Origin of the sequence: Pseudomonas sp. MF6755, assembly GCF_016405635.1 — a bacterium.
In the GTDB taxonomy this organism is placed as follows: Bacteria; Pseudomonadota; Gammaproteobacteria; order Pseudomonadales; family Pseudomonadaceae; genus Aquipseudomonas; species Aquipseudomonas haemolytica.
Window position 1 is genome coordinate 1 of sequence record NZ_JAEKDA010000024.1, and the last position, 56707, is coordinate 56707.

General features: G+C 59.8%; 53 protein-coding genes (1 of these 53 cut by a window edge). 21 read left to right on the top strand and 32 right to left on the bottom strand.

The genetic code is table 11. From position 1 onward, the window contains the following. Nucleotides 1–610 precede the first annotated feature (610 nt). Complete coding sequence (locus JFT66_RS26170) at nucleotides 611–1018, bottom strand: flagellar basal body-associated protein FliL (RefSeq protein ID WP_034116339.1); 408 nt, start codon at nucleotides 1016–1018, stop codon at nucleotides 611–613. Nucleotides 1019–1168: 150 nt separating this feature from the next. Here JFT66_RS26170 and JFT66_RS26175 point away from each other — a divergent pair, with 150 nt between their 5' ends. After that, a complete protein-coding gene (locus tag JFT66_RS26175) occupies nucleotides 1169–2146 on the top strand; it encodes an NADPH:quinone oxidoreductase family protein (protein WP_034116340.1) in 978 nt (325 codons plus the stop codon). 225 nt (nucleotides 2147–2371) lie between these two features. After that, nucleotides 2372–3709 carry a glycerol-3-phosphate transporter gene (gene glpT / locus JFT66_RS26180; RefSeq protein WP_034116341.1) on the top strand — a complete coding sequence of 446 codons (1338 nt, stop codon included), beginning with the start codon at nucleotides 2372–2374 and terminating at the stop codon, nucleotides 3707–3709. Here glpT and JFT66_RS26185 read toward each other — a convergent pair. Then, nucleotides 3706–4359: a gamma-glutamylcyclotransferase gene (locus JFT66_RS26185; protein WP_034116342.1), complete on the bottom strand. Its 654-nt coding sequence runs from the start codon at nucleotides 4357–4359 to the stop codon at nucleotides 3706–3708. The genes glpT and JFT66_RS26185 overlap by 4 nt on opposite strands. Nucleotides 4360–4386: 27 nt before the next feature. Then, nucleotides 4387–6774, bottom strand: coding sequence for a TonB-dependent receptor plug domain-containing protein (locus tag JFT66_RS26190; RefSeq protein ID WP_198860431.1), 2388 nt, complete (start codon nucleotides 6772–6774; stop codon nucleotides 4387–4389). 329 nt (nucleotides 6775–7103) lie between these two features. On the opposite strand from JFT66_RS26190, the gene JFT66_RS26195 reads away from it, so the two are divergent. Continuing rightward, nucleotides 7104–7586, top strand: coding sequence for a hypothetical protein (locus JFT66_RS26195; protein ID WP_034116344.1), 483 nt, complete (start codon nucleotides 7104–7106; stop codon nucleotides 7584–7586). A 74-nt stretch (nucleotides 7587–7660) separates the two neighbouring features. On the opposite strand, the gene JFT66_RS26200 is transcribed toward JFT66_RS26195, so the two are convergent. From JFT66_RS26200 to JFT66_RS26225, 6 genes are all read right to left on the bottom strand, one after another. After that, entirely contained in the window at nucleotides 7661–8629 is a 969-nt protein-coding gene (locus JFT66_RS26200; protein WP_198860432.1) for a CDP-6-deoxy-delta-3,4-glucoseen reductase, read from the bottom strand. Continuing rightward, on the bottom strand, nucleotides 8629–10095 hold the full coding sequence (gene ubiD / locus JFT66_RS26205; RefSeq protein ID WP_153837390.1) for a 4-hydroxy-3-polyprenylbenzoate decarboxylase: 1467 nt from the start codon (nucleotides 10093–10095) through the stop codon (nucleotides 8629–8631). The genes JFT66_RS26200 and ubiD overlap by 1 nt, the downstream gene beginning before the upstream one ends. Nucleotides 10096–10154: 59 nt before the next feature. Next, the gene (locus JFT66_RS26210; protein ID WP_198860433.1) at nucleotides 10155–12137 is read right to left on the bottom strand and encodes an acyltransferase family protein; all 1983 of its coding nucleotides are present in this window, start codon (nucleotides 12135–12137) and stop codon (nucleotides 10155–10157) included. Between the two features lie 156 nt (nucleotides 12138–12293). Then, nucleotides 12294–13553: a transcription termination factor Rho gene (rho, locus tag JFT66_RS26215; protein WP_003176825.1), complete on the bottom strand. Its 1260-nt coding sequence runs from the start codon at nucleotides 13551–13553 to the stop codon at nucleotides 12294–12296. Nucleotides 13554–13787: 234 nt separating this feature from the next. Further along, on the bottom strand, nucleotides 13788–14117 hold the full coding sequence (gene trxA / locus JFT66_RS26220) for a thioredoxin TrxA (RefSeq protein ID WP_003213989.1): 330 nt from the start codon (nucleotides 14115–14117) through the stop codon (nucleotides 13788–13790). Between the two features lie 118 nt (nucleotides 14118–14235). Next, the gene (locus tag JFT66_RS26225; protein ID WP_034116348.1) at nucleotides 14236–14922 is read right to left on the bottom strand and encodes a FadR/GntR family transcriptional regulator; all 687 of its coding nucleotides are present in this window, start codon (nucleotides 14920–14922) and stop codon (nucleotides 14236–14238) included. 255 nt (nucleotides 14923–15177) lie between these two features. Between JFT66_RS26225 and JFT66_RS26230 the strand changes: the two genes are divergently transcribed. From JFT66_RS26230 to JFT66_RS26245, 4 genes are read left to right on the top strand one after another with little or no spacing between them, the layout of a single operon-like run. Then, nucleotides 15178–15963: a transporter substrate-binding domain-containing protein gene (locus JFT66_RS26230; protein ID WP_034116349.1), complete on the top strand. Its 786-nt coding sequence runs from the start codon at nucleotides 15178–15180 to the stop codon at nucleotides 15961–15963. Nucleotides 15964–15977: 14 nt separating this feature from the next. Beyond that, nucleotides 15978–16646 carry an amino acid ABC transporter permease gene (locus JFT66_RS26235; protein WP_198860434.1) on the top strand — a complete coding sequence of 223 codons (669 nt, stop codon included), beginning with the start codon at nucleotides 15978–15980 and terminating at the stop codon, nucleotides 16644–16646. Next, nucleotides 16643–17293: an amino acid ABC transporter permease gene (locus tag JFT66_RS26240; RefSeq protein WP_034116351.1), complete on the top strand. Its 651-nt coding sequence runs from the start codon at nucleotides 16643–16645 to the stop codon at nucleotides 17291–17293. Before JFT66_RS26235 ends, JFT66_RS26240 begins: the two co-directional genes overlap by 4 nt. Then, complete coding sequence (locus JFT66_RS26245; RefSeq protein ID WP_034116352.1) at nucleotides 17280–18017, top strand: amino acid ABC transporter ATP-binding protein; 738 nt, start codon at nucleotides 17280–17282, stop codon at nucleotides 18015–18017. Before JFT66_RS26240 ends, JFT66_RS26245 begins: the two co-directional genes overlap by 14 nt. A 572-nt stretch (nucleotides 18018–18589) precedes the next feature. Here the strand turns inward: JFT66_RS26245 and JFT66_RS26250 are convergent. The 3 genes from JFT66_RS26250 to JFT66_RS26260 form a co-directional block, all read right to left on the bottom strand. Next, on the bottom strand, nucleotides 18590–21073 hold the full coding sequence (locus JFT66_RS26250; protein WP_198860464.1) for a fimbria/pilus outer membrane usher protein: 2484 nt from the start codon (nucleotides 21071–21073) through the stop codon (nucleotides 18590–18592). A gap of 46 nt (nucleotides 21074–21119) precedes the next feature. Continuing rightward, nucleotides 21120–21836 carry a fimbria/pilus chaperone family protein gene (locus JFT66_RS26255; RefSeq protein WP_080752856.1) on the bottom strand — a complete coding sequence of 239 codons (717 nt, stop codon included), beginning with the start codon at nucleotides 21834–21836 and terminating at the stop codon, nucleotides 21120–21122. 115 nt (nucleotides 21837–21951) lie between these two features. Continuing rightward, the gene (locus JFT66_RS26260; protein ID WP_034116355.1) at nucleotides 21952–22614 is read right to left on the bottom strand and encodes a DUF1120 domain-containing protein; all 663 of its coding nucleotides are present in this window, start codon (nucleotides 22612–22614) and stop codon (nucleotides 21952–21954) included. 480 nt (nucleotides 22615–23094) lie between these two features. Between JFT66_RS26260 and ppx the strand changes: the two genes are divergently transcribed. Then, nucleotides 23095–24597, top strand: a complete 1503-nt coding sequence (gene ppx / locus JFT66_RS26265; protein ID WP_034116356.1) for an exopolyphosphatase — start codon at nucleotides 23095–23097, stop codon at nucleotides 24595–24597. Nucleotides 24598–24735: 138 nt separating this feature from the next. Here ppx and ppk1 read toward each other — a convergent pair whose 3' ends face one another. Both ppk1 and hemB read right to left on the bottom strand, forming a co-directional pair. Next, entirely contained in the window at nucleotides 24736–26958 is a 2223-nt protein-coding gene (gene ppk1, locus JFT66_RS26270) for a polyphosphate kinase 1 (protein WP_034116357.1), read from the bottom strand. Between the two features lie 18 nt (nucleotides 26959–26976). Then, complete coding sequence (gene hemB / locus JFT66_RS26275; protein WP_034116358.1) at nucleotides 26977–27990, bottom strand: porphobilinogen synthase; 1014 nt, start codon at nucleotides 27988–27990, stop codon at nucleotides 26977–26979. A 208-nt stretch (nucleotides 27991–28198) separates the two neighbouring features. Between hemB and JFT66_RS26280 the strand changes: the two genes are divergently transcribed. Further along, complete coding sequence (locus tag JFT66_RS26280) at nucleotides 28199–28834, top strand: DedA family protein (protein WP_034116359.1); 636 nt, start codon at nucleotides 28199–28201, stop codon at nucleotides 28832–28834. Here the strand turns inward: JFT66_RS26280 and JFT66_RS26285 are convergent. Then, a complete protein-coding gene (locus tag JFT66_RS26285; RefSeq protein ID WP_198860435.1) occupies nucleotides 28815–30050 on the bottom strand; it encodes a sterol desaturase family protein in 1236 nt (411 codons plus the stop codon). The genes JFT66_RS26280 and JFT66_RS26285 overlap by 20 nt on opposite strands. A gap of 115 nt (nucleotides 30051–30165) precedes the next feature. Here JFT66_RS26285 and elbB point away from each other — a divergent pair, with 115 nt between their 5' ends. Next, nucleotides 30166–30831: an isoprenoid biosynthesis glyoxalase ElbB gene (elbB, locus tag JFT66_RS26290; RefSeq protein ID WP_034116361.1), complete on the top strand. Its 666-nt coding sequence runs from the start codon at nucleotides 30166–30168 to the stop codon at nucleotides 30829–30831. Between the two features lie 34 nt (nucleotides 30832–30865). Here elbB and JFT66_RS26295 read toward each other — a convergent pair whose 3' ends face one another. The 5 genes from JFT66_RS26295 to JFT66_RS26315 form a co-directional block, all read right to left on the bottom strand. Next, entirely contained in the window at nucleotides 30866–31321 is a 456-nt protein-coding gene (locus tag JFT66_RS26295) for a YaiI/YqxD family protein (protein WP_034116362.1), read from the bottom strand. A gap of 1 nt (nucleotide 31322) precedes the next feature. Next, entirely contained in the window at nucleotides 31323–33218 is a 1896-nt protein-coding gene (locus JFT66_RS26300; RefSeq protein WP_034116363.1) for an FTR1 family protein, read from the bottom strand. Nucleotides 33219–33418: 200 nt separating this feature from the next. After that, nucleotides 33419–34051 carry a LysE family transporter gene (locus tag JFT66_RS26305; RefSeq protein WP_005792425.1) on the bottom strand — a complete coding sequence of 211 codons (633 nt, stop codon included), beginning with the start codon at nucleotides 34049–34051 and terminating at the stop codon, nucleotides 33419–33421. Nucleotides 34052–34137: 86 nt separating this feature from the next. Then, nucleotides 34138–34710 carry a mechanosensitive ion channel family protein gene (locus tag JFT66_RS26310; RefSeq protein ID WP_153837383.1) on the bottom strand — a complete coding sequence of 191 codons (573 nt, stop codon included), beginning with the start codon at nucleotides 34708–34710 and terminating at the stop codon, nucleotides 34138–34140. After that, nucleotides 34710–36620 carry an ATP-binding cassette domain-containing protein gene (locus tag JFT66_RS26315; RefSeq protein ID WP_198860436.1) on the bottom strand — a complete coding sequence of 637 codons (1911 nt, stop codon included), beginning with the start codon at nucleotides 36618–36620 and terminating at the stop codon, nucleotides 34710–34712. Before JFT66_RS26315 ends, JFT66_RS26310 begins: the two co-directional genes overlap by 1 nt. A 50-nt stretch (nucleotides 36621–36670) precedes the next feature. Here JFT66_RS26315 and JFT66_RS26320 point away from each other — a divergent pair, with 50 nt between their 5' ends. After that, the gene (locus JFT66_RS26320; protein WP_198860437.1) at nucleotides 36671–37135 is read left to right on the top strand and encodes a TIGR02444 family protein; all 465 of its coding nucleotides are present in this window, start codon (nucleotides 36671–36673) and stop codon (nucleotides 37133–37135) included. On the opposite strand, the gene JFT66_RS26325 is transcribed toward JFT66_RS26320, so the two are convergent. After that, complete coding sequence (locus tag JFT66_RS26325; protein ID WP_198860438.1) at nucleotides 37132–38334, bottom strand: AlgP family protein; 1203 nt, start codon at nucleotides 38332–38334, stop codon at nucleotides 37132–37134. The genes JFT66_RS26320 and JFT66_RS26325 overlap by 4 nt on opposite strands. A gap of 192 nt (nucleotides 38335–38526) precedes the next feature. Here JFT66_RS26325 and JFT66_RS26330 point away from each other — a divergent pair, with 192 nt between their 5' ends. Beyond that, the gene (locus JFT66_RS26330; protein WP_198860439.1) at nucleotides 38527–39204 is read left to right on the top strand and encodes an FKBP-type peptidyl-prolyl cis-trans isomerase; all 678 of its coding nucleotides are present in this window, start codon (nucleotides 38527–38529) and stop codon (nucleotides 39202–39204) included. 51 nt (nucleotides 39205–39255) lie between these two features. Here the strand turns inward: JFT66_RS26330 and JFT66_RS26335 are convergent, their stop codons facing one another. The 7 genes from JFT66_RS26335 to JFT66_RS26360 form a co-directional block, all read right to left on the bottom strand. Next, on the bottom strand, nucleotides 39256–39714 hold the full coding sequence (locus tag JFT66_RS26335; protein ID WP_034116368.1) for an Rsd/AlgQ family anti-sigma factor: 459 nt from the start codon (nucleotides 39712–39714) through the stop codon (nucleotides 39256–39258). Nucleotides 39715–39923: 209 nt separating this feature from the next. Continuing rightward, on the bottom strand, nucleotides 39924–40445 hold the full coding sequence (locus JFT66_RS26340) for a disulfide bond formation protein B (protein WP_153837380.1): 522 nt from the start codon (nucleotides 40443–40445) through the stop codon (nucleotides 39924–39926). A 236-nt stretch (nucleotides 40446–40681) separates the two neighbouring features. Then, nucleotides 40682–41923, bottom strand: coding sequence for a heme biosynthesis protein HemY (locus JFT66_RS26345; protein ID WP_198860440.1), 1242 nt, complete (start codon nucleotides 41921–41923; stop codon nucleotides 40682–40684). A 5-nt stretch (nucleotides 41924–41928) separates the two neighbouring features. Beyond that, nucleotides 41929–43044 (bottom strand): uroporphyrinogen-III C-methyltransferase, encoded by a 1116-nt coding sequence (locus JFT66_RS29955; protein ID WP_034116371.1) that lies wholly within the window; start codon nucleotides 43042–43044, stop codon nucleotides 41929–41931. 18 nt (nucleotides 43045–43062) lie between these two features. Next, entirely contained in the window at nucleotides 43063–43821 is a 759-nt protein-coding gene (locus tag JFT66_RS29960; protein WP_332875125.1) for a uroporphyrinogen-III synthase, read from the bottom strand. Next, nucleotides 43818–44759: a hydroxymethylbilane synthase gene (gene hemC, locus JFT66_RS26355; protein WP_034116373.1), complete on the bottom strand. Its 942-nt coding sequence runs from the start codon at nucleotides 44757–44759 to the stop codon at nucleotides 43818–43820. Before hemC ends, JFT66_RS29960 begins: the two co-directional genes overlap by 4 nt. Nucleotides 44760–44897: 138 nt before the next feature. Further along, complete coding sequence (locus JFT66_RS26360) at nucleotides 44898–45644, bottom strand: LytR/AlgR family response regulator transcription factor (protein ID WP_034116374.1); 747 nt, start codon at nucleotides 45642–45644, stop codon at nucleotides 44898–44900. Nucleotides 45645–46145: 501 nt separating this feature from the next. Here JFT66_RS26360 and argH point away from each other — a divergent pair. After that, nucleotides 46146–47540: an argininosuccinate lyase gene (argH, locus tag JFT66_RS26365; RefSeq protein WP_024078056.1), complete on the top strand. Its 1395-nt coding sequence runs from the start codon at nucleotides 46146–46148 to the stop codon at nucleotides 47538–47540. Nucleotides 47541–47650: 110 nt separating this feature from the next. On the opposite strand, the gene JFT66_RS26370 is transcribed toward argH, so the two are convergent. Continuing rightward, entirely contained in the window at nucleotides 47651–48310 is a 660-nt protein-coding gene (locus tag JFT66_RS26370) for a glutathione S-transferase family protein (protein WP_034116376.1), read from the bottom strand. A 126-nt stretch (nucleotides 48311–48436) separates the two neighbouring features. On the opposite strand from JFT66_RS26370, the gene JFT66_RS26375 reads away from it, so the two are divergent. The 3 genes from JFT66_RS26375 (at nucleotide 48437) to JFT66_RS26385 (ending at nucleotide 52080) form a co-directional block, all read left to right on the top strand. Continuing rightward, on the top strand, nucleotides 48437–48721 hold the full coding sequence (locus tag JFT66_RS26375; protein WP_034116377.1) for a hypothetical protein: 285 nt from the start codon (nucleotides 48437–48439) through the stop codon (nucleotides 48719–48721). A gap of 95 nt (nucleotides 48722–48816) precedes the next feature. Next, on the top strand, nucleotides 48817–49071 hold the full coding sequence (locus JFT66_RS26380; protein WP_034116378.1) for a TIGR02647 family protein: 255 nt from the start codon (nucleotides 48817–48819) through the stop codon (nucleotides 49069–49071). A gap of 168 nt (nucleotides 49072–49239) precedes the next feature. Then, nucleotides 49240–52080, top strand: a complete 2841-nt coding sequence (locus JFT66_RS26385; RefSeq protein ID WP_198860441.1) for a class I adenylate cyclase — start codon at nucleotides 49240–49242, stop codon at nucleotides 52078–52080. On the opposite strand, the gene rnk is transcribed toward JFT66_RS26385, so the two are convergent. The 3 genes from rnk to cyaY form a co-directional block, all read right to left on the bottom strand. Then, nucleotides 52077–52487, bottom strand: a complete 411-nt coding sequence (gene rnk, locus JFT66_RS26390) for a nucleoside diphosphate kinase regulator (RefSeq protein WP_034116380.1) — start codon at nucleotides 52485–52487, stop codon at nucleotides 52077–52079. The genes JFT66_RS26385 and rnk overlap by 4 nt on opposite strands. Before the next feature lie 131 nt (nucleotides 52488–52618). Then, nucleotides 52619–52837, bottom strand: coding sequence for a DUF1289 domain-containing protein (locus JFT66_RS26395; RefSeq protein ID WP_034116381.1), 219 nt, complete (start codon nucleotides 52835–52837; stop codon nucleotides 52619–52621). Between the two features lie 2 nt (nucleotides 52838–52839). Continuing rightward, a complete protein-coding gene (cyaY, locus tag JFT66_RS26400; RefSeq protein WP_034116382.1) occupies nucleotides 52840–53172 on the bottom strand; it encodes an iron donor protein CyaY in 333 nt (110 codons plus the stop codon). A 238-nt stretch (nucleotides 53173–53410) separates the two neighbouring features. Between cyaY and lptM the strand changes: the two genes are divergently transcribed. The 5 genes in view from lptM to xerC are tightly spaced (at most 13 nt apart) and all read left to right on the top strand, a layout consistent with a single transcriptional unit that may run on beyond the window. Next, nucleotides 53411–53578, top strand: a complete 168-nt coding sequence (lptM, locus tag JFT66_RS26405; protein WP_003195417.1) for an LPS translocon maturation chaperone LptM — start codon at nucleotides 53411–53413, stop codon at nucleotides 53576–53578. A 9-nt stretch (nucleotides 53579–53587) separates the two neighbouring features. Further along, a complete protein-coding gene (gene lysA / locus JFT66_RS26410; protein WP_034116383.1) occupies nucleotides 53588–54835 on the top strand; it encodes a diaminopimelate decarboxylase in 1248 nt (415 codons plus the stop codon). Between the two features lie 3 nt (nucleotides 54836–54838). Continuing rightward, nucleotides 54839–55669 (top strand): diaminopimelate epimerase, encoded by an 831-nt coding sequence (dapF, locus tag JFT66_RS26415; RefSeq protein WP_153837375.1) that lies wholly within the window; start codon nucleotides 54839–54841, stop codon nucleotides 55667–55669. Between the two features lie 13 nt (nucleotides 55670–55682). Further along, nucleotides 55683–56399, top strand: a complete 717-nt coding sequence (locus JFT66_RS26420; RefSeq protein WP_153837374.1) for a DUF484 family protein — start codon at nucleotides 55683–55685, stop codon at nucleotides 56397–56399. Nucleotides 56400–56401: 2 nt separating this feature from the next. Beyond that, a protein-coding gene (gene xerC, locus JFT66_RS26425; protein ID WP_034116386.1) for a tyrosine recombinase XerC crosses the window boundary here: on the top strand, nucleotides 56402–56707 show its 5' portion. It continues 594 nt past the right edge of the window; 306 of the gene's 900 nt are visible here — the first part of the coding sequence; its start codon is at nucleotides 56402–56404; its stop codon lies off the right edge, out of view.

Below are 56707 nucleotides of genomic sequence, written 5' to 3' on the forward strand. Positions count from 1 at the left end.
GCGGGTTTGCTTGCGCTTGCCAGCGTACTCGGCGTCGGCGAAGGTCATCTGCTTCATCGGGAAACTCGGTGGGTGGGGTCGCGGTATTTTGCCAAATCAGAAAGTCTTTTTCAGAGTTTCCCTAACGGAGATTAATCATGGCGGACACACCAGAATCCGAAGAAATCTACATCGAACTCCCTGCCGAAACTGTAAGCGCTCCAACCACCAAGGCGACGACCAAGATAATAGATGGCGCGTACGCACCATGGGGATTCCATGGCTATATAGAGTTCGAGTATTCTCTTACTGGTTCGGGCTCGTCGATAATTTTAGTTAGAACCCTAAGCTACTACCTCAAAACGTCTTATAAACCGCAAGATTCGAAATTTAGTATCACAGCACCTAACTTATCTCCCCTATCTGTAAACCCAACAATTATCAACCAATGGGTGAATTGGGACTCAAGTCTTCAAACAACTTCGCGATCTTATTTTTTTGATTTCATATTCCAGGCTATGCCGGGTGGCCCGAGTGCAACTGTCCGAAAAACTGTAAATCTACCCATTATTTAAATAATACCGACCTGCCTGCGGCCGACAAACCAGCCGCAGGCGTGGTAACTCTGCACTTATTGAATAATCAAGTTATTGAACAACAAATCCTCAACCACCGGCTTGCCAGTCTCATCGTTCATTACTTGCTGGGTTTGCTTCAGGGCTTCCTGGCGCAGTTTTTCCTTGCCTTCAACACTGCTCATGGCCTCATTGGTCTGCTGGGTAAACAGCGCCACCAGTTGGTTGCGAATCAACGGGTCGTTGGCTTTGACCGCAGCCGCCGCTTCAGGGCCGGTCACGCGCAGGGCGATGTCGGCCTTGTATACCTTGAGCTTCGCCGTGCCATCCAGGCCGTAGTTGCCCACAAACGGTGGCGTCAGGCTGATATAGCTGACCTTCGGCGCCTCGCCCTCCTTGGCCTCTTCGGCCTGGGCTGCCATCGGCAACGTCAGGGCCAGCATCAACAGGATCCACGCTTTCACAGTTCATTCCTCGAATTCGGTTGCCCGGTAGCATAACGCTAGCAAGGCTGAGCACAAGCTTATGGCGGCTTATCAGGCCCGGGCATGCTCGTTGACCCGCGGGCGTACCCTCCTACACTTATCGGCCACGACGCCAAAAGGAATAGTCCGATGAAAGCTGTGCTGTGCAAAGCCTTCGGCCCCGCCGAAACCCTGGTGCTGGAAGAGATCACCAGCCCTGCGATCAAGAAGAACGAGATCCTGCTGGACGTGCACGCCGCCGGGGTGAATTTCCCGGATACCCTGATCATCGAGGGCAAGTACCAGTTCAAGCCGCCTTTTCCGTTCTCACCCGGTGGCGAAGCGGCGGGCGTGGTCAGTGAAGTGGGTGAGAACGTCAGCCACTTGAAAGTCGGTGACCGGGTGATGGCGTTGACCGGCTGGGGCAGCTTTGCCGAGCAGGTCGCGGTGCCCGGCTATAACGTGCTGCCGATCCCGCCAAGCATGGACTTCAACACCGCCGCCGCCTTCAGCATGACTTACGGCACCTCGATGCACGCGCTTAAACAGCGGGCCAACCTGCAACCCGGCGAAACCCTGCTGGTGCTCGGCGCTTCCGGTGGCGTGGGCCTGGCCGCCGTGGAAATCGGCAAGGCCATGGGCGCCCGGGTGATCGCCGCCGCCAGCAGCGCCGACAAACTCGCGGTGGCCAAGGCGGCCGGCGCCGATGAGTTGATCAACTACAGCGAAGCCAGCCTCAAGGACGAGATCAAGCGCCTGACCGACGGCAACGGCGCCGATGTGATCTACGACCCGGTGGGCGGCGATTTGTTTGACCAGGCCGTCCGCGCCATCGCCTGGAACGGCCGGCTGCTGGTGGTGGGGTTTGCCAGCGGGCGCATTCCTGAACTGCCAGTGAACCTGGCATTGCTCAAGGGCGCGGCGGTGGTCGGGGTGTTCTGGGGCTCGTTTGCCCAGCGCCAGCCGCAGGATAATGCGGCGAATTTCCAGCAACTGTTCAGTTGGTACGGTGAAGGCAAGCTCAAGCCGCTGGTGTCGCAGGTGTATCCGCTGGAACAAGCCGCCCAGGCGATCAACGATCTTGGGCAGCGCAAGGCGGTGGGCAAGGTCGTCGTCCAAACCCGCTAGTTGATCTGAAATGCGGTTAGTGTGGGAGCAAGCCCGCTCCCACATTTGGTTCACCGGCAAATCAAAATTGATCACGACCCACACTTATCTATAAGCGACATGTTCGTAAAAGAACATGCAATTGCTCCCATTTCCTGTGTTTGCAGATAAGAGGCGATGCTATTTTCGGTAACGAAACTGTAACATTCGCATCCGCAGTCAAAACAAGAAATTTGGAGCTCTTGAATGTTTGCTTTCTTTCGCCCTGCCGCACACCAGGCGCCCCTGCCTGAAGAAAAAATAGACAGTACCTACCGACGGCTGCGCTGGCAGATCTTCGCCGGTATTTTCTTCGGTTACGCCGGCTACTACCTGCTGCGCAAAAACTTCTCCCTGGCCATGCCCTACCTGATCGACGAGGGTTACACCCGCGGTGAACTGGGCCTAGCGATGTCGGCGATTGCGATTGCCTACGGCTTGTCCAAGTTCCTCATGGGCCTGGTGTCCGACCGCTCCAACCCACGCTACTTCCTGCCCTTCGGCTTGCTGGTTTCCGCCGGGGTGATGTTCATTTTCGGTTTCGCACCTTGGGCAACGTCCAGCGTGACCATGATGTTCATTTTGCTGTTCATCAACGGCTGGGCCCAGGGCATGGGTTGGCCGCCGAGTGGGCGGACCATGGTGCACTGGTGGTCGCAGAAAGAGCGCGGCGGTGTGGTGTCGGTGTGGAACGTAGCGCACAACGTCGGCGGCGGCCTGATCGGCCCGCTGTTCCTGCTGGGCATGGCCTGGTTCAACGACTGGCACGCCGCGTTCTATGTGCCGGCCACGGTGGCCCTGGCGGTGGCGGCGTTTGCCTTCATCACCATGCGCGACACCCCGCAGTCGGTGGGCCTGCCGCCGATCGAGCAGTACAAGAACGACTACCCGCAAGGCTACGACGCCAGCCACGAAGACGAATTCAGCGCCAAGGAAATCTTCGTCAAGTACGTGCTGCGTAACAAAATGCTGTGGTACATCGCCTTTGCCAACGTGTTCGTCTACCTGTTGCGCTATGGCGTTCTGGACTGGGCGCCGACCTACTTGAAGGAAGCCAAGCACTTCACGGTCGACAAGTCGTCCTGGGCGTATTTCTTCTACGAGTGGGCAGGTATCCCGGGCACGCTGCTGTGTGGCTGGATGTCGGACAAGATCTTCCGTGGCAACCGTGGCCTGACCGGTATCGTGTTCATGGCCCTGGTCACCGTGGCGACCCTGGTTTACTGGCTCAACCCGCCGGGCAACCCGATGATCGACATGATCGCGCTGGTCTCCATCGGCTTTCTGATCTACGGCCCGGTGATGCTGATCGGCCTGCAGGCGCTGGAACTGGCACCAAAGAAAGCCGCCGGCACCGCTGCTGGCTTCACCGGTTTGTTCGGCTACCTGGGTGGTTCGGTGGCAGCCAGTGCGGCCATGGGCTACACGGTTGACCATTTCGGCTGGGACGGTGGTTTCGTGTTGCTGATTGGTGCCTGTGTACTGGCGATCGCGTTCCTGATCCCCACGCTGTGGCACACCAACAGCGTCAGCTCGGCGCGTTAACCGCCTGGGCAATCCTTGGCACAACGCTTGAGCCGCGCCTCCAGGTTTTTATCTGGCATGGCGTGGCTACGCAGGGCGTTCACGGTCTGCTCGACATAATCGCGAGTGGTGCCGTAACGCCCGCAAGCGCTTTGCAGCACATGATTAAGCACGATATCTGGCAAGTTGCCAGCATAGCTGGGCAAGTGCCGCTCCAATACAAACCCCAACGCCTGCACGCTACTGCCATCTTCCAATCGGCAGCTGAGCCAGTGTGGCCGGTAAGAGGGGTAAGGCATCTCGCGCTGCCACAGGGCGTACAGCGAGGCCTCCAACTGGTCTTCCGGCAAGCGGTAGGCAAACCCGCTGCAGGAACCACCGCGATCCAGCCCGAACACCAGCCCCGGTAATTCCGGCGTGCCCCGATGCTCATGCGACCACAAATACAGGCCGCGGTGATAACCGTGAACCCGTGCGCGCACCCGTTCGGTCGACGAACATTCAGGGCGCCAGATCAGCGAACCATAGGCAAACAGCCACACCGGCCCACCCTTATGCCGGGCCATGGTGGCCTGCATCGAGCTCATCAATTGTTCGTGAGTGAGTTGCGGCCCAAGATCGAGCCGCGGAGGGTAAGCCAACTGCAAAAGATCGGTTTCAATGGCGGTCATGGCGAAAAGCGGTGCGCCTCCTGTGTGTTACCAGTTGTAAGCGACTTTACCGTAATAAAACGCGCCGCTGTAACCGTACGGCGAAAAAGTGCTATAGGCCAAATTGCCACCACTGCTGGCGTAGGCATTGACCTTCTCCGGGTATTTATCGGTGACGTTGTCGCCGCCCAGGGTGAAGGTCCAGTTCTTCAACTTATAGTCAGCCGACAGGTCCAGCACCCAGGCGGCCTTGAAGGTCTGATCATTGTCCTTGTCCGCCTGGTAGCTGGTGAACTCGCCATAGCGCACCAGGTTACTGTGCAGCGCCCAGCGGCCGAAGGTGAAGTCGTTGCCCAGGCTCAGCTTGTGCTGGGGCGTGGTGTCGCCGAGCAGGCCGATACGCTCGCGACGGTCGACCCGCACCAGGTTGGCCCCGAGGCTGTCGAGGATCGCCGGGTTGGCTTTCACGTCTGTGACCTTGGTGTGGTTGTAGTTGTAACCCACGGTGCTGTTCCAGCGAATGCCGTTATCGAACTGGTACCGATAGTTAGCCACCAGATCGACGCCATCCGTGCTGGTGTCCGTGGCATTGGTGAAGTAACGGGCGGTGGTGTAGTTGATATTGCCGACACCATTGGCTTGCAGGTAAGCAACTGTCGCCGGGTTGAGATTGAGGTTGGAAGACAGGCTGATGCGGTCACGGATATCGATGCGGTACACGTCGAGTGTGACGGTCAGGTCATCGGCCGGCTCCAGTACCAGGCCGAGGCTGTAGTTGCGCGACTTCTCGGCCTTGAGGTCTTCGGCACCGAGCAGGCGCGCCACCTGGCTGTTGGCCGGGAAAGTACCGGCTTCCTGGATGGTGCTGCCGATCAACTGCGAGGAGGTGTAGGCAAAGTTCTGCTGGGCCAGGGATGGCGCGCGGAAACCGTTGGAGATACTGCCGCGCAAGGCCACTTGGGGTGTGAAGTCGTAGCGGGCCGACAGCGAGCCGCTGACGTTGGAGCCGAAGTCACTGTAATCCTCATGGCGCACGGCGGCCGAAGCGCTGAGTTTTTCAGTGAAGTTGGTTTCCAGGTCGAGGTACTGCGCCCAGTTGTGCCGGGTACTGGTGCCGGCATCGGCGTCGCGGAAACCACCCAGGCCCGAGCTGCCGGTCTGATAATAGGACGCCGGCTCGCCCGCTTCGATTTCATAGCCCTGGTGCAGGTATTCACCACCGAACGCCACGGAGACCGGGTACGGCAGGAAGCCCACGTCGAACTCACGGGACAGGTCCAGGCTGACTTGTTTCTGATCGTTGCTCAGGGTGCCGTTGTTGAACTTGCGTGGCGTGGCCAAGCCCAGGGAAGTGTTGATGGTTTCGGTGCCCAGCTCGTACTGATTCTTGCCGTAGTTGGCCGACAGATCGTAATGCCAGTCGTAGGCCAGCAAGCCGCGCAGGCCCACCACCAGCGAGGTGTCTTCCAGGTTGCCTTTGATCAGCGGCAGGTAGCCGTTGGGGTTGAGCGCCGGGATGTTGTTGGACGCGTTGCTCGCCCGGTAGAACGCCGCTGTTTCACCGCGGCGCTTGCTGTAGCCACCGAAGGTGTAGAGCTCGGCTGCATCATTGAAGGAATATTCGGAGTTGAACTGGAACTTGCCTTCATTGGTCGCCGGCTCGCCTTGGCGGAACACACGCTGGCCGTAGGTGGTGGAGCCGATGCTACCTGGGCGGTAATCATTGCCGGCGCGGTTTGTGTAATCGTTATCAGCACCTTCGGCCGACAGGTTGATAAAGCCGTTGTCGCCCAATGCCAAGCCAGTATTGCCGCTGATATTACGCTGGATGCCGTCACCCTTCTTGTACTCGCCGAACTTGGTGGAGATCGAGCCACCATGGTCGGCGCGCTTGAGAATCACGTTGATCACCCCGGCAATCGCGTCAGAGCCATAACGTGCAGAAGCACCATCGCGCAGCACTTCGATATGGTCCACCGCCGACAGTGGGATCGCATTCAAATCCGCAGGCGCCGAACCGCGCCCCACAGCGCCCCCCAGATTGACGAAGGCACTGGTATGGCGGCGCTTGCCGTTGACCAGCACCAGCACCTGGTCCGGTGACAAACCACGCAACTGCGCCGGGCGTACCAGTTCGGCACCATCCACCAGGCTTGGCCGCGGGAAGTTGATCGATGGGATCAGCCGCGCCAACACGGCGCCCAGCTCATCGGAGCCGGTACTGCGCAGGCTTTCGCCGGAAATTACGTCGATTGGCGACAGCGACGCACTGGCGGTGCGCTCTTGGGCGCGGGTGCCGGTCACGATCACCGCATCGAGTCTGGGTGCATCGACGACGGATGTTTCGTCTGCCAGAACTGGATTGAATCCCACAGCGGTCAGCAAATTGGCCGACAAAATCGCCGTGTATAGCGCGTGCTTGTTGTAGCTCCCCATACCGCTCCCCTTGGCATCAAAAATCAGAACTTCAGCGCTCTGAGTTCGTACGATCGATCCGGCTGGCGGGCGGTGGCGGTCAGTGATTGGTTACTGTCGATGAAGTCGGTAGTCCGTTGCTATATAGCTTAAAGATATCTATTGAATAGAATAAATACCTTAAAAGAATAAGCAAAAGCATAAGGGCGACCACCCTTTCGTCAGGATCCGAGCAGGCAATCCCGGTACTTTCAGCCGCGGTTCAGCCTGTGCGCGCACCAAACCGTCAAAATAGCGTGCACATCACGACCCACTTAGCCGTTAATCACATCGCCTATCGAGGTCGCTTCATGAAAAAATTCCGCTTGCCTGGTCTGTTTTTCCTGGCCCAGGCCACCACCGCACTGGCTGCCGAAACCCCACCTGCCAATGATGACAAAGGCTTCTGGTACGCCCAGACCAGCGTCTACACCCGGCACTTCGCACCCGACCCGGAGCACAACAACAAGCAAGATTTGATCGGCCTGGAACGCAATGAGGCGTCGGGCCTGGTGTATGGCGGTGTGACCTTTCGCAACTCGTTCCGCCAGCGCTCGTACTACGCCTATGTGGGCAAGCGCTATGACATGGCGGACTACCCGGTGTACGCGAAGTTGACCGGCGGGCTGCTTCAGGGCTATCGCGGCGAGTACCGCGACAAGATCCCGTTGAACCGATTCGGCGTGGCGCCGGTAATCATTCCGTCCGTGGGTGCCCATTACGGGCCGGTGGCGGCAGAGCTGGTGCTGCTGGGGTTCAATGCAGCGATGGTGACGACCGGGTTACGATTCTGAGCGTGCACAATCCAATGTGGGAGCAAGCCCGCTCCCACAGTTTGATCGGCATTTAATAGTGTTTTTTGCTCTGCTCAGGGCCGTGGGGCGTAGGCAAACACATCGGCGCGCATTCGGTGTGCATCCATGCCGGCGTTGACCAGCGCGTCCAGGGTGCCGTAGACCATCGCCGGTGAGCCGCTGGCGTAGACATGCACGGTATTGAGATCGGCAATGTCTTCGCACACCGCCTCATGCAGCAAACCGCAACGCCCTTCCCAACCACACAAGTCGCTGACCACTTTGTGCAGGTACAGGTTGGGTAATTGCAGCCATTGATCCCAGTGATCGATCGCGTAGAAGTCTTCTGGCAGGCGCACGCCCCAGTACAGGTGTACCGGGTGCTTGAAGCCCGAAGCGCGGCAATGCTCGATCAAGCTGTGCATTTGCGCCATGCCGGTGCCGGCGGCCATCAGCACCAGCGGCCCATCGGGCAATTCAGCCAAGTGCGTGTCGCCAAACGGCAATTCGACGCGGGCCATCTGGTTGCGCTGTAATTGCTCGATCAGGCTGCGTGCGCTGTCTTCCCGCGCCAGTACATGCAACTCCAATTCACGCCCGGCGTGGGGTGCCGAGGCCAGGGAAAACGCCGATTTTTCGCCCTTCTCCCGCTCGATCATGAGGTATTGCCCGGCGTGGTAACGCAGCGCCTTGCCGGCCGGGGCGCGCAGGCGCACACGCCACACATCGCCACCGACTTCCACACATTCGATCAATTGACACGACAGTTTGCGCAACGGTAATTCTCCCGGCGCCAGTACCCCATCCCACAACACAATGCAGTCCTCCAACGGCTCGGCGATGCAGGTGTAGAACTCACCATGATCACGCACCTCACCGGTTTGCCTTACCCGGCCCTCCACCAGCAACGCCGCACAGACATGGCATACGCCATTGCGACAGGCTTGGGGGCACTCATAGCCCAGGCGGCGAGCGCCGTCGAGGATTCGCTCGCCAGGGAGCAGCTCCAGCACAGCACCGGAAGGTTGCAGGGTTACACGCATCAATCTATTCCCAATTCTTTCCAGATCGCATCGACACGCGCCGTTACGGCTTCATCCTTGACGATCACCCTGCCCCACTCGCGGGTAGTCTCACCCGGCCACTTGTGGGTGGCATCCAGGCCCATTTTCGAGCCCAGGCCCGACACCGGCGACGCGAAGTCGAGGTAGTCGATTGGCGTGTTATCGATCATCACCGTATCGCGCTTGGGGTCCATGCGCGTGGTGATGGCCCAGATCACGTCGTTCCAATCCCGGGCGTTGATGTCGTCGTCGGTGACGATAACGAACTTGGTGTACATGAACTGTCGCAAAAACGACCACACACCCAGCATGACCCGCTTGGCATGCCCTGGGTACGACTTCTTCATGGTCACGATGGCCATGCGGTACGAGCAACCTTCGGGCGGCAGGTAGAAGTCGGTGATTTCCGGGAACTGCTTTTGCAGGATCGGCACGAACACTTCGTTGAGCGCCACGCCCAGGATGGCCGGCTCATCCGGTGGACGGCCGGTGTAGGTACTGTGGTAGATCGGCTTGACCCGATGGGTGATGCGCTCGACGGTGAACACCGGGAAGCTGTCGACTTCGTTGTAGTAGCCGGTGTGGTCGCCGTAAGGGCCTTCGTCGGCCATCTCGCCTGGATGAATCACGCCTTCGAGAATGATTTCAGCGGTGGCCGGTACTTGCAGGTCGTTGCCGCGGCATTTGACCAGTTCGGTGCGGTTACCGCGCAGCAGGCCGGCGAAGGCGTATTCGGACAGGCTGTCGGGCACGGGGGTGACGGCGCCGAGAATAGTCGCCGGGTCTGCACCCAGGGCCACGGAAACCGGGAACGGCTTGCCGGGATGCTTCTCGCACCACTCCCGGAAGTCCAGGGCACCGCCACGGTGGCTCAGCCAGCGCATGATGACCTTGTTGCGGCCGATCACTTGCTGGCGGTAGATACCGAGGTTCTGGCGGTCTTTGTTCGGGCCCTTGGTGACGGTCAGGCCCCAAGTGATCAGCGGGCCAACGTCGCCGGGCCAGCAGGTCTGTACCGGGAGCATGGCCAGGTCGACATCATCGCCTTCGATGACCACTTCCTGGCACACCGCGTCCTTGACCACCTTGGGGGCCATGGCAATGATCTTGCGGAAGATCGGCAGCTTCGACCAGGCGTCCTTCAAGCCCTTGGGCGGCTCGGGCTCCTTGAGAAAAGCCAGCAGCTTGCCGATTTCGCGCAGCTCGCTGACGGACTCGGCGCCCATGCCAAAGGCTACGCGTTCGGGAGTGCCGAACAGGTTGCCCAGCACCGGGATATCAAAGCCGGTCGGGTTTTCGAACAGCAGCGCCGGACCCTTGCTGCGCAAGGTGCGGTCACAAATCTCAGTCATCTCCAGTACCGGAGAAATCGGCATCTGGATACGTTTCAACTCTCCGCGCTGCTCAAGTTGCTGCACGAAATCCCGAAGATCCTTGAATTTCATTAACCATGCCACCCGTAAAATAGGCGTACATCCTACCTGCTCTGAGGCTGACTGACAGCTTAATTGGCCGTCAACCCTCGCGATTGCAGCGAACTGAACAACGGCTCCAGGAACGCCTCGATGTGTCGCGCCCCCACGTCTGACAAGTGGTTATCATCGGTATAAAGAGCGCGACCATTCAGTTCGACGCGGCACAAGCCATCAGCGCCACACAGTTGAGGCGCAGGATCCAGCACCATCACGCCACTGTCAGCAACCGTCAGTTCGTCAAACAATTGCGTGATAAACGCCTGGCGCTTCACATGCTCGGACACGGGGAGCCCTTCACCGTCCACCGGCCGGTTCATCATTGCCAGGCGGCTAAGACGATAAGGCACGATGATTTCCTGCAATGGCACTTCCTTGACCAACCAGACCCGATGCCCCGCAGCACGCAAGCTTTGGATGCGTTCGCGCAGGCCTTGGGCAAAGCGTTGTTCGGCGATGGCACGCACGTACTTGCCGGTGCCGGGATCCTTGAGCGCATGCTCCTTGTCACCCGACATTTGCCCATACACATACAGGCTCCAACGGGCCGCCAAGACCACGTCGCTGAACGTCTGCTCGGCCATGGCTTTCTCGACGCGATGGTTGAAATGCGCACACCGGGCAATATTTTCCAAGCCATCCAGCGGAATACAGCCGGCAAAACTGGCTTCGACCAAGCTGATATTGTGGCGGTCGGCGCCATCTTTGAGCGCCGGAATCAGCGCAGTGGCATGACTGTCGCCCCATACCAGCGCTGAGACGGACTGGCTTTTCGGGCCGAAATGGCAGAACAGTCGCTCATCCGGCGTGTCTTTGTCGGCCATGCACGCCATCAATTCCGGGCTCCACTTCTTGGCCTGGGCGAAACGCAACGCCTGTTCGGACAAGCGCGAAGGCACGCCATCGGATTCGCGTATCGCCAGGCCAGTAAAGCCAAGCCCCAATATACCGACCACGGCTGCAGCCAGAATCGCCTTGCGCCCGGCCAGCAAGCGTTTTTCCCGGAACGGCGTTTCCACAAAGCGCCAGGACAGGTAGCCCAGAACCAGCGAAAGCAGCATCAGCCCGGCCAGTTCCAGTGCGCTCAAGCCATCCACCGCAGCATAGTTGGCGTACACGAACACCGGCCAATGCCACAGGTACCAGGAATAGGAAATCAGTCCGATACCCACCATTACCCGCGTACTCAACAGGCGCCCAACCCAGGTGTGTTGTTGCCCGTTGGCCCAGATCAACCCGACGACACCGAGTACTGGCAGTAGCGCAGTCGCACCGGGAAAGGGGGTCGTCGCGTCGTAACCCACTACTGCGATCAGGATCAACGCCATGGAGGCCAGGCTGACCCCTTGTGCCAGGGCGGGCGAAGCGCGCCACTCACGCTTGGGCAACACGGCCAGCATCGCACCGGCCAACAATTCCCAGGCCCGCAGGTGCAACAGGAAGAAGGCTTTTTGCGGCTCGTGCTGCACCGCCCAGACACTCATGCCGAAAGAGCCGAGCAACACCGCGAACAGCGCCAGGCGCCAGTGCTTCAAGCGGCTTGAAAGCAACGTCAGCAGCAGGGGGAAGAATATGTAGAACTGCTCTTCCACCGCCAGTGACCACGTATGCAGCAAGGGCTTGATGTCAGAAGACACATCGAAGTAGCCGTGCTGGCGTGAGAACAACAGGTTGGAGGTAAAAGTCACCTGATAGTGCGCCGAGCGCCCCAGTTCCTCATAGTCCTTGGGCGCCAACAGAAACCAGCCCACCGCCAGCGTCGCCGCGATCATCACGAACAGTGCGGGCAAGATACGCCGAGCCCGGCGAGCCCAGAAGTCGATGAAACTGAAGCGTCCAGCCTGACGCTCACGCCAGATAATTGACGTAATCAAGAAGCCGGAGATGACGAAAAACACATCAACGCCAACAAAACCGCCAGTAATGCCAGGAACGCCAAAATGAAATAATACGACTGCGAGGACAGCAATGGCACGCAGGCCATCAATGTCTCTGCGGTAAGCAAGAGTGGTCATAAGAATGTGGTCAGTCTGTGACGAAAAGGATGAGCGTAGTCACGCGTCAATTTTTGTTACTAATCGGATACTTATGCCACAAATACGTACGAATCTCGATGCAAAAAAAATGGCGCCCCTCGCGGGGCGCCATTTTTTTGGACCTGAAACGCCGTATTACTTGCGTTTCATCGACAGGAAGAACTCGTCGTTGGTCTTGGTAGTTTTCAGCTTGTCGATCAGGAACTCGATGGCAGCCACTTCGTCCATCGGGTGCAGCAGCTTGCGCAGAATCCACATGCGCTGCAGTTCGTCGTCTGCGGTCAGCAACTCTTCGCGGCGAGTGCCGGAACGGTTGATGTTGATCGCAGGGAACACGCGTTTTTCAGCGATGCGACGGTCCAGGGGCAGTTCCATATTGCCGGTACCCTTGAACTCTTCGTAGATCACTTCGTCCATCTTCGAACCGGTTTCAACCAGCGCAGTGGCGATAATGGTCAGCGAGCCGCCTTCTTCGATGTTCCGAGCCGCACCGAAGAAACGCTTCGGTTTCTCCAGGGCGTGAGCATCGACACCACCGGTCAGCACCTTGCCGGAGCTTGGGATCACGGTGTTATAGGCACGCGCCAGACGCGTGATGGAGTCGAGCAGGATCACCACGTCCTTCTTGTGTTCGACCAGGCGCTTGGCCTTCTCGATCACCATTTCGGCAACCTGCACGTGGCGGGTTGGCGGCTCATCGAACGTCGAGGCAACCACTTCGCCGCGCACGGTGCGCTGCATTTCGGTTACTTCTTCCGGACGCTCATCGATCAACAGCACGATCAGATGAACTTCAGGGTTGTTACGCGCGATGTTCGCTGCAATGTTCTGCAGCATGATCGTTTTACCGGCTTTCGGCGGTGCGACGATCAGGCCACGCTGGCCCTTGCCGATCGGGGCGCACAGATCGATCACACGACCGGTCAGGTCTTCGGTGGAACCGTTACCGGCTTCCATCTTCATGCGCACAGTCGGGAACAGCGGCGTCAGGTTCTCGAAGAGAATCTTGTTTTTCGCGTTCTCGGGACGATCGAAGTTGATCGTGTCGACCTTGAGCAGGGCGAAATAACGCTCGCCTTCCTTCGGGGGACGGATCTTGCCAACGATGGTATCGCCGGTGCGCAAGTTGAAGCGACGGATCTGGCTCGGCGAGACGTAGATATCGTCCGGGCCGGCAAGATAGGAAGCGTCTGCAGAGCGGAGGAAGCCGAAGCCGTCCTGGAGAATCTCCAGCACGCCATCACCGGAGATTTCCTCGCCGCTTTTCGCGTGCTTCTTGAGCAGGGAGAAAATCACGTCCTGCTTGCGCGAACGGGCCATATTTTCTATGCCCATTTCTTCGGCCAATTGGAGCAGGTCGGTAATCGGCTTTTGCTTGAGTTCAGTCAGATTCATATAGGAATGACGTAATCATTTATGGAGGGGGGAAATTAAGCTTTTGGCTTAATGAGGCCGCGCCGCAGAGAAGGCGACAGGATCGCGTACTAATCGAAAAGGAATGCGTCGGCGACGGCTTGCAGGGGGCAGTGGAGAAACCAGTGCGGGGCCGAATGTACCACCTGAATTTCTGAGCGTCTAGCCCTGCTTAACGAAAAAGCCCCGCTATTTGCGGGGCTTTTTCGATGACGCTTAGATGTTCGCGTCGAGGAAAGCTTGCAGCTGGGACTTCGACAGCGCGCCTACCTTAGTGGCTTCGACGTTGCCGTTCTTGAACAGCATCAGCGTAGGAATACCGCGCACGCCATGCTTGGCCGGAGTTTCCTGGTTGTCGTCGATGTTCAGCTTGGCAATGGTCAACTTGCCTTCGTAGGTGGTTGCAATGTCGTCCAGGACCGGAGCGATCATTTTGCAAGGGCCGCACCATTCAGCCCAGTAGTCAACCAGCACCGGGCCTTGAGCCTTGAGTACTTCGGCCTCAAAGGTCGCGTCGGTGACGTGCTTGATAAGATCGTTGCTCATGGATGTCTCCGGAATGTAAGCAAAAAAAACGTGGCCCATCATAGCCGCCCTTACCCCGTTCAGGAAGCCGCGTCTGATTGAGTCTTGCTATGGCGTCGCATGAGTTTGGGTATACAACTCAGGGCGTCACGAACGCTATGCCCGTGCGTAACGCCGCATTGCGTACGTGTTCCTGCATGCTTTTCTGTGCCGCCGTGCGGGTACGCCGGGCCAGGGCACGCAGGATTTTGCGATGCTCCTGCCAGGTTTCCATCGCCCGCTCCGGCCGGATGAACGGTAGTTTCTGGCTTTCCAGAAATACTTCGGCGCGGGCACTGAGGATGCTCACCATTGCCTGGTTGCCGCTGGCCAGCAGAATGCGTTGGTGAAATTCGAAGTCCAGCCGGGCGGCCGCTCCGAAGTCCCCCGCCTTGAGCACTGTGCGCATGGCTTCGACATTGTCTTCCAGACAGTCCAGCTCATCGATGGTCAATGTCACCGCTGCCAACCCCGCCGCGAAGCCCTCCAACGCGTACCGCAGTTGGAAGATCTCCAGCGCAGAGACCTGCGCCGCGAAGGGCCAGGCGAACCCCGGCGCCTCTTGCACTTGCTGCACGAACACACCCTTACCCGGCTGCACGCTGACCACGCCCAAGGCACTCAGGGACGACAACGCCTCGCGAAGCGACGCCCGACTGACTCCCAATTGCACCGCCAGGTCGCGCTGGGACGGCAATGCATCACCCGCCGCGAAGCCTTGCTCCTTGATCAGTTTGCGGATGGCCTGGAGAGCCGTTTCCGGTACGGCTTGGGCGATGGAATTCATAAAAAGCTCAGGGTTCCCGGTCGATGTGCGGCTAGTTGTAAAGCTATTCACAACTGGCTGCAAGCCACGCCCCAAAGGGGCTCGTGCAGTTTTATCGGCGCTCGAAAAGAGTGCAGAAAACGTGACCACTGTTCAGACCAGTAAGACCACCACGGCGCCGCAAACTCCGGCCTCACAGGCGATTCGATCGGTAATGGCATGGGCTGTGCACTGAGCAAATCCAGAAAATCCCCTCAGCCTTTTCGGAGAGTCGCCATGACCAAGCGCTACAGCGCCCTGCTCACTGCCCTGTTTGCCAGCCTGATGCTGGGCCACGCGCCCGCCCAGGCTAACGGTCTGGACGATATTGTCGCGCGCGGCACCCTCAAGGTCGCCGTGCCCCAGGACTTCCCGCCGTTCGGCTCGGTCGGCCCCGACATGCAGCCCCGCGGCCTGGACATCGATACCGCGAAGCTGCTGGCCGAGCAACTCAAGGTCAAGCTGGAGCTGACCCCGGTCAACAGCACCAACCGCATTCCATTCCTCACCACCGGCAAGGTCGACCTGGTGATTTCCAGCCTGGGCAAGAACGCCGAGCGCGAAAAGGTCATCGACTTCTCCAAAGCCTACGCGCCGTTTTACCTGGCCGTGTTCGGTCCGCCTGATGCCGCCATCGCCAGCACCGACGACCTGAAGGGCAAGACCATCAGTGTGACCCGTGGCGCCATCGAGGATATCGAGCTGACTGCGGTGGCGCCCAAGGAAGCCACGATCAAGCGCTTTGAAGACAACAACTCAACCATCGCCGCCTACCTGGCCGGCCAGGTCGACCTGATCGCCAGCGGCAACGTAGTCATGGTCGCAATCAGCGAACGCAACCCCAAACGCGTACCGGCGCTGAAGGTAAAGCTCAAGGATTCGCCCGTGTACGTGGGCGTGAACAAGAACGAGCCGGCGTTGCTGGAGAAGGTCAACCAGATCCTCGTCACCGCCAAGGCTGACGGTAGCCTGGAAAAGAACGCAATGCAGTGGCTCAAAGAACCGCTGCCTGCTGATCTCTGAAGCGGAGCTGATTGATGGCCTATCAATTCGACTTTGTGCCAGTGCTGGCCAATACCGACCTGCTGTTGCGCGGCGCGCTGTTCACCCTTGAGCTGACGGCCATCGGCGCCATCCTCGGGGTTGCGCTGGGCACCCTCGGCGCCGTGGTACGAGCGTGGAAGATCCAGCCGTTTGCGTGGATCTTTGGTGTGTATGTCGAGTTGATCCGCAACACGCCGTTCCTGGTGCAGTTGTTCTTCATCTTCTTTGGCCTGCCGTCCCTGGGGCTGAAGATCACCGAGTGGCAAGCCGCCGTGCTGGCGATGGTGATAAATCTGGGGGCTTATTCAACCGAGATCCTCCGCGCCGGTGTACAGGCTATCCCGCGCGGGCAACTAGAGGCGGCTGCAGCGCTGGCGATGACGCGCTTCGAAGCGTTCCGCCATGTGGTTCTGCTACCGGCGCTGGGCAAGGTGTGGCCGGCCCTGAGCAGCCAGATCATCATCGTGATGCTCGGTTCGGCGGTGTGTTCGCAGATTGCCACCGAAGAGCTGAGCTTTGCCGCTAACTTTATCCAGTCGCGTAATTTCCGTGCGTTTGAAACCTATGCGCTGACCACCCTGGTGTACCTGTGCATGGCGCTGATGATTCGCCAGTTGCTCAACTGGATCGGCCGACGGTTTGTGATGAGGAACAGCCGATGAGTGATTTTTCATTCTGGGATATCGTGCGCAACCTGTTCACCGGCCTGCAATGGACGCTGCTGCTGTCCTTGGTGGCGTTTGTGGGCGGCGGCCTGATCGGCTTGTTGGTGATGACGATGCGCATCAGCCGCAAAGCTTTCCCGCGTGCTGTTGCCCGCACCTATATCGAACTGTTCCAGGGCACACCGTTGCTGATGCAGCTGTTTCTGGTGTTTTTCGGCGTTGCCCTGCTCGGCGTGGATATATCCCCCTGGCTGGCAGCGGCGATTGCCTTGACCCTGTTTACCAGCGCTTACCTGGCTGAAATCTGGCGCGGCTGCGTAGATTCCATTGCCCATGGCCAATGGGAAGCCTCGGCCAGCCTGGCCCTTAACCCGCTTGAGCAACTGCGTTATGTGATCCTGCCCCAGGCGCTGCGCATTGCGGTCGCGCCAACGGTGGGTTTCTCGGTGCAGGTGGTCAAAGGCACCGCCGTGACCTCGATCATCGGCTTCACCGAACTGACCAAGACCGGCGGCATGCTCGCCAATGCCACCTTCGAGCCATTCATGGTCTACGGCCTGGTAGCCCTTGGTTACTTCCTGCTCTGCTACCCCTTGTCCCTCAGTGCGCGCTACCTGGAAAGGAGACTGCATGCCTCTGCTTAGAATTTCTGCCCTGCATAAGTATTACGGCGATCACCACGTTCTCAAAGGCATCGACCTGACGGTGGATGAAGGCCAGGTGGTGGCGATCATCGGCCGCAGCGGCTCGGGCAAGTCCACCCTGCTGCGCACCCTCAATGGCCTGGAGTCGATCAACGATGGCGTGATTGAAGTCGATGGCGAATACCTCGACGCCGCCCGCGCCGACCTGCGCAGCCTGCGGCAAAAAGTCGGCATGGTGTTCCAGCAGTTCAACCTGTTCCCACACCTGACCGTCGGTGAAAACGTGATGTTGGCGCCCCAAGTGGTGCAGAAAGTGCCCAAGGCCAAGGCGGCACAACTGGCAAGGCAGATGCTCGAACGGGTCGGGCTGGGTGAGAAGTTCGACGCCTTCCCCGATCGCTTGTCCGGTGGCCAGCAGCAACGGGTGGCGATTGCTCGGGCGTTGGCCATGTCACCCAAGGTGCTGTTGTGCGATGAGATTACGTCGGCCCTGGACCCGGAGTTGGTCAATGAAGTGCTCAGTGTGGTGCGCCAACTGGCCCAGGACGGCATGACCCTGATCATGGTGACCCACGAAATGCGCTTTGCCAGGGAAGTCGGCGACAAACTGGTGTTCATGCATCAGGGTAAAGTGCATGAAACCGGCGACCCCAAGGTATTGTTTGCCAACCCGAGAACACCTGAGCTCGCCAATTTCATTGGTTCGGTGGAGCCGCCCGCCTGATCATTCAGGCGCAGGGAACCCTCTCAACACTTCCCCGCCCCTCCAGCGAGGTTTCGTTGCTTACGGCCAGCCCGCTCGCCGGCAGATAAGTGTCGATACTGACCAAGGCAGTCAAGCGACGCCCCGATACTGGAGCGCCGCCGGCTTGCGTGCAAAGCACCACGCCTGGCAACAGGCGACCCTTTGCGGACTCATCAGGCCGGTACAGTGAACGTAACTCCACGTCCCGTCCGTCCACTTGGGCCTGCTGAAGATTCAGGATGAAGTGCCCGTCGCGCCCAAACCGAAACCCCCTGGTTCCCGCAGGTACCCCCGTGAAGCGTATCGCCATCGGTGTCTCATCGGCGCAGTCCACGGTCAGCCTGAGCGTGCGATGACCCAAGGAAAACTGTGGGTGCCCGGACTGCTCACCCAATAATTCAGCACGACGAATAACCCCGTAGTCGACTGTGGGTTGGCTCAACGACACTCGACACTGGCTGGCATAAGCAGCACTGGGCATAAGCCCGACAAGCAGCAGGTAAAGCAAAAGCCCGAGGCCCAAGCGCCCGGATACAAAAGGACTGCCCGACTCACTGTGCACGGCAGACCGCCGAGGCTGTTTCATAAAGTTTGTCTTCATCGGTTTCTGGCTCAGGGTTCAATTGAAACGAGCAGGCGGGTCCATCCCCACTGGAAATGCTCAAGACCTGCGGCTCGTCCAGGTTGTTCAGAAACACCATGCCTTCGCCCACTACGCTGGTCAGGAAGACATTGTTCTTGGCGAAAACCGCAGCACCTTGTGGTAAGGGCTGCCCTTGCTCGTCACGCACTTCAAGCAGCAGACGGCGCACCTTTATCACTTCAAATTCAACCGTATTGAAAGAGCCGCGCCCGACTGCAAGGGTCTTGGTACCGTTTTTCAAATCAATTCGGCTTGGCAGCGACTGGGTCTGCACTTCCACGCTGCTGCTCTGGTAGGGCGGCAGGCTGGCGATCACCGCTTGCCCGCCGGAATCCGTCCAAACCGGCCCCTGTGGGGTCGAAACCTTTGCAGACCGGACATCACCCACCGAAACAATGCCGAAGGTATCCTGGACGGCATAGGGCGAGAACGTCAGACCCTGCTCATGCGCCACCACCCCGCCCCGCAATTGGCTCGCATACCCTGTGCCCAACGAGTCGCGCCGCATACCCAACGAGAACTGTGTATAACGCGGCGTTACATTCACCCGCCCGTGAACAGACTGTTCCCGACTGGCTTGCTCACGTGCCATACCCACCTCATAGTTCACGGCATCGTTGACCCGCTCACTGAATGTGGTACCCAGCTCAACCCTGTCGTCCCGGCGACTGGCATAGGACCTGACACTGCGGCTCTCTCCGAACGCAACAGTGACCTCCAGCCGAACGGAAAGATCTTTACCGGGCTCTCGCCTGCGTTGCTCGCGCTCGTCTCGTCGAGCGCTACGTGCCCTGGAACCACCCACTCGGGAATCGGCAATCAACGCCACACGCGTGCCGCTGAAATCACGGTTCCACGCGGCAAACAAATGTTCGGCTGACTGCCCGTCAAACTGCGAGCCGTGAGAGTAATTAAGGGAAAAACCTCCCAGTTGCGGGTTCGCCCAACTCACCCCAAAGGTATATTGGTTTTTGAATCGGAAGTTCAGATCATCACGCCCCATCGACCGCCCGGCCTCAAGCAAGTCGCGATAACCCCTCGTACGGGTGGTAGCACTCGCACTCAGTTCGATATTGGCAGTCAGTGGGCTTCCCAAGGAAATCGCGCGCTGCGCCCCGCTGACATTCCCTATATTGTCGCGAGACAGGTTCTGGTTAACCGCGATCGATAGCCGCTGGAAAAAAATGCTACTCAGTGTTCCGCCCGCGGCGTGATAAGCATCAGTGCTCATCAAGCCGAACCCCAGCGACGAATCACGCCCTAAGCCCCAGGTTCCGCTTCCCATCGCGACTACCGGTGGCTCACCATCCTCCAGCTTGGCGCCCCGTACCTTGCCAAGTGAAAAGTGATAGCCGGGCTCTACCTGAAACGCGCCACGAAAAGACGCGGCTGGAACTGTGAACTTATGACTGCCGCCGCGCGTACCGACAACACTCACTTCAAGATCGCTGGTGCCATTTAGCAAAGCCAGGTCGGTGAACCTGAAAGGCCCCGCGGGCACCAGCGTCGTATGAATCAATACCCCGGCCTGGCGTACTTCGACCCGCGACGAGTCTTGTGCCAGACCTTCTACCACCACCGAGCTGCCAGCCCCTGCGGCGCGTGATCGACCGTCGGGAGAAAGTTGGAAACCAGAGAGCTGCAGGCCGCCGAATATCGGGTTATTAGTGGAGATCTGGCCGACCTGAAAGGTACTTTTCAGCGCTTCAAAGTCGCGCTGGGCATAGGCATTCACGTGCTCGCTGCGACTCTTGCCATTGTCGGACACATAGAACTGCCGACTGCGGATTACCCAGTTTCCCAGGTTGAACCCGGCCTCGGTATAGGCGGACACAGAGCGGGCAGAGTCATTGCGCGTACGCTCCCCGAACCCCTGCACGTCGTAATTGAACACGGCCGCCGTGCCACCCTGGGAAAAATTCCCGCCATCCCAATCTTGCTCGCGTACCGACTGAGTGGGTACAACCAGCGAGACCTCATCACTGCCGGGGCGCAGCTTGAGGATAGTCGCGGGATACTCACCCAAAAAATCATGGCACGCCTGACTGGGCGTGATGCCCTGGCGAACAATGCCACCAGGGATCCGCAAACCAGCCTTTTCCAGCAGTTGCGGGGTGAAACATAGCTGCCCATCGTAATCGAATCGCGCTTCCACAAGACCCAACGGGTTACCGTTGACCCGCAGCCCCACCACATGGACGCCCTCACGAAAACGCGCGGTACTTCTAAAAAAATCGGCAACCTTGGGGTCAATCCCGTGCGCGGACAATACCGCAAGGTCAAAGCCTTCTCCGAGGGGCTGGGAGTAGGCAGGTACACTGCAAAGTGTCGCAAGCCCGATGACAACCTTTGATCCGTACACTCGGGAAATCGATACCCACCTGGGTATCATGGGAGGGTGCCAGCTCCCCATATTGGTAGCCTTGCTCATAGGCTGGTCAACTCTCGTCGACAACGACCGGTGCCTTGTAGACCGGTGCCGAGTAGCCATAGACCGTCGCTGGCTGAATCTCGATGGCGTTGACCCCTCCCAGTACCCCATCGACCGTGGTGGAGAGGGCTTCACCTGGCAGGATGTATGTGCGCGGCAGCACACCTAATTGCCTCAACGGGAGTAGTTGCACCTCCAGCCCCATGCGTATCACATAGGCGCTGTTGTTATGCACCGTAAGGCGATTGCCCTGCAGCCTCCACTCAAGCAATGTCCAGGGCTCTTGATGCTTGGGTAAACCACGCGGATGCAGGATCAATGGCAGGTCCTGGCGAATGGTTATACCAATGCTCGAACGACCATCAGCGCGCGCTTGAGGGATTCCTTCAAACGTAATGCGTTTCAAACGCTGAGTCTTGAGCGGCTCCTTCAAGGTACTGATCAGGCGCACCAACTGCACTTCACCCGGCTCGACCCGCGCAATAGGGGGAGTCACGATTAGCAGCGGCGCTGGGTCCTCTGGAAGGTTGTGAATGACCGAGTGAAGTAAAGCTGCGCCGGCGTCGGTATTCCTGACGTTTATCGTCGCCTCGCCGTCTGCCTCATAAAGAATGACAACCGATGTTTCCGGCTCCATACCAGCAGCCATCACATTGCCCAGTAGTAAATAAGAAAGACTTACCCCACCGAGCACGGCAACAATCGCACTTAAAAGACAACGCATCGAGTTGCACCTACCCATAAATAAACATAAATAAACGTATAAAGCTCAGGCAGGCCCGAACAGCCCGCACGCCTTTACCTCACCAAGAGGCTGCGATGCGGGCTTTTTTACTGTTTTAGATTCGAGTGACGATTAACGTGGCCAACCCGTTCAAAGGGACATCGTTGCTCAGGTTCAACTCACTGCCACGATTGATGACAGCCTTGACTGCAAGCGTGGCTGTAATTGAGCTCACGAACGCGGGTGTCGCGGCCGTAGTACGGCTCCAGGAATGCTGATAAGGATGCTTGTCGATCCGACCGTTGCCGTTATATAGCCAAGCGCCAGACCCACTTGCCCTTCTAATCGGATACAAGGCGGTGCCTTGGCTGCTCAGGGTTGAGAACCTGACGGAATAGCCACCCGTACGTTTGCCTGCAACCAGGCCCAGGCCAAAGTTCTGGCTTTCGACAAACCCTGTGCCGAGAATGCCGGTCACCGTGCTGCTCGGCTGCAAATCAGTGACAGACAGCGCCATCTGCGCAGCCGTTGAGCCGCAGTTTACCGTGAGCGGCAGCGTTTTCTCCGGCAATGGGTAATAAGCGTTCGGCGGTATGCTCGACGCGCTGATTGGGCCGTAGTTGACCTCACCACCGGTTGCACCAAGGTGCACTGTGCACGCTGCTGGCTTAATGGTGCCGATGACCCTCAGGTTGGCCGAGTTTCCCGTATCGGCATTTACGCCAAGGGATGCCGCCGAGCAAACAAGCCCCATTGTCAAACCCGCTATCTTCTTCATATTTGACTCGCCAATAAAAGTTATTGGGCGCTCTTTACTCTCGCCATGGCAATTCCATCGCCCACCGGCTCATCGTCCTGAACATACCTGACCATAAATAAATAACACCACGGCAGAATTGCCGAGTGACAGTCTGTACCTTTCAGACTTAACAAAAATATAAGACAACACCTGCGTTACTGTCGGAACGATAAATAATAACCGCCCCCTTAGTTTCCATTACGGGTAGTCCTAAACTAAATAACCAATAAAACATCGATCTTCACGGCGTAGGTTTTATCTTAATTCATGCTCGAAACAATCAACGTTAAAACCACCTACAGTTCTCTACATGCGCTCGACGAAAATATAAGAAGCCGCCCTATAGCTCCCCTACAAATTCCTATAGACAGCTTCAGAGAAAATCCTGAAGCACAACGCGTTGGCTCCAGCGGTCGATCGTGGCACGATGGTGAGGTTATCGACCGAGACTCCCAAACCATGCCGCAATCCCAAGCCAAGAATCTGTCCTTGATCGCCGCCATCGACCTGGGCTCCAACAGCTTTCACATGGTCGTGGCCAAGGCCCAGAACGGCGAGATCCGCATCCTTGAGCGGCTCGGCGAGAAAGTGCAACTGGCTGCCGGGATCGACGACGAGCGCAAGCTCAATGAAGAATCCATGCAGCGCGGGCTCGATTGCCTCAAGCGCTTTGCGCAACTGATCAACGGCATGCCCCCTGGTGCTGTACGTATCGTCGGCACCAACGCACTACGTGAAGCCCGAAACCGCAACGAGTTCATCCATCGCGCCGAGGAAATCCTCGGGCATCCGGTTGAAGTCATCTCGGGCCGTGAAGAGGCCCGCCTGATCTACCTCGGTGTGTCCCACACCCTGGCCGATACGCCTGGCAAGCGCCTGGTGGCGGACATCGGCGGCGGCAGTACCGAGTTCATCATCGGCCAGCGCTTTGAACCACTGCTGCGTGAAAGTCTGCAGATGGGGTGCGTGAGTTTCACCCAACGTTATTTCAAGGACGGCAAGATCACGCCAGCGCGCTATGCCCAGGCCTACACGGCAGCGCGGCTGGAGATCATGAGCATCGAACACGCCCTGCACCGCCTGACCTGGGATGAGGCCATCGGCTCATCCGGCACCATCCGCGCCATCGGCCTGGCCTTGAAGGCTGGCGGCCATGGCACTGGCGAGGTGAACGCTGAAGGCCTGGCGTGGCTCAAGCGCAAGCTGTTCAAGCTGGGGGATGCGGAAAAAATCGACTTCGAAGGCATCAAGCCCGATCGTCGCGCCATCTTCCCTGCAGGCCTGGCGATACTCGAAGCCATCTTCGACGCACTCGAACTGCAACGCATGGACCACTGTGACGGCGCCCTGCGTGAAGGTGTGCTCTACGACCTGCTGGGCCGTCACCACCACGAAGACGTGCGTGAGCGAACCCTCAGCTCGCTGATGGAGCGTTACCACGTCGACCTGGAACAAGCAGCCCGTGTGGAGCGCAAAGCCTTGCACGCCTTCGACCAGGTGGCCGCGGACTGGGACCTGGAAGACGGCGTCTGGCGTGAGTTGCTGGGTTGGGCAGCCAAGGTGCATGAAGTGGGCCTGGACATCGCCCACTACCATTACCACAAGCATGGCGCGTACCTGATCGAGCACTCGGACCTGGCCGGTTTCTCCCGGGAAGACCAGCAGATGCTCGCGTTGCTGGTACGCGGCCATCGTCGCAATATCCCCAAGGACAAGTTTGCCGAGTTCGGCAAAGACGGCATCAAGCTGATTCGCCTCTGTGCGTTGTTGCGCTTTGCGATCCTGTTCCACCACATCCGTGGTACCCAGGAAATGCCTCAGGTAAAACTGCACGCCGATGGCGACAGCCTGGACGTGGTATTCCCGAAAGGCTGGCTGGATGAAAACCAGTTGACCCAGGCGGACTTCGCCCAGGAAGCGGAATGGCTGACGCGGGTGGGGTTTAGCCTGAATCTGCGCTGAGGCGATCTAACCAACACCAAAATACAAATGTGGGAGCGGGCTTGCTCGCGAATGCGGTGGATCAGTCAATGCATCTGGTGACTGATACTCCGCATTCGCGAGCAAGCCCGCTCCCACAGGGTTGCGCGCGAGCCTGGTTTAATTCACCGTCAGAATCGGGCTACCCAACTTCTCCAGCAACGTTGCCTGTGCACTGCGCGGGTTCTGGTTACCGGTCGGCGTGTTACGCACGTAGCGGCCGTCCGATTGCAGGCTCCAGCTGTGGGTGTTGTCGGTGAGGTAGCTTTCCAGCTCCTTCTTGACCCGCATGATCAGCTTCTTGCCTTCCACCGGGAAGCAGGTCTCCACACGCTTGTCGAGGTTGCGCTCCATCCAGTCGGCGCTGGAGAGGAACATCTGCTCTTCGCCACCGTTGAGGAAGTAGAACACTCGGGTGTGCTCAAGGAAGCGGCCGATGATCGAGCGCACGTGGATGTTGTGCGACACCCCGACAATGCCCGGGCGCAGGCAGCACATGCCACGCACCACCAGGTCGATGCGCACGCCGGACTGGCTGGCCTTGTACAGCGCGCGGATGATCTTCGGATCGGTCAACGAGTTGAACTTGGCGATGATGTGCGCCGGCTTGCCGTCTAGAGCGAACTGAGTCTCGCGGGCAATCATGTCGAGCATGCCCTTCTTGAGGGTGAACGGCGCATGCAGCAGCTTCTTCATACGCAACGTCTTGCCCATGCCGATCAACTGGCTGAACAACTTGCCGACGTCTTCGCACAATGCGTCGTCGGACGTCAGCAGGCTGTAGTCGGTGTAGAGCTTGGCGTTGCCGGCGTGGTAGTTGCCCGTACCCAAGTGGGCGTAGCGCACGATCTCCCCGGCCTCGCGGCGCAGGATCAGCATCATCTTGGCGTGGGTCTTGAACCCGACCACGCCGTAGATCACCACCGCACCGGCCGCTTGCAGGCGGCTGGCCAGTTGCAGGTTGGACTCTTCGTCAAAACGCGCGCGCAGCTCGATCACTGCGGTCACTTCCTTGCCGTTACGCGCAGCATCCACCAGCGCATCGACGATTTCCGAGTTGGCGCCACTGCGGTACAGAGTCTGGCGCACGGCCAGTACGTGCGGGTCCTTGGCGGCCTGGCGCAGCAGGTCGACCACCGGGGTGAACGACTCGAACGGGTGCAGCAGCAGAATGTCCTGCTTGCTCACCACGCTGAAGATGTTCTCGCTGTTTTGCAGCAGTTTCGGAATCTGCGGGGTGAACGGCTTGTATTGCAGCTCCGGGTGGCTGTCCAGGCCGGTGATGCTGAAGAGGCGCGTCAGGTTCACCGGGCCATTGACCTGGTACAGCTCGGACTCGGCCAGGTTGAACTGCTTGAGCAGGTAGTCCGACAGATGTTTCGGGCAGGTATCCGCCACTTCCAGGCGTACAGCGTCGCCATACCGCCGCGAGAACAGCTCGCCACGCAGGGCGCGGGCCAAGTCTTCGACGTCTTCGGAGTCCAGCGCCAGATCGGCGTTACGGGTCAGACGGAACTGGTAGCAGCCCTTGACCTTCATGCCCTGGAACAGGTCATCCGCGTGGGCGTGGATCATCGACGACAGGAATACATAATTGTCGCCAGCGCCCCCAACCTCTTCCGGTACCTTGATGATCCGTGGCAGCAGGCGCGGTGCCGGGATGATCGCCAGGCCCGAGTCGCGACCAAAGGCGTCGATACCTTCGAGCTCAACGATAAAGTTGAGGCTCTTGTTCACCAGCAAGGGGAACGGGTGCGTCGGGTCGAGGCCGATGGGAGTGATGATCGGGGAAATCTCGTCACGGAAGTAACGGCGCACCCAAGTCTTGATCTTGGTGGTCCAGTGTCGACGACGAATGAAGCGAACCTGATGTTTTTCCAGTTCCGGCAGCAGAATGTCGTTGAGGATCGCGTACTGGCGGTCCACATGGCCGTGCACCAGTTCACTGATGCGCGCCAGGGCCTGGTGCGGTTGCAGGCCGTCGGCACCGGCTTGTTCACGGGCGAAGGTGATCTGCTTCTTGAGGCCGGCGACACGGATCTCGAAGAACTCATCCAGGTTGCTGGAGAAGATCAGCAGGAACTTCAGGCGCTCCAGCAACGGGTAGGACTCATCCAGCGCCTGCTCCAGCACGCGGATGTTGAATTGCAGTTGTGACAACTCGCGGTGGATGTACAGGCTGCTGTCATCCAGGTTGGTGACCACGACCACCGGCGCCGGCGCAGGTGCTTCGGCAACCACCGCAGGCGGGGCAGGCTCCAGTTCCGGCGGGGTCTCGGCGACTTGTTCAACCACCGGGTGAGCGTCTTTTACGGCAACTTCTGAGAGTCCTTCGGTATTCATCGAGTGTTCCTGTGAGGGCTATTGTTGCTCTCTAAGCAATTGGGCAGCGCGGGCGGCGAAGTAGGTCAGGATGCCATCAGCGCCGGCACGTTTAAAGGCAGTCAGGGATTCGAGGATCACCCCTTCACTCAACCAACCATTCTGGATCGCCGCCATGTGCATGGCGTATTCACCGCTGACCTGATAGACAAAGGTCGGCACTTTGAATTCCTCTTTGACCCGGTAAAGGATGTCCAAATAGGGCATCCCAGGCTTGACCATCACCATGTCGGCGCCTTCGGCCAGGTCGGCCGCCACTTCGTGCAGGGCTTCGTGGCTGTTGGCAGGGTCCATCTGGTACGAGGCTTTGTTGGCCTTGCCCAGGTTCAATGCCGAGCCCACCGCATCGCGGAATGGGCCGTAATAGGCGCTGGCGTACTTGGCCGAGTAGGCCATGATCCGCACATTGACATGACCGGCCAGCTCAAGGGCTTCGCGAATCGCCTGGATGCGACCGTCCATCATGTCCGACGGGGCAACCACCTGGGCGCCCGCCGCAGCGTGGGACAACGCCTGCTTGACCAGGGCATCGACGGTGATGTCGTTCTGAACATAGCCGTCTTCGTCAAGAATGCCATCCTGGCCGTGGGTGGTGAACGGATCCAGTGCCACGTCGGTGATCACTCCCAGCTCCGGGAAACGCTCGCGCAGGGCACGGGTGGCGCGCTGGGCGATCCCTTGGGGGTTCCAGGCTTCGGCGGCATCGAGGGACTTGAGTTCCGACGGAGTCACCGGGAACAACGCCAGTGCCGGGATCCCCAGCTCTACCCAATTCGCCGCCTCGATCAGCAACTGATCAATGGTCAAGCGCTCCACACCCGGCATCGACGCCACCGCTTCGCGACGGTTTTCACCGTCGAGCACGAATACCGGCAGGATCAGATCATTCGTCGTCAGTACATTTTCACGTACCAGACGACGAGAAAAATCATCACGGCGATTGCGACGCAGGCGGGTGGCGGGGAACAGGCGATTGGCAGGGGTAAAGCTCACGACAGACTCCTGAGCCCGGGTTTACGGGCGAGCGTTGCAGTTATAAGCGGCCATTATGACGAAGGAATGACAGTTGTGCTTATCGACGCGACCTGTAGTCGCATTCGTCATTTACGTAGGAATTGTTCACTTCGTGACACATCTCGATACTTTCATGAATCTTCGTGAAGGCGTAGGCTGCGCGTTCATTTCGCCAGCACCCTAGACCATGCTTCAACAATTTCTGCATGACTTCGGCTACTTTGCCCTCTTCCTCGGCACGTTCTTCGAAGGCGAGACCATCCTCGTGCTCGCAGGCTTCCTGGCGTTTCGTGGCTATATGGATATCAACCTGGTGGTGGTCGTTGCCTTTTTTGGCAGCTACGCCGGCGACCAGCTCTGGTACTACATGGGGCGCAAGCACGGCCGCAAGCTGCTGGCGCGCAAGCCGCGCTGGCAATTGATGGGCGACAAGGCACTGGAGCATATCCGCAAGCATCCGGATATCTGGGTACTGAGCTTCCGGTTCGTCTACGGCTTGCGCACGGTGATGCCCGTGGCGATCGGCCTGTCCGGCTACCCGCCGATGCGTTACCTGATCCTCAACGGTATCGGTGCGGCGATCTGGGCCGCTGCGTTGGGGGCTGCGGCCTACCACTTCGGCGCGGTACTGGAAGGCATGCTCGGCAGCGTCAAGAAATACGAATTGTGGGTGCTGGGCGCGTTGCTGGTGCTGGGCTTGGGCCTGTGGTTGCGACGCCGCTTCAAGAATGCCCGTATCGCCCGCGAGGCGTGTGCCGAGGCCAAGGCTCGACTTGCCGCCGAACCAGCCCCGGTCGAACCACCTAAGACACCAATCGAGTAAGCCGGCTTCTGCAACAGTAGAGGCCGATCACGCTGAGCAGGCTGTAGCTCGCCAGGGCCAGCCAGCCCAGGTTGCTGGCGGGCCACAGCCCGACCAACGGCGCCAGCCATACCAACGGCACGTTCAGCGCCAGGCGCGCCAGCTCCGCCTTCAACCCCCACGGGCGATTCTCCAGCGCCACCCCCAAGGTAAACAGGCCCAGCGCCATCGCTCCCCAGCCGACGACCAGCGCCGCCATGGGCAGCCTCTCGCCGAAATTCATCAAGTAGCTACCCAACCCTACGTAAGCCGCAAATTGCAAAGCGATGTACAGCTGTTGCCGCGTATCCAACGGTACCTCGAATTTGCGGAACTGGCTCAGGTCCGGCTTGGCCATCGGGTACTTGGCTTTGACGTCCGCCGGGCGCCAGCCGGTGCGCATGAACCAGATGCGCAACTTGTCCCATCTGCTTTCAGTGCGCCTGGCGTCACTCCATAACTGCGCATAAAACTGCAGGTTGGCCCACAGCGGGTTCCAACTGGCCAGGGGCGTGGTCACACCGAAGATCACCGGCTCGTTGTCGTCTTCCTCTTGGAAAGTACCGAACAGCCGGTCCCAAATAATGAACACCCCGCCGTAGTTGCGATCCATGTAGAGAGCGTTCTGTGCATGGTGGGCCCGATGATTGGAAGGCGTGACGAAGAACCACTCGAACCAGCCAAGCTTGGGCACGTGGCGGGTATGTACCCAGAATTGATACAGCAGGTTGAGCGACGCCACGCTGATAAACACCACCAGCGGCACGCCGACCACGGCCAGGGGCAGGTAGAAGATCCAGCTCAGCAGGAAACCGGTGCTGGTCTGGCGCAAGGCGGTGGTGAGGTTGTACTCCTCACTCTGGTGGTGCACAGAGTGTGCGGCCCAGAGAATATTGCGCTCATGCCCCATACGATGCAGCCAGTAGTAGCAGAAGTCATAGAACACGAAGGCGAACATCCAGGTCCAGGCACTCTGGGCCGACAACTGGATCAGTGCCAAGTGCTTGAGGGCGAATGCGTAGGTCAGCAAGCCCACACCCTTGGTCAGCAACCCGGTAGTGGTGGACAGCACGCCGGTGCTGAGACTGTTGATGGCATCTGCCACCCGATAGTTGCGTGCGCCGCGCCAACGGTCGGCCAGCAGTTCAACCACGATCAGGGCGATGAAAAACGGTACCGCGTAAGGCACGAAGTCCATGGGCTAGTCCGGTCTATTTTTGTTACATCAAGATTAGGTGCAGCGACGTGAGATCCCATTGGCAACAGGTTACAAATTAGTAGACATTTAACGCCATGAATCAGGAGAAATGCCCATGAGCAAAAAAATTGCAGTGATCCTTTCCGGCTGTGGCGTGTACGACGGCGCAGAAATCCATGAAAGCGTGATCACCCTGTTGCGCCTGGACCAGCGCGGCGCTCAAGTCGAATGCTTTGCACCGAATATCCCGCAGTTGCATGTGATCAACCACCTCACGGGCGAGGAAATGCCTGAATCGCGCAACGTACTGGTGGAGTCGGCGCGTATCGCCCGCGGTGCAGTGAAGGACATCAGCGAGGCCAACGCAGCCGACTTCGATGCGCTGATCGTGCCCGGCGGGTTTGGGGCGGCGAAGAACCTGTCGAACTTCGCTGTGGAAGGCGCCGGTTGCAGCGTCAACCCGCAAGTCCTTGAACTGGCCGAAGCATTTGCCGAAGCCGGCAAGCCGATAGGGCTGATCTGCATCTCACCGGCCCTGGCCGCGAAGATCTACGGCCCTGGCGTGACCTGCACCATCGGCAATGATGCCGACACAGCGGCAGCCTTGGACAAGATGGGCGCCACCCACCACGAATGCGCGGTGGACGATATCGTCGAGGACAAGGCGCGCAAACTGGTAAGTACGCCGGCGTATATGCTCGGCAAAAACATCAGTGAGGTCGCTTCAGGCATCAACAAGCTGGTGGATCGGGTGCTTGAACTGACTCACGAAAATGACTGACACCCTCTTTCTGTAGGAGCGAGCTAGCTCGCTCCTACAGAGGCTTCATCAAGCGGGTCAGCAGGCGATCCAACGAGTTGGCAAACGCCTGCTTGTCCTTTTCCCCATGGGGCGGTGGCCCGCCGCCCATCTGGCCTTGCTCACGCAGATCGGTGAACAGGTTACGCACCGCCAAGCGCTCGCTCATGTTCGCCGGGCTGAACTCCTTACCCCTTGGGTCAAGGGCCGTGACGCCCTTCTTCACCAGCCGGTCGGCCAGCGGCACGTCGCTGCAAATCACCAGTTCGCCGGGCACGGCGTGCTCAACCAGGTAATCATCGGCCGCATCCGGGCCGCTGGGCACCACGATCAGTTTCACACAGGAAAAGCTCGGCTTGATCTGGCTCTGCCCGGCCACCAGCACCACCTCGAACTGACGCTTGAGGGCGAACTTCACCACTTGGTCCTTGGCCGCCCGAGGGCAGGCATCAGCGTCGATCCACACCCGCATGTTATGCCGCCACCCGACGTTTTTCAGCCAGCCGGCTACGACCGTACAGCACCACAATTGCCAGGATCGCCACAGCTTGCGCACCCAACGAGTACGCATCGGCGTGGATACCCAGCCAGTCGAAGTCAAAGAATGCCACTGGCCGTGTACCGAAGATGCCCGCTTCCTGCAATGCCTTGACACCGTGCCCGGCAAACACCACCGACAGCGCACACAGCAACGCGGCGTTGATGCCGAAGAACAGCGCCAGCGGCAGCTTCGCCGAACCGCGCAGGATCACCCAGGCCAAACCCACCAGCAACACCAGCGCCGTGGCGCCACCCGCCAATACCGCGTTATGCCCGGCTGGGCCGGCTTGCAGCCATAGGGTTTCGTAGAACAGGATCACTTCGAACAGTTCGCGGTACACCGAGAAGAACGCCAGCACCGCAAAACCGAAACGTCCACCGCCGCCCACCAGGCTGCTCTTGATGTAGTCCTGCCAGGCGGCCGCGTGGCGCCGGTCGTGCATCCAGACACCGAGCCACAACACCATCACGCTGGCGAACAACGCTGTGCAGCCTTCAAGCAATTCTCGCTGGGCGCCGCTGACGTCAATCACATACGCCGCCAGGGCCCAGGTGGCCAAGCCGGCCAACAGCGCCAAGCCCCAGCCGACATTGACGCTACGCACCGCCGATTGCTGGCCGGTGTTACGCAGGAAGGCGAGGATCGCCGCCAGCACCAGAATCGCTTCCAGACCTTCGCGCAGCAGGATCAGCAAACCGGAGATATAGCTCAACGACCAGCTCAGGCCATCGCCGCCCAGCAAGCCGGCAGATTCGGTGAGTTTGCCCTTGGCTACGTCCAGGCGCTGCTGCACCTGCTCGATAGGCAGGCCGTCCTGCAACGATTGCCGGTAAGCCATCAGGGCTTTCTCGGTGTCTTTACGCACATTGGCGTCGACGTTATCCAGGGAGCTTTCCACCAACTCGAAACCTTCCAGGTAAGCGGCGACCGACAGGTCGTAGGCCTGCTCGTGGTCGCCGTTGCGGAAGGCGGCAAGGCTCTTGTCCAGGGTGGCGGCGGTGTAGTCGAGCAACTGCGCCGGGCCACGCTGGACCTGCGGTGGCTGCGCACGTTGGGCGCGGAAAGTTGCGGCAGCAGCCGGGCCGTCGGCGGCGAGCACTTCATTGGGGGTTTGGCGTGCCAGGTCGGCGAGATTGAACGCCCGTTCGCTTTTGGCGGCAGCCGGGTCGGCGGTGAAACCGGCGATGTAGGTTGCCAAGTCCCAGCGCTGGCGGTCGTCCAGTTGATCGGCGAATGACGGCATATCCGTGCCTTCGACACCCAGCCCAAGGGTGTTGTAGATCGCATACAGGCTTAAGCGGTCCAGGCGGGCAGCATCGCGCAGGTTAGCGGGTGGCGGTGTGAGGCCCACTCCCGCAGGGCCATCACCGGCGCCGGCATTACCGTGACAGACCGAACAGTGCTGGGCGTAGAGCGGCGCGCCGCGTGTAGGGTCTGGCGTGATGGCAGGCGCCTGGCTGACTTCATACGCCACGGCCAGTTTGGCGCCCAACTGACGGGCCTGGCGGGCTACGCTCGCGCCGTCCTGGTGGGCACTGACCGCTGCCAGCAATTCATCAACACCCGTTACCAGCTCGGCGCGCTCGGGCTTATCCGGCAAATCAGCCACCAAGCCTTGCAACACCCCGAGAAACTCCACTTGCTCACGGTATTCCGAGTCGTCCACCACCTTGCCCGCCTCTACCGTCGGTGGGTAGTCGGCGCCAATATAATCCAGCAAATGCAGGGCTTGTGGCGCGCCCTCGGCGGTCGCGGCCAACAGATTGAAGCTGCACGACATCAACGCCGGCAACACCAGCCAGGCGAGAAAGCGGAAAGGGGCAGTCATGAATGAATCTCAAGTGGAAATACGAAGTAACACTATTGTTGAGCTTTAACGGGTTCGACTCAAGGTGTTATTTCATATCACCACAAAACCAATGTGGGAGGGGGCTTGCTCCCGATAGAGTGTGTCAGCCAAAAATTTCTAAGCTGATACACCGCCATCGGGAGCAAGCCCCCTCCCACATTTTGATTTGGTTTCTTCAGTTATGCCGTAGCGCGGTGCAGGCTGGCGAGGAAGCCCGCCGCACCTACGAACAACCCTGCAAAGGTTCGGTTTACGCGTTTCTGCTGTTTAGGCGTACGCAACAGGCGCAAGACTTTCGACGCCAACCCTGTGTACCCCGCCATCACGATCATATCGACGCTGATCATGGTCGCACCGAGGATCAGGTACTGAATCAACAGCGGGGCCTGCGGGTTCACGAACTGCGGCAGCACCGCCAGCATGAACACCAAGGCCTTGGGGTTGCTGGCGTTGACCAGGAAGCCCCGGAACATCATCGCCATCGGCTTGCCGATCGGACGCACGGCGGCGTCATCGGTCATGTCCATGGGCAAGGCACGCCATTGCTTGATGGCCAGGTACACCAGGTAGGCCACGCCAAACCATTTGATCGCATAGAACGCGGTAGACGATGCCGCCAGAATAGCGCCCAAGCCCCCCGCCACTACGGCAATCTGCATCGCCAGGCCCAATTGCAGGCCGATGGCGTTCCAGTAGCCACGCACAAAACCATATTGCAGGCCGCTGGACATCGAGGCGATGGCACCGGCGCCAGGGGAAAGGGAAATGATCCAACTGGCCAGGAAAAAGGCCAGCCATGTATCGAGAGCCATTGCGCACCTCAGAAGGGAGTCAGCGGTTGTGCCTTAAGCTAACGCCACCGACCAAAGGCTGGCTATAGATTTTTACAAGATAAACGCTAGCGGTCGCCCGGAAACACGTGGGTCCCTGGCCAACGCCGCACCGAACGCTGGAAGAACATACTGTTAGGCACCTGCACCATCGCGCTACTGGTGCCGGCTTCCTCGACTTCGATCAACGTGGTGTAGAGCAGGTTGATCGCCACGACCCGGCCCTTCACGCCGGGTTTGTCGACGGTGTCCACCAGTTCGACGATATCGCCAAGGCGAAACGGCCCGACAGTGAAGATCAGGATCGCGCACAACAGGTTGGACAGCACCGACCACATGGCAAAGAACGCCACTGCCGCCACCGCGACAAACCCTGACAGTGCCGTCCACAACACCGTGGCGGACACCCCCAGGCGACCCAGCACAAAGATCAGCGCACTGCCCATGATCAGCCAGCGCAAGCCGCCGCGCAGGGGCATCAGCAATTGCGGCGGGAACGGGTAGCGCTCACCCAGGCGAGTCAGGCCCTTGGCGACGAAGCGCTGGGCCAGGTAGCCGGCCAGCAGGATCAGCAGGATTTGCACGCCGATCCATACGGGCTCGACCCATTGCGCCGGTACGGGCAGTTGCAACGCTTCCATCAGGACAGCGCCTCCAGCTCCGCTTGCAGGGTTTCGAGCAGCTCGAGGGCCTCCATCCAGGTTTCCTCCAATTGCCCTTCGCACACCTTGAGCTTAGCCTGTTCGGCCAGCAGGTCACGCAGCTCATCCTTGCGCGCCGCCTCGTACACCGCGCTGTCACCCAGGCTGGTTTCGATCTTGGCCAGGCGCTCGTGCACCTTGCCCAGCTCGGCTTCCAGCTTGTCGGCTTCTCGCTTGTGTGGCGCCAACTGTTGGCGCAACGCGGCGGCTGCCTGGCGCTGGGCTTTCTTGTCGGTCTTGTCCGGGTTGACCGGGGTGTTGCTGGCCGGCGCATTGCGCAGACGGTAATCCGTCAGCCAGCGCGCGTAGTCATCCAGGTCGCCATCGAACTCTTCGACTTTGCCGTCGGCTACCAGCAGGAAGTTATCAGTGGTGCTCTTGAGCAAGTGGCGATCGTGAGACACCACCAATACCGCACCGCTGAATTCCTGCAGGGCCATGGTCAGCGCCAGGCGCATTTCCAGGTCCAGGTGGTTGGTCGGTTCGTCGAGCAACAGCAGGTTCGGCCGGTCCCAGGCGATCAGGGCCAGGGCCAGTCGGGCTTTTTCACCGCCGGAAAAATTCAGCACTGGCTCGTCGATGCGCGCACCACGGAAGTCGAAACCGCCGAGGAAGTCGCGCAAGGTCTGCTCACGTTCGGTCGGCGCCAGGCGTTGCAGGTGCAACAACGGGCTGGCCTTGGAATCGAGCGAGTCCAATTGGTGTTGGGCGAAGTAACCCACCACCGTGTTCTCGCCACGGGTCAGGCGACCCGACAGAGGTTCAAGTTCGCCCGAGAGGTTCTTGATCAGGGTCGACTTGCCTGCGCCGTTCGGGCCGAGCAAACCGATGCGCGCCCCCGGCGTCAGCTGCAGCTTGACCTTCTCCAGGATGGTTTTGTCGCCGTAGCCCAGGCGGGCATCCGAGAGGTCCAGCAACGGGCTGGAGATTTTCACCGACTCGCGGAATACAAAATCGAACGGCGAATCGACGTGGGCCGCCGACAGCTCTTCCATGCGCTCCAGGGCCTTGATCCGGCTCTGGGCCTGGCGGGCCTTGGTGGCTTGGGCCTTGAACCGGGCGATGTAGCTTTCCATGTGCGCACGTTGCGCCTGTTGCTTCTCGTAGGCCTGTTGCTGCTGGGCCAGGCGCTCGGCGCGGGCGCGTTCGAACGCGGTATAGCCACCACGGTAGAGGGTGATTTTCTTCTGTTCGACGTGGGCGATGTTATCGACCACGGCGTCGAGGAAATCCCGATCGTGGGAAATCAACAGCAAGGTACCCTGGTAATTCTTGAGGAAGTCTTCCAGCCACAGGATCGCGTCGAGGTCCAAGTGGTTGGTCGGTTCGTCGAGCAGCAGCAAATCCGAGGGGCACATCAATGCCTGCGCCAGGTTCAGGCGCATGCGCCAGCCACCGGAGAAGTCGGCGACCGGGCGGTCCATTTGTTCGTTGGTAAAACCAAGGCCGGCAAGCATCTTGCGGGCGCGGGCGTCGGCGGTGTAGCCGTCGGCACTGTCCAGCTCGGCGTGCAGGCGGGCCTGGGCGGCACCGTCCTGGGTTTTTTCGGCTTCGGCGAGATCGTGTTGCACCTGGCGCAGGCGCAGGTCGCCATCGAGCACGTAGTCGATCGCGATGCGGTCCAGGGTGTCGATCTCTTGGCGCATATGGGCGATGCGCCAGTCGGCCGGCAGCAGGCAGTCCCCGGAATCCGGGGTCAGCTCACCCAGCAACAAGGCGAACAACGTGGATTTGCCGGCGCCGTTGGCACCGATCAGGCCGGCTTTGTGACCGGCGTGCAGGGTCAGCTCGGCGTCTTCAAGAAGACGTTGCGGGCCACGCTGTAATGTTAGGCTTTGAAGTCGGATCATAATGGCGGCGGAGTCTACCAGCTTCGTTGGCCGCTGGCTTGGGTGTGAATATGTGCGCTGACCTGTGGAGCTTTGCCCTCTCGACTTACGCCCGCCCGGGTGTAGAGGCCGCTTGCCTGCGCTTGCAGGAACAAGGGGAGGATGTGTGCCTGCTGCTGTGTGGTGCGTGGCTGGAGCGACGAGGTGTGGCGCATACGCCCGAACGTATGCAGGCATTGCAACAGATTGCCCACCCGTGGCAGGTACAGGTTGTCGAACCGTTGCGACTGGTGCGCGTGCAATGGCGAGGCATGGCACAGCAGGATGCGCAATTGGCATCGCTACGGGAAAGGGTCAAAACCCTGGAGCTGGAGGCCGAGCGGACACTGCTGACGCGCTTGGAAGCACAGGCGCAGGCATGGCCGATCAATGAGGTCGTGGGTCAAAACGAATGGCTTGAAGGCCTGGCGACCGAAGCCGCCAACCTGGACCGCGACGCGCTGCAGCAGCTGCGCGTCGTGGTCACCAACACTTAGGAAGCGCTGGTTGGGGTGGTGCTTGGCGCTACCGGTGCAGGGGTGCTGTTGGCCGGTGCGGATGGAGCGGTGGATGCTGCCGGGGTGGTAGCAGGTGCTGCTGGAGTGGCGGGTTTGGCGGCTGGTTTCGCAGCAGCAGGTTTGGCAGCTGGCTTCACGGCTGGTTTCGCAGCAGCAGGCTTGGCAGCTGGCTTCACGGCTGGCTTCGCAGCAGCAGTTTTAGCGGCTGGCTTGGCGGCTGGTTTCGCAGCAGCAGGTTTGGCAGCTGGCTTCACGGCTGGCTTCGCGGCAGCAGTTTTAGCGGCTGGCTTGGCGGCTGGTTTCGCAGCAGCAGGCTTGGCAGCTGGCTTCACGGCTGGCTTCGCAGCAGCAGTTTTAGCGGCTGGCTTGGCGGCCGGTTTTGCAGCAGCGGTTTTAGCAGCTGGCTTGGCGGCTGGTTTCGCAGCAGCGGTTTTAGCGGCTGGCTTGGCGGCTGGTTTCGCAGCAGCAGTTTTAGCAACTGGCTTGGCGGCTGGTTTCGCGGCAGCGGTTTTAGCGGCTGGCTTGGCGGCTGGTTTCGCAGCAGCAGTTTTAGCAACTGGCTTGGCGGCTGGTTTCGCGGCAGCAGTTCTAGCAGCTGGCTTGGCGGCTGGTTTCGCGGCAGCAGTTCTAGCAGTTGGCTTGGCGGCTGGTTTCGCGGCAGCAGTTCTAGCAGCTGGCTTGGCGGCTGGTTTCGCAACAGCGGTTTTAGCCGTTGGCTTGGCGGCTGGTTTCGCAGCAGCGGTTTTAGCCGTTGGCTTGGCTGCAACTTTTGCAGGAGTGCGAGCACCCAGCGCTTTAGCTACGGCTTCCTTCACACGACCAACACCCTGCGCCAGCTTCAGGCTTTCTTGCGCGTCTTTTTTGAGTTGGGAAATGTAGCTGCGGGTTTCAGCTTGACGATCCTTGAGGGCATCCAGCAGGTCCTCAAGTTCTTTGACAGCGCCCTTGGCTTTGGCTTGCGCCTTGGACTTGCCGGCAGTAGCGGCGTCTTGCAGTTTGGTGCGGGATTTATGCAGTTTCTCTTGCGCTTTACCGCGTTGTTTTTCCAGTTTGGCGAGCAGTTTTTCTGCATCGGCCAAGGCTTGGGAACACGCGCTTTCCAGATGTTCGAGCAGGCTGCCCGAAAGTTGTTGGAGTAAGTGCAACGGGGTATTTACAGGCTTCTGTTTGGCCGACATGGTTTACCTCCTGGCTGACGTGGGTGCGGCTCATACTAGCCCTCTGCTCTTACCGCCGCTAGGGCATGTTGACAGTATCGTTCGCCTTGCGTTGCACCGTACGGAAATTCTTATCGATATAACGAAAAACCGCGGCACTTTTCATCCACTCACACTGGCATAATCCGTCGCACTTTCGCCGGGAGAATGCCTATGTCGCGTTACCTTTTTCTAGTGCTTGGCTTGGCGATCTGCGTGGCCGATGCGAGCGAGCAAGCGTCGTCAAAAACCACCGTCGCGGACTCGCACGATCTCGCTTATAGCCTGGGCGCAAGCCTTGGCGAACGGTTGCGCCAGGAAGTCCCCGACCTACAGATCCAGGCTCTAGTCGATGGCCTCAAGCAAGCCTACCAAGGCAAGCCGCTGGCACTGGATGACGCACGCATCGAACAAATCCTCGCCCAGCATGAAGCGCAGAACGCCGCTGACGCCCAAGTGCCTCAAAGCGAAAAAGCCCTCGCCGCCGAACAGCAATTTCTGACCCAGGAAAAAGCCGCCAGGGGTGTTCGCGAGTTGTCAGATGGAATCCTGCTCACCGAGTTGGCACCGGGCACTGGCACCAAGCCGTTGGCCAGCGATGAGGTACAGGTGAAATACGTGGGGCGACTGCCCGATGGGACCGTCTTCGACAAAAGTACGCAGCCACAGTGGTTCCGCCTGGACAGCGTGATCAGCGGCTGGAGCAGTGCATTGCAACAGATGTCGGTGGGTGCGAAATGGCGCCTGGTGATTCCTTCGGCCCAGGCCTATGGCGCGGACGGCGCGGGTGAGTTGATCCCGCCTTATACGCCGCTGGTGTTCGAGATCGAACTGCTCGGCACTCGCCACTGACCCATAAAAAACGGTGCGACATGCGCACCGTTTTTGTCTGGCTACCAAGGTTCAGGCCTGAGTAACTCCCTCTTCCTTATGGGCGTTGTGCAGCACTTCAATCAAGCAGTCTTCCAGTTCGAACCGCTCGTGCAACAGCGCTCCCAACTCTTTGAATTTTTCTGCAACACAGTTTCCTGCATCACACAGGTCAGTGAACGCCAGCAGCTTTTCAGTAATCACATCAATGCGCGGGTAAAGTGTCTCGGCCAGCTCCAGACCTCGCTGATCATCGAAAGCTTCCGCCTCCTTGGTCAGTTGCTCGTAGACACCGAAATGGCCGGCAGACACATAGTCCACCAACACCTCACAGAACTCCTGCAACGGCTCGCGATTCTCAGCCAATGCTTCGGGCTTGGCACCGAGAGCATCAAAGGCCCGAACCAGTTCGTGACGTGCCTTCAACCAGCTATCGATCAGCTTGTGCACCCCACCCCAGCGTTCCTGAGCATTCTGACAACTTTCCAGCATGATGATCTCTCTTCCCTATAGGGGCGCTGCCGCTCTGTACCTGCGCAACACTTCGAGGATAAAGCAGCAGCCGGACAAGGCCGCGTCTGACAAATGGTTTGGATAACGCGTGCGGGCCAGATTATGCCCGCATGACTGTGGCTTCAAGGTACGCAGGAGAGAATGTTCATACAAGTGTTTAATCCACTCCTACAGCCTGAGTCCTGTTTTCACGGCCTTGCGAGGCGCAAAGGCCTACTGAGCAACAACCGTGAAAATTGCATGGCGCCCAGGATCAACATAGCCACGAAGAACAACAAGCTCCACTCCGGAAGGCTCAGTTCAAATAGCGTCCACTTGATTTCGACGCAATCGACAGTGCCGTTGAACACAGATTGCGCTGCCTGCCAGAACGACAGGTTTTCAATCATGTATTGCAGGCTGGGCCAGCATTCTGAGACCTGGCCTGACGGCATATTCTGCAACAACACTTGGCGCCCAGCGGTAATGGCGCCGAGCAGCGCACAAGTCATGCTCGCCAGACCATACAAGCAAAGGCCGGAACGCCCGGGATTATGAAAGGCGGCAATCAGGTTGATCAGCGCAAAGGCGGCGAGGAACAGGCGTTGCACCTGGCATAGAAAGCAAGGCTGTAGCAGCGCGCCGTATTCCAGATAAAAGGACGCGCCCAACGTCAGCGCACCAGCCATGAACGCCAGGAAAAACAAGGAGCGTAAAGGGGCCAAAGACATTGTTTATCCGCACTGCAAGAGATAGGTCGCTACGGTAGAGGAAAGGCCCGACCTCTTTCAATACGCCTTGGAGCAGACAATTCCTCGAAAACATACGGACATCCCGCCAGGCTCCGGAGGAAATCCAATTACATCAAGTAGGAATTAGTAACAAGGCCACTTAAGCCAAGCATTTGCAGGGGCTGAAGGATAGGGTGTCAGAACGGTCCGAGCCAATCCATTCACCCTTTCCTACTTCAGACTCGCGCGGGCACTGGCAACGGCGAGGACAGCAGACGATTGTCGAGCAACCCCAGGCCTTCCTGAAACAGCTGGTTGCTGCGTTCAGTGTCGCCCAACTGGGCCAGCAGACGAGCCAATTCGGCACAGGCTTCAGGATTGCGCTGTACTTGCAGGCTGCTTTCCAGATAGTCCCGCGCCTTGCCCCACAGACTGTTTTGCAGGCACAGGCGGCCCAGCGTCAACAGCAGACTGGCATCACCTGGATGGTCCTTGGTCCAGCCTTCGGCAAATTTCAATTGGCGCGCCGGATCACTGCCCCGCAGCAGGCCGTAAAGCCGAATAAGGTGGCTGTCGTAACCGCGCTTGAGCGCACCACGCAATACTTCCTCGGCCTTGACTTCAGCGCCCAGGCGCCGCAATTGGTCGGCATAAGCCAGCACCAATTGCGGCTGCTGGCGCTGGGCAGAAGTCAATTGCTCCCAGGCCCGTTCCAGAGACTGCAAACCGGCTTCACCCTGCTCTTCGCGCTGGGCGGCCAGGCTCAGGTTTTCACCCCAGGCGCGACGCTCCAGCTCGGCCAGCTCGCTGGCGGGCAAGACTTTGTCCTTGCGCAACTCAGGCAGCAGGCGAATCACGGACGACCAATCGCCCCGCTGCTGATGCAGGCGCTGCAGTTGTCGCAGCACCTGCGCATTATGAGGGTGACGCTCGTGCATCGTTTGAAGAGTGACCAAGGCGCCCTCAGTATCGCCGCGATCCATCTGCAATTGCGCATGGCTCAGAGCAACAGCCAATTCGGCCTGCGGCTGGCGCTCCAGGGCGCGCTCCAGCAAGCCGTCGGACTCTTCGTAACGGCCCTGCTCATTAGCCGCACGAGCAGCACCGATGTAATACAGCAGTGGCTGGCGCTCCGCTTCTGCGGCGCGATGCAAGTGTCGCTCAGCGCTCGCCCAGCGGCCCTCGGCGAGGTCCATCTGGCCTTGCTCGATGGCAATTTGCACGCGGCGGCTGCGGTTGCGTCGCGACCACGGATTGACCACGCCACCGGAAGTGGTCACCAGCATCAATAACGCGCGAATCAGGTAGATTCCCAGGCCGATGGCAAACACCGCTACCAACGTGGCCCACAGGCTTGATTCGTAATGAAGTAAATGAGGGTAGGTAATCAGCACGTAGCCGGTATGTTTCGAAATGCCCACGCCCAATGCCAGGGCGACCGCTATCGCCAGTACCAGGATCACATAGAAACGCTTCATCAGCTCTACTCCTGGGTCGCCGGTTTGCCAGCCGAGGCCTTGGCTTCGTCGGCAGACAGATGACGACGTTCAAGGTATGCCTGCACAGCGGCCAGGCTCGCAGCCAGATCAGGCGTCACCACCGACACGGCCTTGGGCTCGAGCTCAGCGATACGCGCCAGCATTGCCTTGCTCTGCGGGTTGTCCTGGTTGAAGTTGCTCTGCAACACGCTGCGCGCTTCCCCCAGCGAGCGGCTGTACACCGCCGACTCGCCGTTAAGCGCGGCCCACTGCGCCTGCTCCAGCGCCAGGCTCAGGGCCAGCCGTACTTGGTTCAAGCCCTGGCCCGCCAACAATGGGCGGATGTTGTCATCCGGGTTGAAGTCGATGCGGAAATAACGGGAGATCTGTTCCCACCACTGGCTCAACCGGTTCTCCGTGTCGCCGGTAGGCCGCCCTTGGGAAGCAGGCTCGGTGAGTTGATACTCGGGCGCAATCGCCGCCAGTTGCACGACCTGGTCACGCAAGGCCGCCAGTTGCAGGTACAGGCCAGTACGATCCGGTTGTTCGGTGCTGCGTAGCGCGGCCAGGCTCTTGGCCAGTTGCTCGCGCGCCGCGAATGCACCAGGGTCGCTCTGCTCGCGAAGAATCTCGTCGGCACCCTGCACCAGCGACTGGGCGCTGTTGATATCTTGCAAGGCGGACAAACGCAAGCTGGCCAGACGGATCAGATGCTCGGCCTCGGCCAGGCGCCAGTCCTTGCGGCTGGCACCCAGCACCGTTTCCAGACGTTGGTTCAAACGCTGCTGGTCACCCTGAAGCTGGGCGACTAGGCGGCGGCGCTCCTCCAACTCGTCCGCTCCCGGCAACTGTGCCAGGCGGGCCGCCAACTGTTGCTGGCTTTGCTTGAGGCTCTGGGACTGGTCATCCAGGGTCTGCACCTGGCCCAACTGCTGCTGGCTGCTGGCTTGCAGGGCGCGGACCTGCCAGATCCCCCAGCCGCCAGCGGCAACGCCCGCAGCACCCAGCAGCAAGGCGACGATTGCCAGGCCATTGCCACGGCGTGGTGCACTGACCGGTGTCTCGACCGGCGCAACAAGCGCGGGCTGAGCTTCATCTTTAGGCAAGGCTGTTTCGCTCACGTATCCGTCCTTTGCGTATCAGAGAGTGGGAACGGGATGGCTCCCTAACGCCACTAACAAAGCCGCGGCACTCGCGCCACGACAATCCACAACTTTTTCTGCGCCAGCAGCCCGCGCCATCTCGTACACGCGAGGGCTGGGCACGAACAACGGCAGCTGTGCCACCTGTGGCCAATCGGGGCCGGCCAAGGCTTGCAGGTGTAAAAAACCCTGCCCACTGCTGACCACCAGGCCGTTCAAGCGTTCCAACTGGATGCGCTGCACCAGTGCGCCCTTCTCGTAGGCAGGAAGAAAACGCCGATACAATTCCAGGTAGTCGACACTAGCACCTTGCTCGCGCAAACGCTCTGCCAACAACTCCCGCCCGCCCTCGCCGCGCAGGATCAGCACCCGGGCGCCCGGCTGTGCAATAGCCTCTCGCAATGCGGGCAATTGAAGCAAGGCTTCGCTGTCATCGCCAGTGGCAGGGTAGTGAACATCGAGGCCATGACCGGCCAGAATCTGTGCCGTCGCCGCGCCAACGCTGAACCAGGGCATTGGCGCCACGGCATCCCCCAACCGTTGCAAGGCCAGGCGCGCGGCCGGCTTGCTCACCACGATGACCGCGCAATAACGCTGCAACGCGCCGAACAACGCTTGTTGGTCGGGCGTGATCGGCAACGCTTCGGTCTGCAGCAAAGGCAAGCTGCTGCTGTAAATACCGGCCTCGGACAACAAGGCTCCCAGGGCCATCGACTCCTCGGCAGGCCGCGTCAGCAGCACGCGCCAGTTGGTCACTGCGGGCCGGCCTCGCCATAGACTTTTTGCAGAATGGCACCGGCACCTTTTTCCAGCAGCTCCTCGGCGACCTGAATACCCAAGGCCGCGGCATCACGCTGCGGCCCACGCACTTCGGCAGTCAGCAGGGTACCGCCGTCCGGGTCACCCACCAGGCCACGCAGCCACAGGTTTTCACCTTCGAGTACGGCATAGCAGGCGATTGGTACTTGGCAGCCACCGTTGAGGTGTTTGTTCAACGCACGTTCGGCGGTGACACGCACTTCGGTATCCGCGTGATCAAGGGGCTTGAGCAGTGCATGGATTGCGCTGTCGGCAGTGCGACATTCGATACCGACTGCGCCCTGCCCGCCGGCGGGCAAGCTGTCTTCGACGCTGATGGCCGACGTGATGCGGTCTTCGAAGCCCAGACGGATCAGGCCGGCGGCGGCGAGGATGATCGCGTCATATTCGCCGGCGTCCAACTTGGCCAGGCGGGTGTTGACGTTGCCGCGCAGGAAGCGGATCTGCAAATCGGGGCGCCGGGTCAACAACTGGGCCTGTCGACGCAGGCTGGAAGTGCCGACGATACTGCCCAGCGGCAATTCATCCAGGGACGCGTAGGTGTTGGAAACAAAGGCATCGCGCGGGTCTTCGCGTTCACAGATGCAAAAAAGGCCCAGGCCTTCTGGGAAGTCCATGGGCACATCTTTCATCGAATGCACGGCGATATCGGCTTCGTTTTCCAGCAGCGCGGTTTCCAGTTCTTTGACGAACAGGCCCTTGCCGCCGATTTTCGACAGCGGTGAGTCAAGCAGTTTGTCACCGCGACTGACCATGGGCACAAGGGAGACCTTGAGGCCCGGATGGGCTTGCTCAAGACGTGCTTTGACGTATTCGGCCTGCCACAAGGCCAGGGCGCTTTTACGGGTGGCGATGCGGATTTCGCGAGAGGACATGGATCAATCCGTACTGAATAGATACGGGCGATAATAACAGCTCAGGCAAATACGCTTTGATTTGAATCAGCAAGTGCGGGGCCTCCCTGGCCACAACGCACCGGGATAAGGAATGCAGACCTCGCCGCAGCCCTTGGGCTAAAGCTGCTGCATCATTTTTCGCACGCCGGCGACGTGGCGTCGGCTGACAATCAAGGCATCGCCGTTGAGCCCTTTCAGGAATAGCTGAAAGTGGCCCAGGGGCGTGCGCTGCAAGCGCTCGATACGTTCTCGGGCGACCAGCGCGTTGCGATGGATGCGCACAAAGCGATCACCAAACTCGTCCTCGAGGGCCTTGAGCGGCTCATCGAGCAGCACCTCACCCGACTCATGACGCAGGGTCACGTACTTGTGATCGGCAATAAAATAGACGACCTGGTCAAGTGGGATCAGCTCGATGCCCTTTCGGGTGCGCGCACTGATATGACTGCGTGGCCCGTTACCACTTTGGGCCGCCGGCTGGGTCAGAGCAGCGAGTTGGACACGGTTGGGGCGCTCGGCTTTTTTCAAGGCCTTGAGCAAGGCTTCGACAGTGGCTGGTTTGACGAGAAAACTGGCACCGCTGTCTTCCAGCGTCTGTGCAGAAAACTCATCCTGGGCCGCACATAACACCACAGCCGGGGGCGACTCGCGCTCGCTCAGGCGGGCGGCAACTTGCAAGCCATCGAGGCCCGGCATACGGATATCGAGCAGCACCACGTCCGGCTTGAGGCTATCGATCAGCGTCAACGCCTCCTCCCCGCTGGTGGCACTCGGTTCAAGGACTGTATAACCCTCGAGTTCACTGACTAGACGGCTCAGTCGCTCGCGGGCTTGGGGTTCGTCATCAACGATCAGGACATTCATATTGCGCTGGATTCCTGCGTGAGTCTCGCACAAGGATAGCGTAGACAGGTGCGGTGACTTGCGTCACAGCGATCCACGCTAAGACTAGCGCGAGCGGCAAAAAGTGCCCTGAGAGTGGCACCCAAATTTACCCGGACCTGTTCAATAGCGCCCAACACCTGCTGCCTTCGGGCATCGTCGTAGGGTTCACTGATACACAATCCGAATACCCCCCTGTTTAATGGATAGTCTGGTTATGACCGCATCACCCGACTTTGGTGCATTCACACACTATCAGTCCAACTGTAGACGCTCACCGAGACGACATTGCTCAATCGTCAAATATCGTTTCAATAAGTACCTGCCTCCAGTCTCGTCCCGGATGCGGTCGGCGGCAAGGCACTTAGCCACCCTCTGCACAAATAAAATTGCCGACCACCCGCAGCACCGCCTCCACAGGCAACCCTGTTATTATCGCCGGCACACCTCCATGCCTCTTTCAAGCAGATCACGAGCGAATCCATGAGCACCGACAAGACCAACCAGTCCTGGGGCGGCCGCTTCAGTGAACCCGTCGACGCTTTCGTCGCGCGCTTCACCGCCTCCGTAACTTTCGACCAGCGCCTCTACCGCCACGACATCATGGGCTCTATCGCCCACGCCACGATGCTGGCCAAGGTCGGCGTGCTGACCGACGCCGAGCGTGACAGCATCATCGACGGCCTGACCACCATCCGCGGTGAGATCGAGGCCGGTACATTCGACTGGCGCGTCGACCTGGAAGACGTGCACATGAATATCGAGGCACGCCTCACCGATCGCATCGGCGTTACCGGTAAGAAACTGCACACTGGCCGTAGCCGGAACGACCAGGTAGCCACCGATATCCGCCTGTGGCTGCGCGATGAGATAGACCTGATTCTGGCCGAAATCACCCGCCTGCAAAAAGGTTTGCTGGAGCAGGCCGAACGTGAATCGGACACCATCATGCCCGGCTTCACCCATCTGCAGACCGCACAGCCGGTGACTTTCGGCCACCACCTGTTGGCCTGGTTCGAGATGCTCAGCCGTGACTACGAGCGGCTGGTGGATTGCCGCAAGCGCGCTAACCGCATGCCGTTGGGCAGCGCCGCGCTGGCCGGTACCACCTACCCGATCGACCGCGAGTACACCGCGCAACTGCTGGGTTTTGACGCCGTGGGTGGCAACTCCCTGGACGGTGTGTCGGACCGTGACTTCGCCATCGAATTCTGCGCCGCCGCCAGCATTGCGATGATGCACCTGTCGCGCTTCTCGGAAGAGCTGGTGCTATGGACCAGCGCGCAATTCCAGTTCATCGACCTGCCAGACCGCTTCTGCACCGGCAGCTCGATCATGCCGCAAAAGAAAAACCCCGACGTGCCCGAGTTGGTGCGTGGCAAGAGCGGCCGCGTATTTGGCGCGCTGATGGGCCTGTTGACCCTGATGAAAGGCCAACCATTGGCCTACAACAAGGACAACCAGGAAGACAAGGAACCGCTGTTCGACGCCGCCGACACCCTGCGCGACTCGCTGCGTGCCTTTGCCGACATGATCCCGGCGATCAAGCCCAAGCACGCGATCATGCGTGAAGCGGCCCTGCGCGGGTTTTCCACCGCGACTGACCTGGCAGACTACCTGGTGCGCCGTGGCCTGCCGTTCCGTGATTGCCACGAAATTGTCGGCCACGCAGTGAAATACGGCGTAGACACCGGCAAGGACCTGGCGGAAATGAGCCTGGAAGAGCTGCGCCAGTTCAGCGACCAGATCGAGCAGGATGTGTTTGCCGTTCTGACCCTGGAAGGCTCGGTGAATGCCCGCAACCATGTGGGCGGCACTGCGCCGGCGCAGGTGAAGGCAGCCGTGGTGCGCGGCCAGGCATTGCTCGCCAGCCGCTAAGAGCTTCGCGAGCAAGCCCGCTCCCACATTCGACTGCATTCCAAAGCTGGAACTCGGTCAAATGTGGGAGCGGGCTTGCTCGCGAAGGCGTCACCACAGTCGCCAACCCTCTATTTCCTCGCCGCAATCATCGCCATGAATGCCGGCATCGCCGCCTCCCGATCCGCCGCGACCTTCTGGGCATTGGGCAACCCATGCAATCGCTCCAGCAACGCCTTCGCCGCCGGAAACTCAGCCAACAGGTCCAGGCCGAACAGCTTCTCGCCCACGGCACAGGCGAGGTTCACGCTGTACATGAAATACAGATCCGCAAGGGTGAAGCTCTCCCCCGCCACAAAAGGCGCGAACTTGCCGTGCCGACCTAAACTTCCCACCCCAAGCAGCAACTCGGCCTTGGTTTTCTCCTTGATCGCCTCCGGTACCGGCATGCCAAAAAAGGCCTCGGCGAAACACGCACGGGCGGGCAATTCGATGTACAGCTCGATTTCGCGACACAGCGCCAGCACCTGAGCACGCTGAAACGGCTCAGCCGGGAGCAGCGCTGGGCCTTCCTGGGTTTGCTCGATGTACTCCAGAATCACGCTGGTTTCATTGATAAAACCTTGCTTGACGCCCAGCACCGGTACTTTGCCCCTGGGGCTGACGGCCAGGGCTTCGGGGGTTTGCCCGGCATAAAAAGGCACCTCTTCGAAAGGCAGTCCTTTTTCCATCAGCGCCAGCTTGACCATGTTGTAGTAGTTGCTGACCGAAAATCCGTAGAGCTTGAGCATTGCAAATGCCTCCAGGCCGGGTGTGGGGTTGGCTGCAAGAGTTATAGATCCTCAAGGCCGGCCTGACCAGAAGCATCGCTCGCCTGAATGGGGGTAGACTGGCGCCCTTTCCTTGAGGAGCCTGCCATGAGCGAGCCGACCGATATTGATAACGACGAAGAAGAATTTGCCGAGACCACATTGATCGAGGCCATCGAGAACCAGATCGAAAGCGATAACCCGCCTGCCGCCAAGGCCACCTTTAACAAATTGACCTTGGTAGGTTACGAGCGTGAAGAGATCCTGCAATTGATGGCCCATGTTCTGGCCGTCGAGATCGATGCCTTGCTGGAAGAAGACCGCGCCTTCAATACCGAATGGTATGAAACTGCACTGCGGGCACTCCCTGAACTGCCGCCGGAAAAGCAATAACCCTGGCACGCAGCAACACGCTGGACAGTTCGGCAAAGTGCGTTCACCTTATGGCCTGCTAGCCTCTAATAAATTTTAGAAAGTCTGGAGTCCTTATGTCGTATACCCCTGAGTTGGTTGCCGAACTGGAAATCCTTGCACTCTTCAACCTGGGCAGCTCCCAGGAAGGTCTGAAAGTCCACCAGACCGCAGCTCCCACTGCCATCGCCGCTGCCCGGCGCCTGTATGACAAAGACCTGATCGACCAGCCAGATGGCGGTTATCTGACCAGCCTTGGCCGGGATGCTGCCGAGCACGCACAAAGCCTGCTGACTATTCTGACTACCGCCACGACCAAAGAAGCCGCCTGACACCTGATACCGCCCATGGAATCCGCCCCCTGCGGATTCCGCGGGCGTTGTTGTGTGGTGCACAAAATTCTGACGCCAAAAACCATTTCCCTCTAAAACTCCTGCGCTACTGTCTGTAAACTCCTACACGGCCGCCCACGTCGGGCCCTGCGAGCCACCGAGTTCGACATGACCCGCACCCATGAAATCCGCCCCGACCTGGACGAAGGCATCGACCGTAAGGTGCTGACCCAGTTGCGTGCGCGCTTCATGGCCCTCAATCAAGGTCGCATGGCCCGAGCCGTCGAGGGGCTGACCCCGCGCCAGCAAAGCGTGCTGACCTTGTTGCCGCTGTTTTTCCACGTCAATCACCCGCTGCTGCCAGGCTATGTCTCCAGCAGCACGCCGGCCGGGCTGTCGAATTTCGAACCTGACGCCCAGGCCCTGGCGGAAGCCCAGCGCCTGACCCGCTCGTTCTCTTATAAGCCGCGCCATGGCAACCCGCCTTGTCCGATCCACGGCCTGTTCCTGATGGGCAGCCTCGGTACACTGGCCCAGGCCGATCAAAGCGATATGGACGTGTGGGTGTGCCACGCACCCGACCTGAATGACAACGAACTGGCCGAGCTGCGCAAGAAGTGCCAACTGCTGGAAGCCTGGGCCCTGGGCATGGGCGCCGAGGCGCATTTCTTCCTGATCGAGCCGACGCGCTTTGTGCTGGGTGACCGTGATACACAACTGAGCTCCGACGATTGCGGCACCACTCAGCACTACCTGTTGCTGGACGAGTTCTACCGCACCGCGATTTGGTTGGCCGGGCGCACGCCCATTTGGTGGCTGGTGCCGGTCTATGAAGAACACCGCTACGCCGAATTTACCCACACCCTGATTTCCAAGCGCTTTATCCGCGCCGATGAAACCCTCGATCTCGGTCACCTGGCCCATATCCCCCCAGGCGAATTTATTGGCGCCGGGCTGTGGCAACTGTTCAAGGGCATCGAGTCTCCGTACAAATCGGTGCTAAAGCTGCTGTTGACCGAAGTCTATGCCAGCGAACATCCGAACGTGCACTGCCTGAGCCTGCGCTTCAAACGAGCAGTATTCGCCAACCACGTGGATCTGGATGAGCTGGACCCTTACATCGTGGTCTACCGCCGTATCGAGGAATACCTCAAGGTCCGCAACGAGCCGGAGCGCCTGGAACTGGTACGGCGCAGCCTGTACCTGAAGGTCAACCGTAAGCTCAGCGCCGGTCAGCGCACCGCCAGTTGGCAACGGCTGTTAATGGAGCGCCTGGCCCATGAATGGGGTTGGGACCAACGCCAACTGGCCCTGCTGGACAGCCGCAGCCAGTGGAAAGTGCGCCAGGTCGCTTCCGAACGCCGCGCCCTGGTCAATGAGTTGAACCACAGCTATCGCTTCCTTACCCAATTCGCCCGTAGCGAACAGAGCGCCAGCCTGATCAACAAGCGCGACCTCAATGTGCTGGGCCGGCGCTTGTACGCAGCGTTCGAGCGTAAGGCCGGCAAGGTCGAGTTCATCAACCCCGGCATCGCCCCGGATCTGGCCGAAGACACCTTGACCCTGGTGCAGTCGCCCATCCGCAAGGAGCCGGGTCAGCACCACTGGGGCTTGTATAACGGCAACCTTACCGCCCTGGAATCGGAGCACTTCGCGCCGATCAAACGCAGCCGCGACCTGCTGGAAATGCTCACCTGGTGCCACCGCAATGGTGTGATCGACAGCAGCACGCGCCTGGCGCTGCACCCCGGCGCCAGCGACATGACGGAGTTCGAGCTGTTCAATCTGCTGGGCAGTCTGCAACAGACCATCGCCCTGCCCTTGGCCAGCGCCGATGAAGCTCGCCTGTTGCGTCCGGCGGTGCCGGAAGAAGTGTTGTTGCTGATCAACGTTGGCGTGGACCCGCTCAAGCATCACCGCGACCTGAATATTTTAATGACCACCGAACGCACCGACTCACTGAGCTATGCCGGTGTACGCGACAACTTGGTACTGACCCTTGACCAAGTCACCCTAAATAGCTGGAACGAAGTGATGGTCAGCCGCTACGACGGCCCCCATGCCCTGCTCGACTGCCTGCGCGACTACCTCAATCAGTTGCCGCCAGACCATTTGCCACGCCTGCGAGTGCGCTGCTTCTGTCACAACCGTGCGCAGTTCATTGCCCAGCGTGTGGAGGAAGTATTCGATACCGCGCAGAACCTGCTGCTCAGCCAAGGCAATCATCGCTACCTGCTCCAGGTGCAGCAGCACTATCACGTCATGGAGCTGAGACCGGGCCAAGCCACTCATGTGTCACTGCCAACCCAGGACGCGCTGATTGCCTACCTCAGCGAAGAACTCGCCAGTTACAGCCCGTGGCACCTGGACGCCATGGCTCTGGAAGACCACGACCTGGCGCTGCTGCTGCCCATGGGCCAGGCCGACTGCGTGCAGGTGTTCTACCGGGCCAATGAAGGTTTCGCCGAGCTGTACGTGCTCGACGAATTCAACGCCCTCTGGCAACAACGCTTGCCGTTTCATGATGAACAAAGCCTGCTGGCCCCGCTGCAGCGCTTCCTGCAATCGGTGCTCTATCGCCGGGAAGCGCTATCGTCCCTGGACGCCCAGCAGCCGCTGGGTGAAGTGCAGACCTTGTACTACCAACTGTTGCCATCGGGCAGCACCCGCGCGCGCGGCGTCGAACCAAGGCCGGCCCCGCAGAACCCGACCAACAAGCCGTTTTATGACGTGCAGGCGATTATCGGCAAGGCGGCTCCGGGCCAAGTGGGGATCACCCTGTACTGCAATCAGCGGGAGTTTTCCGAGCTGGAATTTGGCGACCAACTGTTTGCCGTGGTCGCACGAGAGATCGTCGGGCAACGCCGGGAAACCGAGCGTTACCGTTGCTATATCACTGACCTGGATTTGTCAGGCCTGCTCGGTGATGTGCAAAGCCCAAGCAATCTGTACCTGCGCTACAAGGCCGAGCTGGAGCTGGCGCTCAATGAAGCGCTAAGCCAGATTTAGAGAGAGAAGGGACCGCCATCTTTGGGCTGGCCTTCAACGCTGAGCAACTCCAGCTTGAGGGTCTTGCCGCCGGGCGCTGGCCAGTCGATGTGCTGGCCCACTTGCAGGCCCAGCAAAGCACTGCCCACCGGCGCCAGGATCGAGATCTTGCCTTCGTCGGCATTCGCGTCCTTGGGGTAGACCAGGGTCAGGTGATAGTCCTTGCCACTGCCTTGTTCACGGCAATGCACGCTGGAGTTCATGGTCACGACAGTTGCAGGCACTTCATCGTGGCCAACCACTTCTTCGGCGCGGTCGAGTTCGTGTTGAAGGGCTTCGACGCCCGGCGAGTCTTCGCCCACACGGTCGATCAGTTGCTCAAGACGCTGCACGTCGAGACGGGTAAGAATGATGGAAGGTGCGGTCATGATTCAGGCAGACTCCTTTTTTCTGCACGAAAAAGCAAAACCCCGCCAGGAAAAGGCGGGGTTCTCACGGACCTCGATGAGTTGAGGTGTACCCGGACACTACCACAGCGACACAAATAAACAAGATGGCGTCAGGCGTGTGCCTTGCGCTGCTCTGCCTGGGCACAGATCACCCGGCGCCGCGCATCGTCGGCGGAGCGCCATTCACGGATGTCTTCCACGTGGCGGAAGCAGCCGAGGCAGACTTTCTGCTCGTCCAGGCGACACAAACTGATACAAGGTGACGGGACCGCCGGGCTGACATTGCTGAACAGCGGCTTGGGCGGGCGTACGGGTGCAGGCTCGGTCACGATCAGATCTCGTCGAAGTCCAGGTCAGCGCCGGACTGTTCCTTCGTGAGACGAGCAAGCATTTCGCTCAGCAACTCCTCAGTGGTGTCGTGCGCCCAACGGTTTTCCTCTTCATCGTAATCGAAGTGAAAACCGCCGGTGCGCGCTGCGAGCCACAGTTGGCGCAACGGTTCCTGGCGACTGAAGATCAACTGAGTGCCGTTCTCGAACTTAACGGTCAGCACACCGGCCGAGTTCTCCAGATCCACATCCAGGCCGCTGTCGTCGAAAATATCTTCCAGCGCCTGCTGGGTCGAATCCACCAGGTCGTGAAAACGGGCTTCGGTCAAACTCATTGTGGCAACCTCAAAAATGTCTGGTTTTGCTCAAGCGCCGCACGATACGGACGAGCTTCGCCGATTGCAAAGGATACCGATTTCATTACAGATGGCAGTACGAAATATCCTCAAACAGCGTAGCCCGCTTCCCGACCATCTCGCCAAACCCCCGCCGGACGGGAATCCCGGCGCATAGGCAAGCTGGCAGGTGGTCGGTATACTCGGGCGCAATTAATGCATATTCAAGGATTTCGCCATGAAGCGCCTGATCTCTTCCCTTGCTGCGCTCGTCGCGGTCGCTTGCCTCGTTAGTGCCTGTGGCCAAAAAGGCCCGTTGTACCTGCCGGATGACAGCAAAGATCCGAATGAACAGGCGCAATCGTCGCAAAAGCCGTCAAAAGCGCATAAGCACGACACCTACTAAGGGAAACTTATGGACGCTTTTAACTACCGGGACGGCGAGCTGTTCGCGGAAGGCGTGGCGTTGTCCGCGATTGCCCAACGCTTTGGCACTCCGACCTATGTGTACTCCCGTGCGCATATCGAAGCCCAATACCGCTCGTTCACTGACGCTCTGGAGGGCGTGCCGCACCTTGTGTGCTATGCGGTCAAGGCCAACTCCAACCTGGGTGTACTGAATGTCCTGGCGCGTATGGGCGCCGGTTTCGACATCGTGTCCCGTGGCGAGCTGGAACGTGTGCTGGCCGCTGGCGGCCAGGCTGACAAGATCGTGTTCTCCGGCGTCGGCAAGAGCCGCGAAGACATGCGCCGCGCCCTGGAAGTCGGCGTGCACTGCTTCAACGTCGAGTCCACCGACGAGCTGGAGCGCCTGCAAGTCGTGGCGGCCGAGATGGGCGTTCGTGCGCCGATCTCCCTGCGCGTCAACCCGGATGTCGATGCTGGCACCCACCCGTACATTTCCACAGGTCTCAAAGAGAACAAGTTCGGCATCGCCATCGCCGACGCCGAAGACGTGTACATCCGCGCCGCCCAACTGCCGAACCTGGAAGTGCTGGGTGTCGACTGCCACATCGGCTCGCAACTGACCACCCTGCCACCGTTCCTGGATGCCCTCGACCGCCTGCTGGCGCTGATCGACCGCCTGGGCGAGTGCGGTATCTACCTGCACCACATCGACCTGGGCGGCGGTGTGGGCGTGCGTTATCGCGACGAGGAGCCACCTGCCATCGCCGACTATATCCAGGCCGTACGTGAACGTATCGAAGGTCGCGACCTGACGCTGATGTTCGAGCCGGGCCGCTATATCGTCGCCAACGCTGGCGTGCTGCTGACCCAGGTCGAGTACCTGAAGCACACCGAACATAAGGATTTCGCCATCGTCGATGCGGCGATGAACGACCTGATCCGCCCGGCGCTGTACCAGGCCTGGATGAATGTCACCGCCGTGACGCCTCGCAACAGCGAAGCCCGCGCCTATGACATCGTCGGCCCGATCTGCGAGACCGGCGACTTCCTGGCCAAGGAGCGTCAGTTGGCCCTGGAAGAAGGTGATCTGCTGGCCGTGCATTCGGCGGGTGCCTACGGGTTTGTCATGAGTTCCAACTACAACACCCGCGGGCGTACCGCCGAGGTGCTGGTGGACGGTGATCAAGCATTTGAAGTGCGTCGCCGCGAGACGGTAGCCGAGTTGTATGCTGGCGAAAGCCTGCTGCCGGAGTAAGCCATGCTGCTGCGTTTTACCAAGATGCACGGGCTGGGCAATGATTTCATGGTTCTCGACCTGGTCAGCCAGCACGCGCACATCCTGCCCAAGCACGCCAAACAGTGGGGCGATCGTCACACCGGTATCGGTTTCGACCAGTTGCTGCTGGTCGAGGCGCCGAGCAACCCGGAAGTGGATTTCCGCTACCGGATCTTCAACTCCGACGGTTCCGAAGTGGAACAGTGCGGCAACGGTGCGCGCTGCTTTGCGCGCTTTGTGCTCGACAAGCGCCTGACCGCCAAGCGCCAGATTCGCGTCGAGACCAAAGGCGGCGTGATCGAACTGGATATCCGCAGTGACGGCCAGATCAGCGTCAACATGGGCGCGCCACGCCTGGTGCCGGCGGATATTCCGTTCCAGGCCACCGAGCAGGCTCTCAGTTACCCGCTGGATGTGGATGGCAACACCGTGGATATCGCGGCTGTGTCCATGGGCAACCCCCATGCGGTGCTGCGGGTCAACGACATCAATAACGCCCCGGTGCACGAACTGGGGCCGAAGATCGAGCATCACCCGCGCTTTCCGGCACGGGTCAATGTGGGCTTCCTGCAGGTGATCGACCGTACCCGCGCGCAATTGCGCGTATGGGAACGCGGCGCCGGCGAAACCCAGGCTTGCGGTACCGGCGCTTGCGCCGCTGCCGTTGCCGCGATCAGCCAGGGGTGGATGGATTCGCCGCTGTTGATCGACCTGCCCGGCGGACGCTTGTCCATCGAATGGGCAGGCCCTGGCCACCCGGTGATGATGACCGGGCCGGCCTCGCGCGTATACGAAGGACAGGTCCGTCTATGAGTGAGCCAAGCTAATGACCGATAAGCCTCAAGTACCCGCACAAGCGACCCCGAGTGAAAGCCTGGAGGCCGCTGCTGTCGCGGCGTACCTTGAGGCTAATCCGGACTTCTTCGTCGAGCACGAAGAACTGCTGCCGGCCCTGCGTATTCCCCATCAGCGCGGCGATACCGTGTCGTTGGTGGAGCGGCAGATGAAGATCCTGCGCGAGCGCAATATTGAAATGCGTCACCGCCTCTCCCATCTGATGGACGTGGCCCGCGATAACGACCGCCTGTTCGACAAGACCCGCCGCCTGATCCTCACCCTGATGGATGCCGCCAGCCTGGAGGAAACGGTGATCGCCGTGGAAGACAGCCTGCGCGAGGATTTCCAGGTGCCCTTCGTCAGCCTGATCCTGTTCAGCGAGAACCCGATGCCAGTGGGTCGCTGGGTCAGCGGGGGCGAAGCGCAGACGGCCATCGGCGGCCTGCTTTGCGAAGGCAAGACCGTCAGCGGCACCTTGCGCGAGCATGAGCTGGACTTCCTGTTCGGCGTCGAACAGCGCAAGCAGATCGGCTCTACGGCGGTCATTGCCCTCAGCCATCAAGGCTTGCACGGCGTACTGGCCATCGCCAGCCGCGACCCGGCGCACTACAAGAGCTCGGTGGGCACCTTGTTCCTGACCTACATCGCCGAAGTGCTGGGCCGCGTCCTGCCGCGCCACACCAGCACCCTGCGCGCGGTGCGCTGACCATGGAACGGCAACTGGACGCTTACTGCGCTCACCTGCGCAACGAGCGCCAGGTGTCGCCCCACACCCTTGAAGCCTACCGACGGGACTTGAACAAGGTCCTGGCCTTTTGCGAAAAACAGCACGTCAGCAGTTGGCAGGCCCTGGACATACAGGCCCTGCGCAGCCTGATCGCACGGCTGCACCAGCAAGGCCAGTCCTCGCGCAGCCTGTCTCGCCTGCTGTCGGCGGTGCGCGGCCTCTACCACTATCTCAACCGCGAAGGCGTATGCGATCACGACCCGGCCAACGGCCTGTCCCCGCCCAAA

What these genes read in the sequence shown, in the direction of transcription:
- JFT66_RS26240 (WP_034116351.1), top strand. Translation starts at nt 16,643, where the DNA reads ATGAGTGATTTTTCATTCTGGGATATCGTGCGCAACCTGTTCACCGGC.
- JFT66_RS26185 (WP_034116342.1), bottom strand. Translation starts at nt 4,359, where the DNA reads ATGACCGCCATTGAAACCGATCTTTTGCAGTTGGCTTACCCTCCGCGG.
- JFT66_RS26310 (WP_153837383.1), bottom strand. Translation starts at nt 34,710, where the DNA reads ATGGAAGCGTTGCAACTGCCCGTACCGGCGCAATGGGTCGAGCCCGTA.
- JFT66_RS26340 (WP_153837380.1), bottom strand. Translation starts at nt 40,445, where the DNA reads ATGTCTTTGGCCCCTTTACGCTCCTTGTTTTTCCTGGCGTTCATGGCT.
- JFT66_RS26235 (WP_198860434.1), top strand. Translation starts at nt 15,978, where the DNA reads ATGGCCTATCAATTCGACTTTGTGCCAGTGCTGGCCAATACCGACCTG.
- JFT66_RS26280 (WP_034116359.1), top strand. Translation starts at nt 28,199, where the DNA reads ATGCTTCAACAATTTCTGCATGACTTCGGCTACTTTGCCCTCTTCCTC.
- JFT66_RS26200 (WP_198860432.1), bottom strand. Translation starts at nt 8,629, where the DNA reads ATGCGTGTAACCCTGCAACCTTCCGGTGCTGTGCTGGAGCTGCTCCCT.
- lptM (WP_003195417.1), top strand. Translation starts at nt 53,411, where the DNA reads ATGAAGCGCCTGATCTCTTCCCTTGCTGCGCTCGTCGCGGTCGCTTGC.
- ubiD (WP_153837390.1), bottom strand. Translation starts at nt 10,095, where the DNA reads ATGAAATTCAAGGATCTTCGGGATTTCGTGCAGCAACTTGAGCAGCGC.
- JFT66_RS26360 (WP_034116374.1), bottom strand. Translation starts at nt 45,644, where the DNA reads ATGAATGTCCTGATCGTTGATGACGAACCCCAAGCCCGCGAGCGACTG.
- trxA (WP_003213989.1), bottom strand. Translation starts at nt 14,117, where the DNA reads ATGAGCAACGATCTTATCAAGCACGTCACCGACGCGACCTTTGAGGCC.
- JFT66_RS26175 (WP_034116340.1), top strand. Translation starts at nt 1,169, where the DNA reads ATGAAAGCTGTGCTGTGCAAAGCCTTCGGCCCCGCCGAAACCCTGGTG.
- hemC (WP_034116373.1), bottom strand. Translation starts at nt 44,759, where the DNA reads ATGTCCTCTCGCGAAATCCGCATCGCCACCCGTAAAAGCGCCCTGGCC.
- JFT66_RS26285 (WP_198860435.1), bottom strand. Translation starts at nt 30,050, where the DNA reads ATGGACTTCGTGCCTTACGCGGTACCGTTTTTCATCGCCCTGATCGTG.
- elbB (WP_034116361.1), top strand. Translation starts at nt 30,166, where the DNA reads ATGAGCAAAAAAATTGCAGTGATCCTTTCCGGCTGTGGCGTGTACGAC.
- JFT66_RS26295 (WP_034116362.1), bottom strand. Translation starts at nt 31,321, where the DNA reads ATGCGGGTGTGGATCGACGCTGATGCCTGCCCTCGGGCGGCCAAGGAC.
- JFT66_RS26195 (WP_034116344.1), top strand. Translation starts at nt 7,104, where the DNA reads ATGAAAAAATTCCGCTTGCCTGGTCTGTTTTTCCTGGCCCAGGCCACC.
- JFT66_RS26250 (WP_198860464.1), bottom strand. Translation starts at nt 21,073, where the DNA reads ATGATACCCAGGTGGGTATCGATTTCCCGAGTGTACGGATCAAAGGTT.
- JFT66_RS26260 (WP_034116355.1), bottom strand. Translation starts at nt 22,614, where the DNA reads ATGAAGAAGATAGCGGGTTTGACAATGGGGCTTGTTTGCTCGGCGGCA.
- dapF (WP_153837375.1), top strand. Translation starts at nt 54,839, where the DNA reads ATGCTGCTGCGTTTTACCAAGATGCACGGGCTGGGCAATGATTTCATG.
- rnk (WP_034116380.1), bottom strand. Translation starts at nt 52,487, where the DNA reads ATGACCGCACCTTCCATCATTCTTACCCGTCTCGACGTGCAGCGTCTT.
- JFT66_RS26230 (WP_034116349.1), top strand. Translation starts at nt 15,178, where the DNA reads ATGACCAAGCGCTACAGCGCCCTGCTCACTGCCCTGTTTGCCAGCCTG.
- JFT66_RS26385 (WP_198860441.1), top strand. Translation starts at nt 49,240, where the DNA reads ATGACCCGCACCCATGAAATCCGCCCCGACCTGGACGAAGGCATCGAC.
- JFT66_RS26320 (WP_198860437.1), top strand. Translation starts at nt 36,671, where the DNA reads ATGTGCGCTGACCTGTGGAGCTTTGCCCTCTCGACTTACGCCCGCCCG.
- JFT66_RS26345 (WP_198860440.1), bottom strand. Translation starts at nt 41,923, where the DNA reads ATGAAGCGTTTCTATGTGATCCTGGTACTGGCGATAGCGGTCGCCCTG.
- lysA (WP_034116383.1), top strand. Translation starts at nt 53,588, where the DNA reads ATGGACGCTTTTAACTACCGGGACGGCGAGCTGTTCGCGGAAGGCGTG.
- JFT66_RS26315 (WP_198860436.1), bottom strand. Translation starts at nt 36,620, where the DNA reads ATGATCCGACTTCAAAGCCTAACATTACAGCGTGGCCCGCAACGTCTT.
- JFT66_RS26330 (WP_198860439.1), top strand. Translation starts at nt 38,527, where the DNA reads ATGTCGCGTTACCTTTTTCTAGTGCTTGGCTTGGCGATCTGCGTGGCC.
- JFT66_RS26300 (WP_034116363.1), bottom strand. Translation starts at nt 33,218, where the DNA reads ATGACTGCCCCTTTCCGCTTTCTCGCCTGGCTGGTGTTGCCGGCGTTG.
- ppk1 (WP_034116357.1), bottom strand. Translation starts at nt 26,958, where the DNA reads ATGAATACCGAAGGACTCTCAGAAGTTGCCGTAAAAGACGCTCACCCG.
- JFT66_RS26305 (WP_005792425.1), bottom strand. Translation starts at nt 34,051, where the DNA reads ATGGCTCTCGATACATGGCTGGCCTTTTTCCTGGCCAGTTGGATCATT.
- glpT (WP_034116341.1), top strand. Translation starts at nt 2,372, where the DNA reads ATGTTTGCTTTCTTTCGCCCTGCCGCACACCAGGCGCCCCTGCCTGAA.
- JFT66_RS26335 (WP_034116368.1), bottom strand. Translation starts at nt 39,714, where the DNA reads ATGCTGGAAAGTTGTCAGAATGCTCAGGAACGCTGGGGTGGGGTGCAC.
- cyaY (WP_034116382.1), bottom strand. Translation starts at nt 53,172, where the DNA reads ATGAGTTTGACCGAAGCCCGTTTTCACGACCTGGTGGATTCGACCCAG.
- JFT66_RS26225 (WP_034116348.1), bottom strand. Translation starts at nt 14,922, where the DNA reads ATGAATTCCATCGCCCAAGCCGTACCGGAAACGGCTCTCCAGGCCATC.
- JFT66_RS26325 (WP_198860438.1), bottom strand. Translation starts at nt 38,334, where the DNA reads ATGTCGGCCAAACAGAAGCCTGTAAATACCCCGTTGCACTTACTCCAA.
- rho (WP_003176825.1), bottom strand. Translation starts at nt 13,553, where the DNA reads ATGAATCTGACTGAACTCAAGCAAAAGCCGATTACCGACCTGCTCCAA.
- JFT66_RS26190 (WP_198860431.1), bottom strand. Translation starts at nt 6,774, where the DNA reads ATGGGGAGCTACAACAAGCACGCGCTATACACGGCGATTTTGTCGGCC.
- JFT66_RS26420 (WP_153837374.1), top strand. Translation starts at nt 55,683, where the DNA reads ATGACCGATAAGCCTCAAGTACCCGCACAAGCGACCCCGAGTGAAAGC.
- JFT66_RS26210 (WP_198860433.1), bottom strand. Translation starts at nt 12,137, where the DNA reads ATGACCACTCTTGCTTACCGCAGAGACATTGATGGCCTGCGTGCCATT.
- argH (WP_024078056.1), top strand. Translation starts at nt 46,146, where the DNA reads ATGAGCACCGACAAGACCAACCAGTCCTGGGGCGGCCGCTTCAGTGAA.
- JFT66_RS26370 (WP_034116376.1), bottom strand. Translation starts at nt 48,310, where the DNA reads ATGCTCAAGCTCTACGGATTTTCGGTCAGCAACTACTACAACATGGTC.
- ppx (WP_034116356.1), top strand. Translation starts at nt 23,095, where the DNA reads ATGCCGCAATCCCAAGCCAAGAATCTGTCCTTGATCGCCGCCATCGAC.
- JFT66_RS26255 (WP_080752856.1), bottom strand. Translation starts at nt 21,836, where the DNA reads ATGCGTTGTCTTTTAAGTGCGATTGTTGCCGTGCTCGGTGGGGTAAGT.
- JFT66_RS26245 (WP_034116352.1), top strand. Translation starts at nt 17,280, where the DNA reads ATGCCTCTGCTTAGAATTTCTGCCCTGCATAAGTATTACGGCGATCAC.
- JFT66_RS26380 (WP_034116378.1), top strand. Translation starts at nt 48,817, where the DNA reads ATGTCGTATACCCCTGAGTTGGTTGCCGAACTGGAAATCCTTGCACTC.
- JFT66_RS26375 (WP_034116377.1), top strand. Translation starts at nt 48,437, where the DNA reads ATGAGCGAGCCGACCGATATTGATAACGACGAAGAAGAATTTGCCGAG.